The 56,910-nt window shown below is 71.2% G+C and carries 51 protein-coding genes (1 of these 51 only partly in view); 37 read left to right on the top strand and 14 right to left on the bottom strand.

All coding sequences use genetic code 11. The features are described from left to right. Window positions 1-87 precede the first annotated feature (87 nt). From AB0I66_RS11730 to AB0I66_RS11715, 4 genes are all read left to right on the top strand, one after another. On the top strand, window positions 88-1,278 hold the full coding sequence (locus AB0I66_RS11730; RefSeq protein WP_363207579.1) for an FAD-dependent oxidoreductase: 1,191 nt from the start codon (window positions 88-90) through the stop codon (window positions 1,276-1,278). Window positions 1,279-1,343: 65 nt separating this feature from the next. After that, window positions 1,344-2,018: a hypothetical protein gene (locus AB0I66_RS11725; RefSeq protein WP_363207578.1), complete on the top strand. Its 675-nt coding sequence runs from the start codon at window positions 1,344-1,346 to the stop codon at window positions 2,016-2,018. A 63-nt stretch (window positions 2,019-2,081) separates the two neighbouring features. Continuing rightward, on the top strand, window positions 2,082-2,957 hold the full coding sequence (locus AB0I66_RS11720; RefSeq protein ID WP_363207577.1) for an RNA polymerase sigma-70 factor: 876 nt from the start codon (window positions 2,082-2,084) through the stop codon (window positions 2,955-2,957). A gap of 58 nt (window positions 2,958-3,015) precedes the next feature. After that, window positions 3,016-4,659 (top strand): ABC-F family ATP-binding cassette domain-containing protein, encoded by a 1,644-nt coding sequence (locus AB0I66_RS11715; RefSeq protein WP_363207576.1) that lies wholly within the window; start codon window positions 3,016-3,018, stop codon window positions 4,657-4,659. 28 nt (window positions 4,660-4,687) lie between these two features. Here the strand turns inward: AB0I66_RS11715 and AB0I66_RS11710 are convergent, their stop codons facing one another. From AB0I66_RS11710 to AB0I66_RS11700, 3 genes are all read right to left on the bottom strand, one after another. Further along, the gene (locus tag AB0I66_RS11710; RefSeq protein WP_363207575.1) at window positions 4,688-7,069 is read right to left on the bottom strand and encodes a Tex family protein; all 2,382 of its coding nucleotides are present in this window, start codon (window positions 7,067-7,069) and stop codon (window positions 4,688-4,690) included. 63 nt (window positions 7,070-7,132) lie between these two features. Beyond that, the gene (locus AB0I66_RS11705) at window positions 7,133-7,288 is read right to left on the bottom strand and encodes an LPFR motif small protein (RefSeq protein ID WP_363207574.1); all 156 of its coding nucleotides are present in this window, start codon (window positions 7,286-7,288) and stop codon (window positions 7,133-7,135) included. A gap of 104 nt (window positions 7,289-7,392) precedes the next feature. Then, window positions 7,393-8,283 (bottom strand): hypothetical protein, encoded by an 891-nt coding sequence (locus AB0I66_RS11700; protein WP_363207573.1) that lies wholly within the window; start codon window positions 8,281-8,283, stop codon window positions 7,393-7,395. A gap of 143 nt (window positions 8,284-8,426) precedes the next feature. Here AB0I66_RS11700 and AB0I66_RS11695 point away from each other — a divergent pair, with 143 nt between their 5' ends. After that, window positions 8,427-9,428, top strand: a complete 1,002-nt coding sequence (locus AB0I66_RS11695; RefSeq protein WP_363207572.1) for a GlxA family transcriptional regulator — start codon at window positions 8,427-8,429, stop codon at window positions 9,426-9,428. 7 nt (window positions 9,429-9,435) lie between these two features. Beyond that, the gene (locus AB0I66_RS11690) at window positions 9,436-10,068 is read left to right on the top strand and encodes a DJ-1/PfpI family protein (RefSeq protein ID WP_363207571.1); all 633 of its coding nucleotides are present in this window, start codon (window positions 9,436-9,438) and stop codon (window positions 10,066-10,068) included. Here the strand turns inward: AB0I66_RS11690 and AB0I66_RS11685 are convergent. Further along, a complete protein-coding gene (locus tag AB0I66_RS11685) occupies window positions 10,058-10,834 on the bottom strand; it encodes an enoyl-CoA hydratase-related protein (RefSeq protein WP_363207570.1) in 777 nt (258 codons plus the stop codon). The genes AB0I66_RS11690 and AB0I66_RS11685 overlap by 11 nt on opposite strands. A 94-nt stretch (window positions 10,835-10,928) precedes the next feature. Here AB0I66_RS11685 and AB0I66_RS11680 point away from each other — a divergent pair, with 94 nt between their 5' ends. Both AB0I66_RS11680 and AB0I66_RS11675 read left to right on the top strand, forming a co-directional pair. Then, window positions 10,929-11,591 (top strand): HdeD family acid-resistance protein, encoded by a 663-nt coding sequence (locus AB0I66_RS11680; protein WP_363207569.1) that lies wholly within the window; start codon window positions 10,929-10,931, stop codon window positions 11,589-11,591. Window positions 11,592-11,732: 141 nt separating this feature from the next. Continuing rightward, complete coding sequence (locus AB0I66_RS11675) at window positions 11,733-12,224, top strand: ATP-binding protein (RefSeq protein ID WP_363207885.1); 492 nt, start codon at window positions 11,733-11,735, stop codon at window positions 12,222-12,224. Window position 12,225: 1 nt separating this feature from the next. Here AB0I66_RS11675 and idi read toward each other — a convergent pair whose 3' ends face one another. The 4 genes from idi to AB0I66_RS11655 all read right to left on the bottom strand — a co-directional run bounded on the left by idi (window position 12,226) and on the right by AB0I66_RS11655 (window position 15,423). Next, window positions 12,226-12,819, bottom strand: coding sequence for an isopentenyl-diphosphate Delta-isomerase (gene idi / locus AB0I66_RS11670; protein WP_363207568.1), 594 nt, complete (start codon window positions 12,817-12,819; stop codon window positions 12,226-12,228). A gap of 104 nt (window positions 12,820-12,923) precedes the next feature. Beyond that, window positions 12,924-13,850, bottom strand: coding sequence for a cation diffusion facilitator family transporter (locus AB0I66_RS11665; RefSeq protein WP_363207567.1), 927 nt, complete (start codon window positions 13,848-13,850; stop codon window positions 12,924-12,926). 165 nt (window positions 13,851-14,015) lie between these two features. Then, the gene (gene galE / locus AB0I66_RS11660) at window positions 14,016-14,999 is read right to left on the bottom strand and encodes a UDP-glucose 4-epimerase GalE (RefSeq protein WP_363207566.1); all 984 of its coding nucleotides are present in this window, start codon (window positions 14,997-14,999) and stop codon (window positions 14,016-14,018) included. A 196-nt stretch (window positions 15,000-15,195) separates the two neighbouring features. Next, entirely contained in the window at window positions 15,196-15,423 is a 228-nt protein-coding gene (locus AB0I66_RS11655; protein ID WP_363207565.1) for a hypothetical protein, read from the bottom strand. On the opposite strand from AB0I66_RS11655, the gene AB0I66_RS11650 reads away from it, so the two are divergent. The 19 genes from AB0I66_RS11650 to AB0I66_RS11560 all read left to right on the top strand — a co-directional run bounded on the left by AB0I66_RS11650 (window position 15,415) and on the right by AB0I66_RS11560 (window position 36,272). Then, window positions 15,415-17,064 (top strand): DUF5941 domain-containing protein, encoded by a 1,650-nt coding sequence (locus AB0I66_RS11650; protein WP_363207564.1) that lies wholly within the window; start codon window positions 15,415-15,417, stop codon window positions 17,062-17,064. The two genes, AB0I66_RS11655 and AB0I66_RS11650, sit on opposite strands and share 9 nt — an antisense overlap. Further along, window positions 17,061-17,798: a phosphocholine cytidylyltransferase family protein gene (locus AB0I66_RS11645; protein WP_363207563.1), complete on the top strand. Its 738-nt coding sequence runs from the start codon at window positions 17,061-17,063 to the stop codon at window positions 17,796-17,798. The genes AB0I66_RS11650 and AB0I66_RS11645 overlap by 4 nt, the downstream gene beginning before the upstream one ends. Further along, the gene (locus AB0I66_RS11640) at window positions 17,786-18,850 is read left to right on the top strand and encodes an iron-containing alcohol dehydrogenase family protein (protein ID WP_363207562.1); all 1,065 of its coding nucleotides are present in this window, start codon (window positions 17,786-17,788) and stop codon (window positions 18,848-18,850) included. Before AB0I66_RS11645 ends, AB0I66_RS11640 begins: the two co-directional genes overlap by 13 nt. Next, window positions 18,828-19,607, top strand: coding sequence for a CDP-alcohol phosphatidyltransferase family protein (locus AB0I66_RS11635; RefSeq protein WP_249586469.1), 780 nt, complete (start codon window positions 18,828-18,830; stop codon window positions 19,605-19,607). Before AB0I66_RS11640 ends, AB0I66_RS11635 begins: the two co-directional genes overlap by 23 nt. A gap of 47 nt (window positions 19,608-19,654) precedes the next feature. Continuing rightward, on the top strand, window positions 19,655-20,500 hold the full coding sequence (locus tag AB0I66_RS11630; RefSeq protein WP_361830425.1) for a glycosyltransferase: 846 nt from the start codon (window positions 19,655-19,657) through the stop codon (window positions 20,498-20,500). A gap of 95 nt (window positions 20,501-20,595) precedes the next feature. After that, window positions 20,596-21,531 (top strand): ABC transporter permease, encoded by a 936-nt coding sequence (locus AB0I66_RS11625; RefSeq protein WP_363207561.1) that lies wholly within the window; start codon window positions 20,596-20,598, stop codon window positions 21,529-21,531. A gap of 19 nt (window positions 21,532-21,550) precedes the next feature. Continuing rightward, entirely contained in the window at window positions 21,551-22,318 is a 768-nt protein-coding gene (locus AB0I66_RS11620; RefSeq protein ID WP_363207884.1) for an ABC transporter ATP-binding protein, read from the top strand. 336 nt (window positions 22,319-22,654) lie between these two features. Then, window positions 22,655-23,551 carry a squalene synthase HpnC gene (hpnC, locus tag AB0I66_RS11615; RefSeq protein ID WP_363207560.1) on the top strand — a complete coding sequence of 299 codons (897 nt, stop codon included), beginning with the start codon at window positions 22,655-22,657 and terminating at the stop codon, window positions 23,549-23,551. After that, on the top strand, window positions 23,548-24,498 hold the full coding sequence (gene hpnD / locus AB0I66_RS11610) for a presqualene diphosphate synthase HpnD (RefSeq protein WP_363207559.1): 951 nt from the start codon (window positions 23,548-23,550) through the stop codon (window positions 24,496-24,498). Before hpnC ends, hpnD begins: the two co-directional genes overlap by 4 nt. 40 nt (window positions 24,499-24,538) lie before the next feature. After that, window positions 24,539-26,020, top strand: a complete 1,482-nt coding sequence (gene hpnE / locus AB0I66_RS11605) for a hydroxysqualene dehydroxylase HpnE (protein WP_363207883.1) — start codon at window positions 24,539-24,541, stop codon at window positions 26,018-26,020. A 68-nt stretch (window positions 26,021-26,088) separates the two neighbouring features. Beyond that, entirely contained in the window at window positions 26,089-27,147 is a 1,059-nt protein-coding gene (locus AB0I66_RS11600; protein WP_363207882.1) for a polyprenyl synthetase family protein, read from the top strand. 103 nt (window positions 27,148-27,250) lie between these two features. Beyond that, entirely contained in the window at window positions 27,251-29,245 is a 1,995-nt protein-coding gene (shc, locus tag AB0I66_RS11595) for a squalene--hopene cyclase (RefSeq protein ID WP_363207558.1), read from the top strand. Next, entirely contained in the window at window positions 29,245-29,895 is a 651-nt protein-coding gene (locus AB0I66_RS11590; RefSeq protein WP_363207557.1) for a 1-hydroxy-2-methyl-2-butenyl 4-diphosphate reductase, read from the top strand. The genes shc and AB0I66_RS11590 overlap by 1 nt, the downstream gene beginning before the upstream one ends. Before the next feature lie 5 nt (window positions 29,896-29,900). Then, on the top strand, window positions 29,901-30,926 hold the full coding sequence (hpnH, locus tag AB0I66_RS11585) for an adenosyl-hopene transferase HpnH (protein WP_363207556.1): 1,026 nt from the start codon (window positions 29,901-29,903) through the stop codon (window positions 30,924-30,926). A gap of 4 nt (window positions 30,927-30,930) precedes the next feature. Next, window positions 30,931-32,097, top strand: a complete 1,167-nt coding sequence (ispG, locus tag AB0I66_RS11580) for a flavodoxin-dependent (E)-4-hydroxy-3-methylbut-2-enyl-diphosphate synthase (RefSeq protein WP_363207555.1) — start codon at window positions 30,931-30,933, stop codon at window positions 32,095-32,097. Window positions 32,098-32,121: 24 nt separating this feature from the next. Then, window positions 32,122-34,002 (top strand): 1-deoxy-D-xylulose-5-phosphate synthase, encoded by a 1,881-nt coding sequence (gene dxs / locus AB0I66_RS11575; protein ID WP_363207554.1) that lies wholly within the window; start codon window positions 32,122-32,124, stop codon window positions 34,000-34,002. After that, a complete protein-coding gene (locus AB0I66_RS11570; protein WP_363207553.1) occupies window positions 33,999-35,384 on the top strand; it encodes an aspartate aminotransferase family protein in 1,386 nt (461 codons plus the stop codon). Before dxs ends, AB0I66_RS11570 begins: the two co-directional genes overlap by 4 nt. Before the next feature lie 73 nt (window positions 35,385-35,457). Further along, window positions 35,458-36,099: an XRE family transcriptional regulator gene (locus AB0I66_RS11565; RefSeq protein ID WP_363207552.1), complete on the top strand. Its 642-nt coding sequence runs from the start codon at window positions 35,458-35,460 to the stop codon at window positions 36,097-36,099. Next, on the top strand, window positions 36,096-36,272 hold the full coding sequence (locus tag AB0I66_RS11560; RefSeq protein WP_363207551.1) for a DUF6126 family protein: 177 nt from the start codon (window positions 36,096-36,098) through the stop codon (window positions 36,270-36,272). Before AB0I66_RS11565 ends, AB0I66_RS11560 begins: the two co-directional genes overlap by 4 nt. 21 nt (window positions 36,273-36,293) lie before the next feature. Here the strand turns inward: AB0I66_RS11560 and AB0I66_RS11555 are convergent, their stop codons facing one another. Then, window positions 36,294-37,115 (bottom strand): tyrosine-protein phosphatase, encoded by an 822-nt coding sequence (locus tag AB0I66_RS11555; protein WP_363207550.1) that lies wholly within the window; start codon window positions 37,113-37,115, stop codon window positions 36,294-36,296. Between the two features lie 250 nt (window positions 37,116-37,365). On the opposite strand from AB0I66_RS11555, the gene AB0I66_RS11550 reads away from it, so the two are divergent. After that, entirely contained in the window at window positions 37,366-38,184 is an 819-nt protein-coding gene (locus AB0I66_RS11550) for an SGNH/GDSL hydrolase family protein (RefSeq protein WP_363207549.1), read from the top strand. On the opposite strand, the gene AB0I66_RS11545 is transcribed toward AB0I66_RS11550, so the two are convergent. Together AB0I66_RS11545 and AB0I66_RS11540 are read right to left on the bottom strand one after the other, a co-directional pair. Then, a complete protein-coding gene (locus tag AB0I66_RS11545) occupies window positions 38,168-38,806 on the bottom strand; it encodes a TetR/AcrR family transcriptional regulator (protein ID WP_363207548.1) in 639 nt (212 codons plus the stop codon). The genes AB0I66_RS11550 and AB0I66_RS11545 overlap by 17 nt on opposite strands. A gap of 24 nt (window positions 38,807-38,830) precedes the next feature. Beyond that, entirely contained in the window at window positions 38,831-40,018 is a 1,188-nt protein-coding gene (locus AB0I66_RS11540) for a Glu/Leu/Phe/Val dehydrogenase dimerization domain-containing protein (RefSeq protein ID WP_363207547.1), read from the bottom strand. Window positions 40,019-40,194: 176 nt separating this feature from the next. Between AB0I66_RS11540 and AB0I66_RS11535 the strand changes: the two genes are divergently transcribed. Beyond that, window positions 40,195-41,427, top strand: coding sequence for an MBL fold metallo-hydrolase (locus AB0I66_RS11535; protein ID WP_363207546.1), 1,233 nt, complete (start codon window positions 40,195-40,197; stop codon window positions 41,425-41,427). Window positions 41,428-41,704: 277 nt separating this feature from the next. Here the strand turns inward: AB0I66_RS11535 and AB0I66_RS11530 are convergent, their stop codons facing one another. Beyond that, complete coding sequence (locus tag AB0I66_RS11530; protein WP_363207545.1) at window positions 41,705-43,258, bottom strand: SpoIIE family protein phosphatase; 1,554 nt, start codon at window positions 43,256-43,258, stop codon at window positions 41,705-41,707. 505 nt (window positions 43,259-43,763) lie between these two features. On the opposite strand from AB0I66_RS11530, the gene AB0I66_RS11525 reads away from it, so the two are divergent. From AB0I66_RS11525 to AB0I66_RS11505, 5 genes are all read left to right on the top strand, one after another. Next, a complete protein-coding gene (locus AB0I66_RS11525) occupies window positions 43,764-45,542 on the top strand; it encodes an ATP-binding protein (RefSeq protein WP_363207544.1) in 1,779 nt (592 codons plus the stop codon). A 67-nt stretch (window positions 45,543-45,609) separates the two neighbouring features. Next, on the top strand, window positions 45,610-46,044 hold the full coding sequence (locus AB0I66_RS11520) for a roadblock/LC7 domain-containing protein (protein ID WP_363207543.1): 435 nt from the start codon (window positions 45,610-45,612) through the stop codon (window positions 46,042-46,044). A gap of 2 nt (window positions 46,045-46,046) precedes the next feature. After that, window positions 46,047-46,418, top strand: a complete 372-nt coding sequence (locus tag AB0I66_RS11515; RefSeq protein ID WP_363207542.1) for a DUF742 domain-containing protein — start codon at window positions 46,047-46,049, stop codon at window positions 46,416-46,418. Then, a complete protein-coding gene (locus AB0I66_RS11510) occupies window positions 46,396-46,992 on the top strand; it encodes an ATP/GTP-binding protein (RefSeq protein WP_363207541.1) in 597 nt (198 codons plus the stop codon). Before AB0I66_RS11515 ends, AB0I66_RS11510 begins: the two co-directional genes overlap by 23 nt. Beyond that, window positions 46,989-47,561, top strand: coding sequence for a GAF domain-containing protein (locus AB0I66_RS11505; RefSeq protein WP_363207881.1), 573 nt, complete (start codon window positions 46,989-46,991; stop codon window positions 47,559-47,561). The genes AB0I66_RS11510 and AB0I66_RS11505 overlap by 4 nt, the downstream gene beginning before the upstream one ends. Window positions 47,562-47,564: 3 nt before the next feature. Here AB0I66_RS11505 and AB0I66_RS11500 read toward each other — a convergent pair whose 3' ends face one another. Both AB0I66_RS11500 and AB0I66_RS11495 read right to left on the bottom strand, forming a co-directional pair. Further along, window positions 47,565-49,451: a DUF2264 domain-containing protein gene (locus tag AB0I66_RS11500; RefSeq protein ID WP_363207540.1), complete on the bottom strand. Its 1,887-nt coding sequence runs from the start codon at window positions 49,449-49,451 to the stop codon at window positions 47,565-47,567. Between the two features lie 51 nt (window positions 49,452-49,502). Next, a complete protein-coding gene (locus AB0I66_RS11495) occupies window positions 49,503-51,968 on the bottom strand; it encodes a polysaccharide lyase 8 family protein (protein WP_363207539.1) in 2,466 nt (821 codons plus the stop codon). A gap of 234 nt (window positions 51,969-52,202) precedes the next feature. Here AB0I66_RS11495 and AB0I66_RS11490 point away from each other — a divergent pair, with 234 nt between their 5' ends. The 3 genes in view from AB0I66_RS11490 to AB0I66_RS11480 are tightly spaced (at most 57 nt apart) and all read left to right on the top strand, a layout consistent with a single transcriptional unit that may run on beyond the window. Beyond that, window positions 52,203-53,684 (top strand): M1 family metallopeptidase, encoded by a 1,482-nt coding sequence (locus AB0I66_RS11490; RefSeq protein ID WP_363207538.1) that lies wholly within the window; start codon window positions 52,203-52,205, stop codon window positions 53,682-53,684. After that, entirely contained in the window at window positions 53,681-55,915 is a 2,235-nt protein-coding gene (locus AB0I66_RS11485; RefSeq protein WP_363207537.1) for a right-handed parallel beta-helix repeat-containing protein, read from the top strand. The genes AB0I66_RS11490 and AB0I66_RS11485 overlap by 4 nt, the downstream gene beginning before the upstream one ends. Window positions 55,916-55,972: 57 nt before the next feature. After that, window positions 55,973-56,910, top strand: the 5' portion of a protein-coding gene (locus AB0I66_RS11480) for a Gfo/Idh/MocA family oxidoreductase (protein WP_363207536.1). 247 nt of this gene lie beyond the right edge of the window; 938 of the gene's 1,185 nt are visible here — the first part of the coding sequence; the start codon lies at window positions 55,973-55,975; the stop codon falls past the right edge of the window.

The raw sequence follows: 56,910 nt of genomic DNA, 5'->3' as shown, positions 1-56,910 counted from the left end.
CCTGTCACGCCATGTCCGGCGCGCTTGTCCCATGGGCGTCACCGACAAGACGCCCCCGAATCCGGGGCATGAGCGCGGGAGTCGAAGATGGAGACCAACCACCGGATCCTCGTCCTGGGCGGCGGCTACACCGGCATGCTGTGTGCCATCCGGCTGGCCCGCCGCACCCGGCGCACGGGCGCCCGCGTCACCCTGGTCAACCCCTCGCCCCGCTTCGCCGAGCGGCTGCGGATGCACCAGGTCTTCGCCGGACAGGAGTTGGCGGACCACCGGATCGCCGATCTGCTCGACGGGACGGGCGTCGTGTTCGTCCAGGGAGCGGCCACGGTCATCGACACCGCGGGCAGGGCGGTCACCGTCGAGACACCGGACGGACCCGTCGAACTCGCCTACGACAGCCTGGTGTGCGCCCTCGGCAGCGCCACCGACACGAGCACGGTCCCCGGCGCCGGCGAGCACGCCCGCACCCTGAACAACCCCAAGGAAGCACGGGACTTCGTGGAGCGGCTCGCCCAACTGGCAGCCACCGGAGGCTCGGTGAGCGTGTGCGGCGGCGGACTCACCGGCGTCGAGGCCGCCACCGAGATCGCCGAGAGCCACCCCGGCCTGCGCGTCACGCTGATCAGCCGGAGCGAGCCCGGCCCGCTGATGAACACGAAGGCGCGCGCCCACCTCCGCGCCGCGTTCGAACGCCTCGGCATCACCCTTCGCACCGGGTCCGCCATCAGCAAAGTCCTGCCCGGCGGGGTCGAGTTGGCCGACGGCTCGATCGTCCAGGCCGACCTGTGCCTGTGGACCGCCGGCGTACGGGTGCCGGCCCTCGCCGCGGACGCGGGCATCGCCGTCGACGCGCGGGGACTGATCCTGGTCGACGCGACCCTCCGCTCGACCTCGCACCCGGAGATCCACGCGATCGGCGACGCGGCCGCCGTCCACCAGGCCTGGGGCCAGGTCCACGGCACCTGCCAGAGCGGCCTCCCCACCGCCGAGTACACCGCCGACGCCCTGGCCGGGCGGCTGCGCGGCAAGAGCGTCAAGCCGTTCCGCTTCGGCTACTTCCACCAGCCCGTGAGCCTCGGGCGCCGTGACGCGGTCATCCAGTTCACCCACGCCGACGACACCCCGCGCCGCTGGTTCCTGCGCGGCAAGGCCGCCGTCGCCTACAAGGAACTGATCAGCGGCAGCCCGGTCAAGATGTACCGCCTCACCAAGCGCGTCTACGTCTCCGCGTACTTGTCCCACGGAGGCCGCGCGACCCGGCCCGCGCGGCACGCGTGACGAGGGTCTTGCTCGCCGTCGCCCCGTTCGTTCCCGGTTCCCGCCCCCAGCTTCAGGAGTTCGCGATGACCGCTGTCACCACACCCACATCAACTCCCGTGGCCACGGCCATGGCCACGAACGCAGCCGCAGCCACGGCAAGGCGTCAGGCCCTCACGGGCATCGGCTTCGCCGTCCTGTTCGTGGCGAGCCTGGCCTTCTCCGGGCTGGCCGGAAGCGCCACGTACCCCTCGCCGTTCGGCGCGGACAAGGTGACCGAGGCGTACTTCGCCGACAACGGGAGTGTCGTCGTCGGCATGAGTGTCCTGCAGCTCCTGTCGGCCGTGCCGCTGGCCGCCTTCGTCCTGGCGCTGACCAGGAGGGCGGGAGCCGGACTCGCGCGGGCGAGCGGCCTGTGCGCCGCGGCGGGTCTGGCGGCCTGCGCGCTGATCGGCCTCGCCATCCCGGTCCTCGACGCGAAGGGCGACACCCTGCACACGCTGCACCACCTCACCTTCCTGGCGGGAGGCCCGGCGCACGTCCCCTTCCTGGGAATCCTCGTCGGCGCGAGTGCACTCGCGTTCCGTGCGTCGGCTCCACGCCTGACCACGGCCCTGGGCCTCGTGTCGGCCGGCCTCGCGCTCCTCTCGGTCCTCTCCTTCGTGAGCGAGTCGCTCATGCTGCTCCTGCCGCTGGGCCGCTTCACGGCGATCCTCTGGATCGCGGTCACCGCGATACGGGCGGCCCGCCTCCGCAAGTGAAGGGGCCGGGTCAGGGCCGCGTACGCCTTGTCGCTCTGTTCGCCGCGCTGGGAGCATGCCCCGATGACCGACGCCACGCCCGCACTTGACCCGTTCCTCGAGCACCGGCGGCTGCTGCACTCCACCGCCTACCGGATGCTGGGCAGCGTCGCCGATGCCGAGGACGTCCTTCAGGACGCGTGGCTGAGCTGGAACTCCGCGGACCGCGACACCGTCCGCCACCCGAAGGCCTACCTGGTGCGCACGGTCACCAACCTGTCGCTGAACCGCCTCACCTCGGCGCGGGCCACCCGCGAGAAGTACGTCGGCCCGTGGCTCCCCGAACCACTCATGACCTCACCCGACATAGCCGAGGAGAGCGAGCTGGCCGACACCGTCTCCACGGCCATGCTGGTCGTCCTCGAATCCCTGAGCCCGGTGGAGCGCGCGGTCTTCCTGCTCCGCGAGGTCTTCGGCTACTCGCACGCCGAGATCGCCGAGACCCTGGACCGCCCCGAGGCCACGGTCCGCCAGATCGCCCGCCGCGCCCGCGCCCATGTCCAGGCGCGCCGACCCCGCTACGACACGGACGCGGACGAGCGCCGCCAGGTCACCGCGCGTTTTCTCGCGGCCTGCTCGGGCGGCGACCTGAACGCGGTCATGGAACTCCTCGCCCCCGATGTCACCGCCTGGTCCGATGGCGGCGGCAAGGTCACGGCGGCCCGCCGCCCGCTGCATGGCACCGACCATGTGGCGCGCTGGTTCCTCGGCGTCCTGGCCAAGCCCGTGATGACGGGCGTCACCTGCGAGCCCGCCACCATCAACGGTGAACTGGGCGTCCTCTTCAAGCTGGGCGACTACATCGGAGGGTGCCTGACCTACGACCTCGCGGACGGCTTGATCCACAACATGCGTTTCCAGTTCAACCCGGACAAACTCAGCGGCCTGCGCCTTTCGTGACGGCCGGGCCGTGCTGCCGGTCGAGCCTGCTCGGGCCTCGCATAAACTCGGCCCCCTGATGACCGCAACCCTCGTCGCCAAGAATCTCGCCGCCGGCCACGGCGACCGCTCCCTCTTCTCCGCCCTGGAGCTGGTCGTCGCCCCCGGCGACGTCATCGGCCTGGTCGGCGCCAACGGCGCCGGCAAGTCGACCCTCCTGCGCCTCCTCGCCGGACTGGACACCCCGGAGACCGGCGAACTGCGCCTCGCCCCGGCCAGTGCCGCCGTCGGCCACCTGCCGCAGGAGCCCGACCGTCGCCCCGGCGAGACCATCCGCGCCTTCCTCGCCCGCCGCACCGGCGTCGACGAGGCCCAGCGGACCATGGACGAGGCCACCCAGGGCCTGGTCGACGGGACCCCCGGCGCCGACGACGCGTACGCGTCCAGCCTGGAGCGCTGGCTGGCGCTCGGCGGCGCCGACCTGGACGAGCGGGCGGAGGAGGTCGCCGCCTCCCTCGGCCTCGACGTCAGCCTCGACCAGCCGATGACCTCGCTCTCCGGCGGCCAGGCCGCCCGTGCGGGCCTCGCCTCGCTGCTCCTGTCCCGCTACGACGTGTTCCTCCTGGACGAGCCGACCAACGACCTCGACCTCGCGGGCCTCGAACGCCTGGAGAGCTTCGTCCGCGGACTGCGCGCCGGCACGGTCGTCGTCAGCCACGACCGCGAGTTCCTCACCCGCACCGTCACCAAGGTCCTCGAACTCGACCTCGCCCAGCAGCAGGTCAACCTCTACGGCGGCGGCTACGAGGCGTATCTGGAGGAGCGTGACGTCGCCCGGCGCCACGCCCGCGACGAGTTCGAGGAGTACGCCGACAAGAAGTCCGCCCTTGAGGGCCGCGCCCAGATGCAGCGGTCCTGGATGGACAAGGGCGTCAAGAACGCCCGCCGCAAGGCGGGCGACAACGACAAGATCGGCAAGAACTTCCGCAGCGACTCCAGCGAGAAGCAGGCGGCGAAGGCACGCCAGACGCAGCGCATGATCGAACGGCTCGACGTCGTCGAGGAGCCCCGCAAGGAGTGGGAGCTCCAGATGGAGATCGCGTCGGCGCCGCGCTCCGGCAGCGTCGTCGCCACCCTCCGCGACGCGGAGGTGCACCGCGGGCACTTCACGCTCGGCCCCGTGACGCTCCAGATCGACTGGGCGGACCGGGTGGCGATCACCGGCGCGAACGGCTCGGGCAAGTCGACCCTGCTCGGCACCCTGCTGACCCGCATCCCCACGGACGCGGGCCACGCGACCCTCGGCTCCGGAGTGCTCGTCGGCGAGGTCGATCAGGCGCGTGCGCTGTTCCACGGCCCGGAGTCGCTCCTGGACGCGTTCTGCGCGGCCGTGCCCGACACCGAACCGGCCGACGTCCGCACGCTGCTCGCCAAGTTCGGCCTGAAGGCGGCACACGTCCTGCGCCCGGCGGCCACCCTCTCCCCGGGCGAGCGCACCCGCGCGGGCCTCGCGCTGCTCCAGGGCCGGGGCGTCAACCTCCTGGTCCTCGACGAGCCGACCAACCACCTCGACCTGCCGGCCATCGAACAGCTGGAGTCCGCCCTGGAGGCGTACGAGGGCACGCTGCTCCTGGTGACCCACGACCGCAGGATGCTGGACGCCGTCCGGGTCACGCGCCGTCTGGAGGTGACGGAGGGCAAGGTGACCGAACTGTCACCCTGACCTCCGCCGACTCTCCCGGGACCCCGGGTCAGCGCTTCTTGGGGTCCAGAAGACCGGCCCGGCGCAGCGCGTCCGCCATCGCGTCATTGGCCGGCGGCGGCCCCTGCCGCTCCTTGCGCTGACCGCCTTGGCCGCCCTGGCGCTGGGGGCGCTGGCCGCCCTGCTGGCGCTGCTGCGGCGGACGCCCACCCCGCTTCGGCTGCTCCCCGCCGGAGGCCGCGGCCTCGTCGTCCAGGCGCAGCGTCAGCGAGATCCGCTTGCGCGGGATGTCGACGTCCATGACCTTCACCTTGACGATGTCGCCCGGCTTCACCACGTCCCGCGGGTCCTTGACGAATGTCTTGGACATCGCGGAGACGTGGACGAGGCCGTCCTGGTGGACGCCGATGTCCACGAAGGCGCCGAACGCGGCCACGTTCGTGACGACCCCCTCCAGGACCATCCCGGACGCCAGGTCGGAGATCTTCTCGACGCCGTCCTTGAAGGTCGCCGTCTTGAAGGCGGGTCGCGGGTCGCGGCCCGGCTTCTCCAGCTCCTTCAGGATGTCGCTGACGGTGGGCAGACCGAAGGACTCGTCGACGAACTCGTCCGCCCGCAGCGAGCGCAGCGTCGCCGTGTCGCCGATGAGCGAGGCGACCTCACCGCCCGTCTTCTTCGCCATCTTGCGCACCACCGGATACGCCTCGGGGTGCACGCTGGACGCGTCGAGCGGGTCGTCGCCGCCGCGGATGCGCAGGAAGCCCGCGCACTGCTCGTACGCCTTGGGGCCGAGCCGTGCCACGTCCTTGAGGCCCTTGCGGGACGAGAAGGGGCCGTTCGTGTCGCGGTGCGTCACGATGTTCTCGGCGAGGCCCGCGCCGATGCCGGAGACCCGGGCGAGCAGCGGGGCGGAGGCCGTGTTCACGTCCACGCCGACGCCGTTCACACAGTCCTCGACGACCGCGTCGAGGGAGCGGGACAGCTTCACCTCGGAGAGGTCGTGCTGGTACTGGCCGACGCCGATGGACTTGGGGTCGATCTTCACCAGCTCGGCGAGCGGGTCCTGCAGGCGCCGGGCGATGGACACGGCGCCGCGCAGCGACACGTCCATGTCGGGCAGCTCCTGCGAGGCGAAGGCCGACGCGGAGTACACCGAGGCGCCCGCCTCGGAGACCATCACCTTCGTGAGGTTCAACTCCGGGTGCTTCGTGATGAGTTCACCGGCGAGCTTGTCCGTCTCGCGGGACGCCGTGCCGTTCCCGATCGCGATCAGGTCGACCGAGTGCTCCTTGGCGAGCCTCGCGAGCGTCGCCAGGGACTGGTCCCACTTGTTCGCCGGGACGTGCGGGTTGATGACGTCCGTCGCGACGACCTTGCCGGTCGCGTCGACCACGGCGACCTTCACGCCCGTACGGAAACCGGGGTCGAGCCCCAGCGTCGCGCGCGTGCCCGCGGGTGCGGCGAGCAGCAGATCGCGCAGGTTCGACGCGAAGACCCGCACGGCCTCGTCCTCGGCAGCCGTGCGAAGGCGCAGGCGCAGGTCGATCCCCAGGTGCACCAGGATGCGGGTCCGCCAGGACCAGCGCACCGTGTCCTGCAGCCACTTGTCGGCCGGGCGGCCGCGGTCCACGACGCCGAAGCGGTGGGCGACCATCCCCTCGTACGAGGACGGGCCCTCCGTGGCCTCCTCCGGTTCGAGGACGAGGTCGAGCACGTCCTCCTTCTCGCCGCGCAGCATCGCGAGGACGCGGTGCGAGGGAAGCTCCTTGAAGGGCTCCGCGAAGTCGAAGTAGTCGGCGAACTTGGCGCCCGCCTCCTCCTTGCCCGCACGGACCTTCGCGACGAGGCGGCCGCGCACCCACATGCGCTCACGCAGCTCGCCGATCAGGTCGGCGTCCTCGGAGAAACGCTCGGCGAGAATGGCGCGGGCACCGTCCAGGGCGGCCTGCGGCTCCGCGACGCCCTTGTCGGCGTCCACGAAGGCCGCGGCCGCGGCGAGCGGGTCCACCGACGGGTCGCCGAGCAGGCCGTCCGCCAGCGGCTCCAGGCCGGCCTCGCGGGCGATCTGCGCCTTCGTGCGGCGCTTCGGCTTGAACGGCAGGTAGATGTCCTCGAGGCGCGCCTTGGTGTCCGCCGCGCGGATCTGCCCCTCGAGATCGTCCGTGAGCTTGCCCTGCTCGCGGACCGATTCGAGGATCGCGGCACGCCGCTCCTCGAGTTCCCGCAGATATCGCAGCCGCTCCTCGAGCGTGCGCAGCTGCGCGTCGTCGAGCATCTCGGTCGCTTCCTTGCGGTAGCGAGCGATGAAGGGCACCGTCGAGCCGCCGTCGAGCAGGTCGACGGCAGCCTTCACCTGCCGCTCCCGTACGCCGAGTTCTTCGGCGATCCTGCCTTCGATCGATGCTGGAGTGGACGTCTGCAGAGGTGCCACGTTTCCCGCCTTCTCACTGGGGTTGCCGGGCAATTGTGGCAGGTGGCACCGACAGCGGGGGGATCAGACCCGGCTCGCCCGCCCCGGGCGGCGCGCCGTCCGCCTTCCGGAGCGCGAGGCTCCGCGGAAGAGGCGTGCCAGGGCGCGGAACGGCCATGTCACCAGGAGGCCGAGCGCGGTGCCGATCGTGCGCAGGACATCCGCGATCGCACGGAACACGGCATTTCCCCTTTCGTCGCCCGGTCCGGCACACGGTGCGCGGGACCGGAGACGATCGGGTACCTCGTACGGCGCCGGACATGCCCGGCGCCGCACGCCGCTGCCTACTCCTTGCCGAGCAGGTCCGCGGGGAACGCACCGGCCTGGAGCGCCGCGCCCGCGAACACGGTCCCCAGCTCCGTCAGGCGCTCGACGCCGGCCGCGCCCAGGTGCTCGTACGGCGCCCGGTCGAGGCGGTCCGTGGCCTCCTCGACGTCCTTGCGCAGCGCGACGCCCGCCTCGGTCAACTCGGCCACCCCGTCGTGCAGTCCGCGGGCGCGCAGCCGCTCCACGGCCGCGTCCCAGTCCTCCTGGGTCCAGCCGCGCGTGTTGAAGTTCCACTTCGGCCGCATGCCCTTGCCGGTCGCGGTGTGGCTCACCAGGGCCTCGATGCCGTCGAGTTCGGCGTGCTGGAGGGCCGTGAGGTGCCCGTCGCCCCGGTGCTCGCGCAGCAGCGTCGCGGCGTGCCAGAGCGCGAGGTGCGGTTGCTCGGGTACGGGCAGGTCCGCGTGGGCGGCGTAGAGCGGCCGTGCCGAGCGGGAGCAGGCCTCGGCGGCGCGCAGCGCGAGCTCGGCGGCCTCCGCCATCTCCGGCGAGGCCAGGGCGTCCTCTCCGAGGAGGCGCCGCAGCGTCCAGTCGACGGCACGCGCGCGTGCCGCGAGGACGTCCTCGGGGGAGGCCGTCCGCCAGATGCCGGGCACGTGCCGGGCGACGGTCTCGTGCTTGTAGTTGTAGAACGCCGCCGTGACCACTCCGGCGCCGACCGGCCCCATCGCCGCCGTCCGCACGGCGAAATTGACGGCCTTGGGGTGGGTGATCCCGATCTCGGTGAGCTCGCGCCCCGTGTCGGGCGAGAAGTAGTGCGTCGAGTGCAGCGAATTGAGCACGTTGTGACACCGACGTCCCGCGCGCGGGTGCAGGGCCGCGGCCGGGGAGGGGGGCTTGAGAGAAGTCATGACCGCACGCTACCGACTGGTTGGTATGACGTGAAGCCCGGGGCGTCACGAGACCGGACCGCCCCCGCGTCGCCGCCGCCGATGGCAGGAAAGGTGGGCCACTCGTCATTGCGGCCATCCGGTACGAGGCCAAGAATCAGGGCATGGAGCAGCGAACTGTCCTGGTCGTCCTCTACGACGGCGTCCAGAGCCTCGACGTGACGGGGCCGGTGGAGGTCTTCGCGGGCGCCGCCGCCTGCCACGGCGGTGACCGGCCCGCGTACCGCGTCCGCACCGCCTCCCTGGACGGCGGCCCCGTCCGCACGTCGAGCGGCCTCACGCTCGTGCCGGACTCCTCCCTCGCCGACGCGCCCGTGCCGCACACGCTCCTGGCCCCCGGCGGCATCGGCAGCCGCGAGGCCGACCCCCGCCTGATCGACTGGCTCCGGACGAACGCGCCGCGTGCGCGGCGCCTGGTCTCGGTCTGCACCGGCGCCATCCTCCTCGCCGAGGCCGGGCTCCTGGACGGCCGCCGGGCGACGACCCACTGGGCGTTCTGCGACAGGCTCGCCCGCGATCACCCCGCCATCGAGGTCGACCCCGACCCGATCTTCGTCCGCGACGGTCACGTCGCGACCTCCGCGGGCGTGACCGCGGGCATCGACCTGGCCCTGGCCCTGGTGGAGGAGGACCTGAGCCGGGACGAGGCGCTGATGGTCGCGCGCTATCTCGTCGTCTTCCTGCGGCGGCCGGGCAACCAGGCGCAGTTCAGCGCCCAGCTCGCCGTGCAGACGGCCCTGCGCGAGCCGCTGCGCGAGGTCCAGCAGTGGATCACCGAGCACCCGGACGAGAACCTCTGCATCGAGTCGCTCGCCGCCCGCGCCCGGCTCTCGCCGCGGCACTTCGCCCGCGCGTTCCAGACGGAGACGGGGATGACGCCGGGCAAGTACGTCGAGCGGGTGCGCGTGGAGCACGCGCGCCGCCTCCTGGAGGACACCTCGCACGGGATCGGGGAGGTCTCGCGCGCCTGCGGCTACGGCACTCCGGAGGCGATGCGCCGCGCCTTCGTCAAGACCCTCGGCGCGGCGCCCGCCGAGTACCGGCGGCGCTTCCACGCCCCGCTCGCCCCACTCGCCGCTCAGCCGGCACCCGCCCTCGACGGATAGGCACTCCATGCAGATCGCCATCGCCCTCTTCGAACGCTTCACCGCCCTGGACGCGGTCGGTCCGTACGAGACGCTCAGCCGCATGCCCGGCGCCGAGACCGTCTTCGTGGCCGGGCGCCCCGGCCCCGTGCGCAACGACAGCGGCTCCCTCACGCTCGTCGCCGACCGCTCCTTCGCCGACGTGCCCGAGCCCGACGTCCTGGTCGTCCCCGGTGGTCCGGGCCAGAGCGACCACATGGCGGACGGGGCGCTCCTGGGCTGGCTGCGGTCCGCGGACGCCACCAGCACCTGGACGACGTCCGTGTGCACCGGCTCCCTCCTGCTCGCGGCGGCGGGGCTCCTCAAGGGGCGCCGCGCCACCTCGCACTGGCTCGCCCTGGCGGAGCTGGGGAGGTTCGGCGCGGAGCCGACGGAGGAGCGGGTGGTGTTCGACGGCAAGTACGTCACGGCGGCCGGGGTGTCCTCCGGCATCGACATGGGGCTGGCCCTGATCGGCCGCATCGCGGGAGAGGAGCGGGCCCAGACCGTACAGCTCCTGACGGAGTACGACCCGCAGCCGCCGTACGACGCCGGATCCCCGCACAAGGCACCCGCGCACCTCGTCGAGGGGTTCCGCGCGGGCAGCCGCTTCAGCCAGTAACGCCGTCGCCCGCGTCGGCGCCGCCGGGAGTCCACGTGAAGTGCGGCTCGCGGCGCTCCAGGAAGGCGGCGACCCCCTCGGCGGTGTCGCCGCCCGCCCGCGCCTGCTCGCCCCAGTGGGCGTCGCGGTCCAGGCGCCCGGCGGCGAACTCCTTGGCCGCGGCCTGCGTCAGCTGCGAACGTGCGGCGAGGACGGCGGTGAACTCCGCGACCCGCTTGTCCAGTTCGCCCGCGGGCAGCACCTCGTCGACCAGGCCCGTGCGCAGCGCCCGCCCGGCATCGATCAACTCACCCGAGAACAGCAGGTACTTGGCGGCGGAGGGCCCCACGAGGGACACCAGGCGCCGCGTCGATGACGACGGATAGACGATCCCCAGCTTCGCCGGAGTGATCCCGAACAGGGCGCCCTCGTCCGCGAACCGCAGATCGCAGGCCGCCGCGAGCTGGCTCCCGCCGCCCACGCAGTAGCCGCGCACCGAGGCCAGCGTCGGCTTGGGGAAGACGGCGAGGGCTTCCTCGGCCCGCACCGCCAGGTCCTGCGCCTCGCCCGGCGACTCCCGGAGCGAGGAGATGTCGGCCCCCGCGCAGAAGGTCCCGCCCTCGCCGGTCAGCACGAGCGCCCGTACGGCCGGATCGGCGGCGAGCCCGGCGAGCAGCGGCGGCAGTCGGCGCCACATGTCCGCCGTCATGGCGTTGCGCTTCGCCGGATGGTCGATGACGACGGTGGCGACGCCGTGGGTGACGGCGTGCCTCAGCTGCGGCTCCATGCGCAGGATGCTATCCGCACCTCTCGAACGTACGATCAAGAAGGGGCGGCCCTGAGAACTCTGTGCAGCGGGGGAAGTCAGGACGGAGACGCTGATGGCCCGATCCAAGAGCGCCGAGGCCGCCGCACCGCAGGCCCAGGGCGCCAAGCAGCTCAACCGCAGTCTCGGCTGGCTGGCCCTCCTCGGCGCGATCCTGGCGATCGCCGGGCTCGTGGGCCTCGTCTACACGGGCGTCGCCACCCTCACCTCCATGCTGCTCTTCGGCTGGCTGCTCCTGATCGGCGGCTGTGTCGGTCTGCTGCACGCCGTGCAGTCACGCGGCACGAACTTCTTCTGGCTCGGCGTGGTCGTGGCGGCCCTGAACCTCGCCGCCGGTGTCGTGATCATCCGCAAGCCGGATGTGGCGGCGGAGGCGCTGACGATGTTCGCCGCGCTGCTGTTCCTGACCGGTGGTGTCTTCCGGCTCGTCGGCAGCCTGGTGGTGCGCGGCCCGCAGTTCGGCTGGACGCTGGTGCAGGGTGCCTTCGGTCTCCTTCTCGGCATCCTGGTGCTCGCCAACTGGCCCAGCAGCAGCCAGTACGTGATCGGCTGCTTCTTCTCGCTCGCGCTGCTCTTCGACGGCCTCGGCCTGCTCGCCACGGGGCTCGGCGGGCGCCGGATCGTGAGCATGGTCAGCGAGGGCACGGAAAAGGGACAACGCGAACAACCCGTACAAGCGGAAGAAAGCTTCAAAGTGAAGCCGGAGGGACAGAAGTAATCACTCGGCCGACGCGCTCGGGCGCCGGTGATCAAATGCCGTCGATAGTCGCTGACTTCTGTTCAATCACACGGTCCGGACCAACGTATTCCCAACACTCGACACGTGGTGACAATCGAGCGCAAGGGCGGCGACCGGACGATGGACGACGACGGGAGGGGGCCCGGCCCACTCCCTCGGGAGCCCGCGAAAGTGCCGTACGAAGGCGTGTGGCGGTTCACCGCCGCCGCCGTGGACGCCTCGGTGCCCCAGGCGCGGCACGCGGTGCGTGACCTGCTCGCGCGACAGGGCGTGCCCGTGTCGGACGACCTCGTGCAGGGACTGCTCCTGATCGTCTCCGAACTGGTCACCAACGCCGTACGGCACGCGGCCCTGCTCTCGCCGATGCTGGCGGTGGAGGTGGCGGTCGGCGCCGAGTGGGTGCGGGTCTCCGTGGAGGACGACCACCCCTACCGCCCGACCGCCCTGGTGGCCGACCACGGCCAGACCGGCGGCCGCGGCCTTCTCCTCGTGCGCGAGATCACCCAGGAGGCGGGCGGCGCCTGCGACGTCGAGCACACCGCGAGCGGGGGCAAGGTCATCTGGGCGGCCCTGCCCCTGAAGCCCAACGGAACCGGCCCGCACGGGAGTTGACTCACCAGCCGGCGGCAGGCCCCGTCAGCTCGCGGACGGCGGGGCGTGCCGCGTCGAGGACGGTCATGAACCAGGCGGAGAACGGCCCCTTGGTGTGCCGCTCCGCCAGCTCGGCGGCGGTCACGAACGCGGTCTCACCGACCTCGGAGGCGTCGGGCCGCAGCGGCGACTGGACCATCCCGACGAAGAGGTGGTTGTACTCCTGCTCCACCAGACCCGAGTCGGGGTCCGGGTGGTTGTAGCGCACCGTGCCCGCCTCCGCGAGCAGCGAGGGCGAGACGCCCAGCTCCTCGTACGTCCGGCGCGCGGCGGCCGCGAACGGCGCCTCGCCGGGGTACGGGTGGCCGCAGCAGGTGTTCGACCAGACGCCGGGGGAGTGGTACTTGCCCAGGGCGCGCTGCTGCAGCAGAAGGCGCCCCTGCTCGTCGAAGAGGAAGACGGAGAACGCCCGGTGCAGCTGCCCGGGCGCCTGATGCGCGGAGAGTTTCTCCGCTGTGCCGATGGTCCTGCCGTCCTCGTCGACGAGTTCCAGCAAGATCGCTTCTCCGGTGCCGTTCGACGAGCTGTTCGCCGCGGTGGCAGGTGTGGTCGGCATACCCATCCTTCGCTTCGGTCTACGAGCCTCAAGTCTGCCGCACGTGACGGGCCCTCCTGGCAAGGAACCACCGGAAGCCACCCTCACCGGTGGCCTGAGGCCGGTCAGTGGCAGAGCTTCGCCTCGTGCTCCGCGTGGCCGACCGGCTCCAGCTGGAAGGTGCAGTGCTCGACGTCGAAGTGGTCGCCCAGGCAGCCCTGCAGCTCGTGCAGCATCTTCTCGTGGCCGATCGCGTTCAGCGTCTCCGTGCTGACGACGACGTGCGCGGAGAGGACGGGCATCCCCGAGGTGATGGTCCAGGCGTGCAGGTCGTGGACGTCCTCGACGCCCGGCAGATCCAGTATGTGCGAGCGGACCTCGGCCATGTCCACGCCCTTCGGCGCGGACTCCAGGAGCACGTTCAGGGTCTCCCTGAGCAGCTTCACCGTACGCGGGACGATCATGAGGCCGATGACGAGCGAGGCGATCGGGTCCGCCGCCTGCCAGCCGGTCGTCAGGATGAGCACCGCCGCGACGATCACGGCCAGGGAGCCGAGCGCGTCGGCCATCACCTCCAGGAAGGCGCCGCGCACGTTCAGGCTGTCCTTCTGGCCGCGCATCAGGAGCGAGAGGGAGATCATGTTCGCCACCAGGCCGATGACGCCGAAGACGATGGTCAGTCCGCCCTCGGTGTCGGCGGGCGTGATGAACCGCTGGATCGCCTCGAACAGGACGTAGCCGCCGACGCCGAGCAGCAGCAGACAGTTGGCGAGCGCGGCCAGGATCTCGGCGCGGGCGAAGCCGAAGGTGCGGTTCTCCGTCGCCGGGCGGCCGGCGAACTGGATGGCCAGCAGCGCCATGCCCAGGCCGAGCGCGTCCGTCGCCATGTGCGTCGCGTCCGCGATGAGCGCGAGCGAATCCGCCATGATGCCGCCGACGATCTCGACCACCATGACGGTGAGCGTGATCGAGAGCGCGATGCGCAGCCGCCCCCGGTACGCCGCCGTCGCCGTCCCCCCGTGCGTGTGTCCGTGGTCGTGCCCAGCCCCCATGGAAGCCGCCTCCGTGTGCTCGGTATCGGTCGTCTGTTCCCTGGTCGCGCGTCTGTCGCGATCACAGTGAACTACTGGTGGGGGGTATCCGGCAACACGGCACTGAACACCGTTGTCATATGCTCTGACCTGCGGAAATGACCGCAGGTCAGAGCGCTGACGTGATCAGGGGCGGCGCGCCTCGGGGTGGTGGAGGCACCAGCCGGCCCACGCGGATTCGACCATCTCGCGTACCGTGCGCCGCGCCTTCCAGCCCAGCTTCTCGGCGGCCAGGCCCGCGTCCGCCACGGCGCGCGGCGCGTCGCCGTCGCGGCGCGGCTCGACGAGCGCCGGTCGGGTGTCGCCGGAGATCTCACCGATGAGGGTGACGAGTTCGCGTACGGAAACACCCTCGCCGCGGCCGATGTTCACCGTCAGGTCGCCCTCGGGGTGCGCCTCCACACGGCGGGCCGCCGCGAGGTGGGCGTCGGCGAGGTCGGCGACGTGGATGTAGTCGCGCACGCAGGTGCCGTCCGGGGTCGGGTGGTCGGCGCCGAAGATCCGCGGCGACTCGTCGCGGGTGAGCCGGTCGAAGACCATCGGGATCACGTTGTAGACCCCGGTGTCCGCGAGCTCGGGGGTCACGGCGCCCGCCACGTTGAAGTAGCGCAAGCACACCGTCGCGATGCCGTGCGCCCGCCCGGCGGCCCGCACCAGCCACTCCCCGGCGAGCTTCGTCTCGCCGTAGGGGTTGATCGGCTCGCAGGGGGTGCTCTCCGTCACCAGGTCCACGTCGGGCGGGTTGCCGTACACCGCGGCCGACGAGGAGAAGACGAAGCGCTTGATGCCGGCCTCGGCCACCGCGTCGAGCAGTGTCACCAGGCCGCCGAGGTTCTCGCGGTAGTAGCGCAGCGGCTGCTCCACGGACTCGCCGACCTGCTTGCGCGCCGCGAGATGCACCACACCGGTCACCTCGTGCTCGGCGAAGACCCGCCGCAGCAGCTCACCGTCGAGCGATGAGCCCCGAATGAGAGGGATGTCCGCGGGGAGCCGCTCGGGCACCCCGGCCGATACGTCGTCCAGGACGACCACCCGCTCCCCGGCGCCGGCCAGAGCCCGCACCACATGTGCCCCGATATATCCCGCTCCACCTGTGATCATCCATGTCATGGGCGTCCACTTTATGCCGGTCGACGGGGCGCGGTTTGTGGGTGCCGCCCCCGATCGACCATGATGATCGAGTTGGCGGAGGCCTCTGCAGGTCATGCTTATGGGGCCGTAAACGGGCGGTGAACGCCCGCTTCCCATCATCCGATAGCCTCTGCCGACGTGCCGCCCGGCCGCTGCCGGCCAGGGGCGCCCCTCATCACGCACGTGCCCGGCGCGAGCCGCGCCGGCAATCAAGGAGTGAGTTCGTCTGTCGACCGCCATCCTGACCGGTCAGCCGGTCCCCGGGTCGCCGCTCGAAGGCGATCTGCGGTCCCTGGGGTTTGACGTCCGGGTCGCCTCCGACGCGGCGGACACCGAGACGCTGCTCGCCGCCGTCCCCGCCGGGCAGCGGGTCGCGGTCGTCGACGCCCGTTTCGTGGGCCACGTCCACGCGCTGCGCCTGGGCCTGACGGACCCGCGCTTCGCGGCCTCGGCCGTCCCCGGCGCCGTCACCGCGCAGCCCGAGGCCCGCGCCGACCTGACGCGCGCCCTGCGCACCGCCACCACCGGCTCCGGCAACGGCGGCGGCCCCGCCGTGACCGTCGAGGCGGTCGCGGACCACGTGGCCGAGACGATCGAGGCCGAGGGCCGCGCGCTGCACCGCCCCGACCTCGGCACCCTCGTCGCCACCGTGCCCAGCGATCCGCAGACGCGGAACGAGGCACGCCAGGCCGTCGCCGCCGTGGACGACGAAGCCGTACGCCTGCGCACGGCCGTCAAGTCGCGGGACGGCTTCTTCACCACGTACTGCATCTCCCCTTACTCGCGCTACATCGCCCGCTGGTGCGCACGCCGCGGCCTGACCCCGAACCAGGTCACCACCGCGTCCCTGCTCGTCGCCCTGATCGCGGCGGGCTGCGCGGCCACCGGCACCCGCGGCGGCTTCGTCGCGGCCGGCCTCCTCCTGCTCTTCTCCTTCGTCCTGGACTGCACGGACGGGCAGCTCGCCCGCTACTCCCTGCAGTACTCGACGCTGGGCGCCTGGCTGGACGCGACCTTCGACCGAGCCAAGGAGTACGCCTACTACGCGGGCCTCGCGCTCGGCGCGGCCAACGCCGACGGCGACGACGTATGGGCGCTCGCGCTCGGCGCGATGGTCCTGCAGACGTGCCGGCACGTCGTCGACTTCTCCTTCAACGAGGCGAACCACGACGCCACCGCCAACACCAGCCCCACCGCGGCCCTCTCCGACAAGCTCGACAGCGTCGGCTGGACGGTCTGGCTGCGCCGGATGATCGTGCTGCCGATCGGCGAGCGCTGGGCGCTGATCGCCGTGCTCACCGCGGTGACCACCCCGCGCATCACCCTGGTCGTGCTGCTCATCGGCTGTGGCCTCGCCGCCTGCTACACCACCGCGGGCCGTGTCCTGCGCTCGCTCACCCGCAAGGCCACCCGCACCGACCGCGCCGCACAGGCACTCGCGGACCTCGCCGACACCGGGCCGCTCGCCTCGTCCTTCGCCGCACTCAGGCTCGGCGGCCTCGCGCTGCCCGCGCCGGTCCTCGCCTTCGTCGGCGGCGCCGTGCTGGTCTGCGTGGCGGGACTCACGTCGTACGGCAGCCCGTGGGTGATCGTCGCCGCGGTCCTCTACGTCATCACTTCGGGTCTCGCCGTCGCCCGCCCCCTCAAGGGCGCCCTCGACTGGCTCGTCCCGCCGTTCTTCCGCGCGGCCGAGTACGGGACGATCCTGCTGCTCGCCGCCAACGCGGACGTGAACGGTGCCTTGCCCGCGGCTTTCGGACTGGTGTCCGCCGTCGCCTACCATCACTACGACACGGTGTACCGCATCCGCGGCGACGCAGGCGCGCCGCCGCACTGGCTGGTGCGGGCGATCGGCGGGCATGAGGGCAGGACGCTGGCGGTCGCTCTCGCCGCCGCCCTGCTCACCGACACAGATTTCACCGTCGCGCTCACGGCACTCGCCGTGGCCGTGGCACTCGTGGTGCTCGTCGAGAGCATCCGCTTCTGGGTGACCGCTCACAAACGTGGAGCACCCGCCGTACACGATGAAGGAGAACCCGCATGATCGGCCTCGTGCTGGCGGCCGGCGCCGGACGGCGTCTTCGCCCCTACACCGACACGCTTCCCAAGGCCCTGGTGCCGGTCGACGGTGACACCACCATCCTCGACCTGACCCTCGGCAACTTCGCGGAGATCGGTCTCACCGAGGTAGCGATCATCGTCGGCTACCGCAAGGAGGCCGTCTACGACCGCAAGGCGGCGCTCGAGGAGAAGTACGGCCTCAAGCTCACGCTGATCGACAACGACAAGGCCGAGGAGTGGAACAACGCCTACTCCCTCTGGTGCGGTCGTGACGCGATCAAGCACACCGTGATCCTCGCCAACGGCGACACCGTGCACCCCGTCTCCGTCGAGAAGACGCTGCTGGCCGCCCGCGGCGACGGCAAGAAGATCATCCTCGCCCTCGACACGGTGAAGAACCTCGCCGACGAGGAGATGAAGGTCATCGTGGACCCCGAGAAGGGCGTCCAGAAGATCACCAAGCTGATGGACCCGGCGACCGCCACCGGTGAGTACATCGGTGTCACGCTCATCGAGGGCGACGCCGCGGAGCAGCTGGCCGACGCCCTGAAGACGACCTTCGAGCGCGACCCCGACCTCTACTACGAGGACGGTTACCAGGAGCTCGTCAACCGCGGCTTCAAGGTCGACGTGGAGCCGATCGGCGACGTCAAGTGGGTCGAGATCGACAACCACGACGACCTCGCCAAGGGCCGGGAGATCGCGTGCCAGTACTGACGAGGCTCATCCCCTCGCCGGTCGTCGTGGACATCCGGCCGGGGGCGCTCAACGACCTGGCCGGTGTCCTGGCCGACCAGCGGATCTGCTCGTCAACCGGCAAGCTCGCCATCGCCATCAGCGGGGGCTCCGGCGCGGTGCTCCGTCAGCGGCTCGAACCGTCGCTGCCCACCGCCGAGTGGTTCGAGGTGGGCGGCGGCACGCTCGATGACGCCATCAAGCTCGCCGACGCCATCAAGAAGGGCCGCTACGACGCGGTCGTGGGCCTCGGCGGCGGCAAGATCATCGACTGTGCCAAGTTCGCCGCCGCTCGCGTCGGCGCGCCGCTGGTCGCCGTCGCGACGAACCTGTCGCACGACGGCCTGTGCTCGCCGGTCGCCACGCTCGACAACGACGCGGGCCGCGGCTCGTACGGAGTGCCGAATCCCATCGCGGTCGTCATCGACCTCGACGTGATCCGTGAGGCCCCCGTACGTTTCGTGCGCTCCGGCATCGGCGACGCCCTGTCCAACATCTCCGCGATCGCGGACTGGGAGCTCGCCGCCCGTGAGCGCGGCGAGGACATCGACGGCCTCGCGGCCGCGATGGCGCGCCAGGCCGGCGAGGCCGTCCTGCGTCACCCCGGCGGCGTCGGCGACGACGGCTTCCTGCAGGTCCTCGCCGAGGGTCTGGTCCTCACCGGCATCGCGATGTCCGTGTCGGGCGACTCCCGCCCGGCGTCCGGCGCCTGCCACGAGATCAACCACGCCTTCGACCTCCTCTTCCCCAAGCGCGCGGCCAGCCACGGCGAGCAGTGCGGCCTGGGCGCGGCCTTCGCGATGTTCCTTCGCGGGGCACGCGAGGAGTCGCTGTACATGGTGGAGGTGCTGCGCAGGCACGGCCTCCCCGTGACGCCGGAGGAGATCGGCTTCACCGTGGACGAGTTCGTCCAGGTCGTGGAGTACGCCCCGCAGACGCGCCCCGGGCGCTACACGATCCTCGAGCACCTCAATCTGAATTCCGACCAGATCAAGGACGCATACGCCGACTATGCCAAGGCCATCGGTAGCTGAACTCCGCCCCGTCGTTCACCCCGCAGGGGTGAAGGACCGGCGCAGCGGTGAGCACTGGGCGGGACGCCTGTACATGCGAGAGATCTCGCTGCGCTGCGACCGCTACCTGGTGAACACCAGGATCACGCCCAACCAGCTCACGTATCTGATGACCGTGGCCGGCGCCCTTGCCGCCCCGGCGCTTCTGGTGCCGGGGATCACGGGCGCCGTACTCGGCGTGATCATGGTCCAGCTGTATCTGCTGCTCGACTGCGTCGACGGCGAGATCGCCCGCTGGCGCAAGCAGTACTCCATGGCCGGGGTCTACCTGGACCGTGTCGCCGCCTATCTGTGCGACGCCGCGGTGCTCGTCGGCTTCGGCCTGCGCGCCGCCGACCTGTGGGGCTCGGGCCGCATCGACTGGCTGTGGGCCTTCCTCGGCACGCTCGCCGCGCTCGGCGCCATCCTGATCAAGGCGGAGACCGACCTCGTCGGTGTCGCCCGCCACCAGCAGGGCCTGGCGCCGGTCAAGGAGTCGGCCTCCGAGCCGCGCTCCTCCGGCATGGCCCTGGCGCGCAGGGCCGCGGGCGCCCTGAAGTTCCACCGGCTCGTGCTCGGCATCGAGGCGTCGCTGCTGATCCTGGTCCTCGCGATCGTGGACTCGGTCCGCGGCGACCTGCTCTTCTCGCGCATCGGTGTCGCCGTCCTGGCCGGCATCGCGATGCTGCAGACCCTGCTGCACCTCGTGTCCATCCTCGCCTCCAGCAGGCTGAAGTGAGTGCGGCGGGGAGCCGGCCCCTGAAGGTCGGCGCGGTCATCATCACCATGGGCAACCGGCCGCAGGAGCTGCGCGCCCTGCTCGACTCGGTCGCCAAGCAGGACGGCGACCCGGTCGAGGTGGTGGTCGTCGGCAACGGCGCCCCCGTGCCCGACGTCCCCGAGGGCGTACGCACCGTCGAGCTGCCCGAGAACCTCGGCATCCCCGGCGGTCGCAACGTCGGCATCGAGGCCTTCGGCCCCGGCGGCACCGACGTCGACATCCTTCTCTTCCTCGACGACGACGGCCTCCTGGCCAACATGGACACGGCCCAACTGTGCCGCGAGGCGTTCGCCGCCGACCCGAAGCTCGGCATCATCAGCTTCCGTATCGCCGACCCCGACACCGGGGAGACCCAGCGCCGGCACGTTCCGCGCCTGCGCGCGGCCGACCCGATGCGCTCCTCCCGGGTGACGACCTTCCTCGGCGGCGCCAACGCCGTCCGTACGCAGGTCATGGCCGAGGTCGGCGGTCTGCCCGACGAGTTCTTCTACGCCCACGAGGAGACCGACCTCGCCTGGCGTGCCCTGAACGCGGGCTGGATGATCGACTACCGCGCCGACATGGTGCTTTTCCACCCGACGACCGCCCCCTCGCGGCACGCGGTCTACCACCGGATGGTCGCGCGCAACCGGGTCTGGCTCGCCCGCCGGAATCTGCCCGCGCTCCTGGTCCCGGTCTACCTCGGCGTGTGGATGCTCCTGACCCTGGCCAGGAAGCCCTCGGGCCCCGCGCTCAAGGCCTGGTTCGGCGGCTTCAAGGAGGGCTGGACAACGCCCTGCGGACCTCGCAAACCGATGAAGTGGCGTACGGTGTGGCGGCTGACCCGACTGGGCCGACCTCCTGTCATCTGAGAAGCTCGGGTCTGAGAACATCTGGGCCATACCCCGGTCCCTGGCCCACGCCTACGCCCGACCGGCTGCGCATCTGAAGACGAAAGTTTCCACTCGTGAGTGAGACAACGCATGACGGCGGAGTCGCGGTGACCTCGCCTCCGTCGCCCGATGACGGGCTCTCCCGAGCCGATCTCGCCGCCAAGTACGGTCTGACCGTCAGCGGCGCACGGCCCGGACTTTTCGAGTACGTCAACCAGCTCTGGGGACGGCGCCACTTCATCCTCGCCTTCTCGCAGGCGAAGCTGACCGCCCAGTACAGCCAGGCCAAGCTCGGCCAGCTGTGGCAGGTGGCGACGCCGCTCCTGAACGCGCTCGTCTACTTCCTGATCTTCGGTCTGATCCTGGAGGCGGACCGGGGCTTCGAGCGCGAGGTCTACATCCCGTTCCTGGTCACCGGGGTCTTCGTCTTCACCTTCACGCAGTCCTCGGTGATGGCGGGTGTCCGGGCGATCGCGGGCAACCTCGGTCTGGTGCGCGCGCTGCACTTCCCGCGGGCCTCGCTGCCGATCTCCTTCTCGCTGCAGCAGCTCCAGCAGCTGCTGTTCTCGATGATCGTGCTGTTCGTCATCACGATCGGCTTCGGCAGCTACCCCAAGCTGTCGTGGCTGCTGATCGTCCCGGCCCTCGCCCTGCAGTTCCTGTTCAACACCGGCCTCGCGATGATCATGGCAAGGCTGGGCAGCAAGACCCCCGACCTCGCTCAGCTGATGCCGTTCGTGATGCGTACGTGGATGTACGCGTCCGGCGTGATGTTCTCCATCCCGGTCATGCTCAAGGGCAAGCCGGAGTGGATCGCCGACATCCTGCAGTGGAACCCGGCGGCCATCTACATGGACCTGATGCGCTTCGCGCTGATCGACGGGTACGGCATCGAGTACCTCCCGCTGGGTTACTGGACGTGGGCGATCGCCGCGGGCTGGGCCGTGCTGATCGCCGTCGGCGGCTTCGTGTACTTCTGGAAGGCTGAGGAGCGTTACGGCCGTGGCTGACGAGAACACCGTCGACAAGATCGACAGGACGCACATCCCCACCGTCATCGCCGACGAGCTGCACATCGTCTACCGCGTGAACGGCGCCAAGACGGGCAAGGGCAGCGCCACCTCCGCCCTGAGCCGCATCATCAGGCGCGGCGAGGAGCGGGGCGTACGCAAGGTGCACGCCGTGCGCGGCGTCAGCTTCACCTCCTACCGCGGTGAGGCCATCGGCCTGATCGGCTCGAACGGCTCCGGCAAGTCGACCCTGCTCCGTGCCATCGCGGGCCTGCTGCCCGCCGAGAAGGGCAAGGTCTACACCGACGGCCAGCCCTCGCTGCTCGGCGTGAACGCGGCCCTGATGAACGACCTCACGGGCGAGCGCAACGTGATACTCGGCGGCCTCGCGATGGGCATGACGCGCGAGCAGATCAAGGAGCGCTACCAGGAGATCGTCGACTTCTCGGGCATCAACGAGAAGGGCGACTTCATCACCCTGCCGATGCGCACGTACTCCTCGGGCATGGCGGCCCGCCTGCGCTTCTCCATCGCGGCCGCCAAGGACCACGACGTACTGATGATCGACGAGGCGCTCGCCACGGGTGACCGCAAGTTCCAGAAGCGCTCCGAGGCCCGTATCCGCGAGCTCCGCAAGGAGGCCGGCACGGTCTTCCTCGTCAGTCACAACAACAAGTCCATCCGTGACACCTGCGACCGCGTGCTGTGGCTGGAGCGCGGCGAGCTGCGCATGGACGGGCCGACCGACGAGGTCATAAAGGAATACGAGAAGTTCACGGGCAAATAGCCCCTGCCGTACGCCCGAATGCACCAGGGCCCCGCCGGAGTCAACCCGGCGGGGCTCTGTCGCGTCCTGAGTCCCGACAGTCCCGGTGGTTGTCCCAAGTCCCTTGAGCCCAGGGAAGATTGACGCCAATCGGTGTGTTGTTGTGATGCGCGGAACACCCCGACGATGCAGGCTGCGTTGTACAACGTAAGCTGTAGCGGTGCTGATTCGCGGCAAGTGGGGCGATATCGTGCGGCGCCCCCGGCTAATGGCACGGTCCGCCTCGCGGAGGGCCGGGCGGCGTGTCCGAAATAGGATGTATTGGGTCGGCAGTGTAGAACGGGAGATGTGACGGCAATGGCTACGGATGATCTCCATCTGCGCGACGCATCCGCCGTCCTCGCGAAGGCCGCGGACGAGAACTTCCCCGTGGCGCCCTTCTTCCTGCCCCGCGCCTGGCGCGACGACCTTATGGCCGTGTACGGCTACGCCCGCCTCGTCGACGACATCGGCGACGGCGACCTGGCCCCCGGCGGCGCCGACGCCCGCCACCTCGGTGTGGATCCCGGGGCGGCCGACGACCGGCTCGCCCTCCTGGACGCCTTCGAGGCCGACCTGCACCGGGTCTTCGACGGCACACCGAGGCACCCGCTGATGCGCGCGCTGCAGCCCACCGTGCTGCGCTGCGACCTCACCCCCGAACCCTTCCTCGGCCTGATCGCGGCCAACCGCCAGGACCAGCTCGTCGCGCGCTACGAGACGTACGACGACCTCCTCGCCTACTGCGAGCTGTCCGCGAACCCCGTGGGCCGGCTCGTGCTCGGCATCACGGGCACCGCGACGCCGGAGCGGATCCGCCGCTCGGACGCGGTGTGCACCGGGCTCCAGATCGTCGAGCACCTGCAGGACGTGGCCGAGGACCTGGCACAAGGCCGCATCTACCTGCCCGCCGAGGACATGAGGCGATTCCATGTCCAGGAGCAAGATCTCGCCGCGCCGACAGCAGGCGCATCGGTGCGCGCACTGGTTGCATATGAAGCAGAACGCGCCCGCTGCCTCCTGAATGAAGGCACCCCCCTGGTGGGTAGCGTCCACGGCAGGCTGAAGGTGCTGCTTGCAGGTTTCGTGGCTGGGGGGAGGGCGGCGGTCTCCGCGATCGCCGCCGCCGGATACGACGTACTTCCTGGACCGCCGAAGCCCACCAAACCGCGTTTGCTGCGCGAGGTGGGGGCGGTTCTGCGAGGAGAGGGGTGAGCCGGACCGTGGAGTCAGGCCCGAACGTGTCCGCGCCGGTACTCGCCGCATACAGCTACTGCGAGGCCGTCACCGGACAGCAGGCACGCAATTTCGCGTACGGCATCAGGCTGCTGCCGATGCCCAAGCGCCGCGCCATGTCGGCGCTCTACGCCCTCTCGCGGCGCGTGGACGACATCGGCGACGGCGCGCTCGCCCCTGACGTCAAGGCCGAGCGCCTCGACGAGACCCGGGCCCTCCTCGCCCGGATCCGCGCGGGGAACGTGGACGAGGACGACACCGACCCCGTGGCGGTCGCGCTCGCGCACGCCGCGGACCACTTCCCCATCCCGCTCGGCGGGCTCGACGAGCTGATCGACGGGGTCCTGATGGACGTCCGCGGTGAGACGTACGAGACGTGGGAGGACCTGAAGGTCTACTGCCGGTGTGTGGCAGGGGCCATCGGGCGGCTCTCCCTGGGCGTGTTCGGCACCGAGCGGGGGGCGCTCCATGCCGAGCGCGCGCCGGAGTATGCCGACACGCTCGGCCTCGCGCTCCAATTGACCAACATCCTGCGTGACGTGCGCGAGGACGCGGAGGGCGGGCGTACGTATCTGCCCGCCGACGACCTCGCCAAGTTCGGCTGCTCCGCCGGGTTCTCGGGCTCCGAGCCGCCCGCCGGCTCCGACTTCGCCGGGCTCGTGCACTTCGAGGTGCGCAGGGCGCGGGCGCTGTTCGCCGAGGGGTACCGGCTGCTTCCCATGCTGGACCGGCGCAGCGGGGCCTGCGTCGCCGCCATGGCGGGCATCTACCGCCGCCTCCTCGACCGCATCGAGCGGGAGCCCGAGGCGGTCCTGCGCGGCCGTGTCTCGCTGCCCGGCCACGAAAAGGCGTATGTCGCCGTCCGCGGCCTCTCCGGTCTCGATGCGCGCACCATCTCCCGACAGACCGTCAGGAGGCGTACTTGATGGGCATCCGCGGCGAATGCGGTGAACGTAGGGCAACCCCCTGCAACCGGCGGGCAACCCTCCGCCGGGCCCTGGCGTCCCAGACTGCAACCGCCGAGGGAGAAAGAGCATGAGCGACGACGACACGCGGTCGGCCGCGGAGGCCGACGGCAAGGTGGGCCGCGGGGCCGCCGTGGTGGTCGGCGGCGGCCTCGCCGGGATCACCGCGGCGCTGTCCCTGGCCGACGCGGGGTTGCGTGTGACGCTGCTCGAAGGGCGGCCGCGCCTCGGCGGGCTCGCCTTCTCCTTCAAGCGCGGCGAACTGACCGTCGACAACGGCCAGCACGTCTATCTGCGCTGCTGCTCCGCCTACCGCTGGTTCCTCGACCGCGTCGACGGCGCTGCCCTCGCGCCCCTGCAGGAACGTCTCGACGTGCCCGTACTCGACGCCGACCGCAACCGGCTCGGACGGCTGCGCCGCACCGCGCTGCCCGTGCCGCTGCACCTGGCGGCGAGCCTCGCCACGTACCCGCATCTGTCGCTCGCGGAGCGCGCCAACGTGGGCCGCGCCGCGCTCGCCCTCAAGGGACTCGACCCGGCCGACCCCAAGCTGGACGGCCAGGACTTCGGCAGCTGGCTGGCCGAGCACGGTCAGTCCGCGCGCGCCGTCGAGGCGCTGTGGGACCTGGTCGGCGTGGCCACGCTGAACGCCGTCGCGGGGGACTCCTCGCTGGGGCTCGCGGCGATGGTCTTCAAGACCGGGCTGCTCTCGCAGCCGGGCGCCGCCGACATCGGCTGGGCACATGTGCCCCTCGGTGACATCCATGACACGCTCGCCCGCAAGGCGCTCGACTCCGCGGGCGTGCGAACCGAACTGAGGACACGCGTCACCTCCATCTCCCCTACGGAGAACGGGGGTTGGCGGGTCGAAGTTCCCGGCGAGACGCTCGATGCGGAGACCGTCGTGCTCGCGGTGCCGCAGCACGAGACGCACGATCTGCTCCCGGACGGCGCCCTGGACGAGCCCGACCGGCTGCTCGACATCGACACCGCGCCGATCCTCAACATCCACGTCGTGTACGACCGCAAGGTCCTCAAGAGGCCGTTCTTCGCGGCCATCGGCTCGCCGGTGCAGTGGGTCTTCGACCGGACCGACGCCTCCGGACTCACCGAGGGCCAGTACGTCGCACTGTCCCAGTCCGCCGCCCAGGACGAGATCGACGCACCCGTCGCCGCGCTGCGCGAGCGCTATCTGCCGGAGCTGGAGCGGCTGCTGCCCGCCGCGCACGGCGCGGAGGTACGGGACTTCTTCGTGACCCGGGAGCGCACGGCGACCTTCGCGCCGACTCCCGGTGTGGGCCGGCTGCGGCCCGGTGCTCGCACCAAGGCTCCCGGTCTGTACCTGGCCGGGGCGTGGACCGCCACCGGGTGGCCCGCGACCATGGAGAGCGCCGTCCGCAGTGGCATCAGTGCCGCCGGGGCCGCTCTCTCCGCACTCGACCGCCCACGTGATCACCTCTTCGACGTCGAGGAGGCCGCGTGAAGCCAGCCCTTCTGGGGTCAGGTCCCCAGAAAGCCAGCATTGGAACAAGAGGAGAGACTGTGCCGACTGTGCCCTCGGCCGAATCGGCTGCCGACACGGTGGACGTGACCTCACTGCTCGAGCGCGGAAGGACGCTGGCGACCCCGGTGCTGCGGTCCGCCGTGGACCGCCTCGCACCGCCCATGGACACCGTCGCCGCCTACCACTTCGGCTGGATCGACGCCGAGGGCAACCCGTCCGACGGCGACGGCGGCAAGGCCGTGCGCCCCGCGCTCGCCCTGCTCTCCGCGGAAGCGGCGGGGGCCGCGCCGGAAGTCGGCGTACCCGGAGCCGTCGCCGTCGAGCTGGTCCACAACTTCTCGCTGCTGCACGACGACCTCATGGACGGCGACGAGCAGCGCAGGCACCGCGACACGGTGTGGAAGGTGCACGGCCCGGCCCAGGCCATCCTCGTCGGCGACGCCCTCTTCGCGCTCGCCAACGAGATCCTCCTGGAGATCGGCACCGTCGAGGCGGGCCGCGCCACGCGCCGCCTGACCACCGCGACCCGCGCCCTGATCGACGGCCAGGCGCAGGACATCTCCTACGAGCACCGCGAGCGGGTCACCGTCGAGGAGTGCCTGGAGATGGAGGGCAACAAGACCGGCGCCCTGCTCGCCTGCGCGGTCTCCATCGGCGCGGTCCTCGGCGGCGCCGACGACCACACCGCCGACGTCCTGGAGAAGTACGGCTACCACCTCGGCCTCGCCTTCCAGGCCGTGGATGACCTGCTCGGCATCTGGGGCGACCCGGAGTCCACCGGCAAGCAGACCTGGAGCGACCTGCGCCAGCGCAAGAAGTCTCTGCCGGTGGTGGCCGCGCTCGCCGCGGGCGGGCCCGCGTCCGAGCAGCTCGGCGAGCTGCTCGCGGCCGACGCCAAGAGCAACGACTTCGACAGCTTCTCCGAGGAGGAGTTCGCCGCGCGCGCCGCCCTGATCGAGCAGGCGGGCGGCCGCGAGTGGACCGCCGAGGAGGCCCGGCGCCAGCACACCGTCGCCATCGAGGCCCTGGACACCATCGAGATGCCGGAGCGGGTCCGGGCACAGCTCGTCGCGCTCGCCGACTTCGTCGTCGTACGGAAGAGATGATCACTATCGGGCAGATATAGCGCTCGCAGTCGCCGGCCGGCGCCCAGCGCGTCGGCCGACGGCGGACCCACAGCAGAGAAGACGACTGCACGAAGGGGAAGCCATGACAGCGACGACCGACGGAAGCACCGGAGCGGTGACGCCCCGCGCAACCTCGGCCAGCCAGCCACTCGACCACGCCGCCGCGACAGCACGGCCCCATGACGCCGCCGCGCGCGCCATACAACGCTCCACCGAGTTCCTGCTGGGACAGCAGGACGCCCAGGGCTGGTGGAAGGGCGACCTCGAGACCAATGTGACGATGGACGCCGAGGACCTGCTGCTCCGTCAGTTCCTCGGAATCCGGGACGAGAGGACCACCCGCGCCGCCGCGCTCTTCATCCGCGGCGAGCAGCGCGAGGACGGGACCTGGGCCACCTTCTTCGGCGGCCCCGGTGAACTCTCCACCACCATCGAGGCGTACGTCGCGCTGCGCCTCGCGGGCGACGCCCCCGACGACCCGCACATGGCGAGGGCCTCCGCCTGGATCCGCGGCCAGGGCGGCATCGCCGAGAGCCGCGTCTTCACCCGCATCTGGCTCGCCCTGTTCGGCTGGTGGAAGTGGGACGACCTGCCCGAACTCCCGCCTGAGCTCATCTACTTCCCCAAGTGGCTGCCCCTCAACATCTACGACTTCGGGTGCTGGGCCCGGCAGACGATCGTGCCGCTCACGGTCGTCTCCGCCAAGCGCCCCGTCCGCCCCGCGCCCTTCCCGCTGGACGAGCTGCACACCGACGTACGGGTCCCGAACCCGGACAAGCCCCTTGCCCCCATGGGGAGTTGGGACGGCCTCTTCCAACGCCTGGACAAGGCGCTGCACGTCTACCACAAGGTCGCGCCGCGCAAGGTCCGCAAGGCCGCGATGAACAGCGCCGCCCGCTGGATCATCGAACGCCAGGAGAACGACGGCTGCTGGGGCGGAATCCAGCCGCCCGCCGTCTACTCCGTGATCGCGCTGCATCTGCTCGGCTACGACCTGGAACACCCGGTCCTCAAGGCGGGCCTGGCGTCCCTCGACCGGTTCGCGGTGTGGCGCAAGGACGGCGCACGGATGATCGAGGCGTGTCAGTCGCCGGTCTGGGACACCTGCCTCGCGACCATCGCCCTCGCCGACGCGGGCGTGCCCGCCGACCATCCGCAGCTCATCAAGGCCGCGGACTGGATGCTCGCCGAGGAGATCGCACGGCCCGGTGACTGGTCCGTCCGCAGGCCCCAACTGGCCCCCGGCGGCTGGGCGTTCGAGTTCCACAACGACAACTACCCCGACATCGACGACACCGCCGAGGTCATCCTGGCGCTGCGCCGCGTCGACCACCCAGACCGCGCCCGCATGGAGAACGCGATCAGCCGCGGAGTGCGCTGGACCCTGGGCATGCAGTCCAAGAACAACGCCTGGGCCGCCTTCGACGCCGACAACACCAGCCCGTTCCCCAACCGGCTGCCGTTCTGCGACTTCGGAGAGGTCATCGACCCGCCGTCGGCCGACGTCACCGGGCACGTCGTCGAGATGCTCGCCATCGAGGGCAAGGCACACGACCCGCGCACCCGGCGCGGCATCGAGTGGCTGCTCGCCGAACAGGAACCGGACGGTTCCTGGCTCGGCCGCTGGGGCGTCAACTACGTATACGGCACAGGGTCCGTGGTGCCCGCGCTCACCGCCGCCGGCCTGCCGGGCTCGCACCCCGCGCTGCGCCGCGCCGTCACCTGGCTGGAGTCGGTGCAGAACGACGACGGAGGCTGGGGCGAGGACCTGCGCTCCTACCGCTACGAGGAGTGGCGGGGCCACGGCGTCTCCACCGCCTCACAGACCGCCTGGGCGCTGCTCGCGCTGCTGGCCGCAGGAGAGCGGGACTCCAAGGCCGTCGAGCGGGGCGTCGCCTGGCTCGCCGAGACGCAGCGGGACGACGGCTCCTGGGACGAGCCGTACTTCACCGGCACCGGCTTCCCCTGGGACTTCTCCATCAACTACCACCTCTACCGGCAGGTGTTCCCGCTCACCGCCCTTGGCCGGTACGTCAACGGAGAGCCGTTCGCCGGCCTCTCCGTCAAGGGGGGTTGATGGAGAGGACCCCGGCCGCGCCGGACCCCGCGCCGCTGCTGATCGCCTGCGCGCTCGGCATCGAGCACCTCGCCCTGCGCACGGGTGACCGCGGGGGCGCGCACGGGCGGGTCACCCTGCTCCGTACGGGCATGGGCCCCAAGAACGCCGAGCGCGCCGTCACCGGCGCCCTCGGCAAGGAACCGCTGCGCCACGCCGCCGTCGTGGCCACCGGTTTCTGCGCCGGGCTCGCCCCCGGCATGCACCCCGGCGACCTGATCGTCGCCGACGAGACCCGCGACGCACATGGCCACACGCCCTGCGTCGGCACCGATCTGCTGGTCAAGGAGCTGGAGCGGGCCGTTCCCGGCCGCACCGTGCACACCGGCCCGCTCACCGGATCCGACCATGTCGTCCGAGAGCACGAACGTGCCGGCCTGCTCGCCACGGGAGCGATCGCGGTGGACATGGAGTCCGCCGTGACCCTGCACAGCGCGCTGCGGGCGGGAGACCGTCCCGTTGCCGCCGTCCGGGTGGTCGTGGACGCCCCACAGCACGAACTCGTCCGCATCGGCACGGTGCGCGGTGGAATATCAGCTTTCCGTGTTCTTCGCGCCGTGCTTCCCGCATTTTTCGAATGGCACCGTTCTTCTTTGCTCCCACGGAGGTGAGCCAGATGGCCATGCCGCTGCGCCAGACCATCAAGGTCGCGACGTATCTCTTTGAACAAAAGCTCCGCAAGCGTGAGAAGTTTCCGCTGATCGTCGAGTTGGAGCCGCTCTTCGCGTGCAACCTCGCGTGCGAGGGATGCGGGAAGATCCAGCACCCGGCCGGTGTGCTCAAGCAGCGCATGCCGGTGGCCCAGGCCGTGGGCGCCGTCCTTGAGTCCGGTGCGCCGATGGTGTCCATCGCCGGTGGCGAACCGCTGATGCACCCTCACATGGACGAGATCGTGCGGCAGTTGGTGGCCAAGAAGAAGTACGTCTTCCTCTGCACCAACGCCATGCTGCTGCGCAAGAAGCTGGACAAGTTCACGCCCTCGCCGTACTTCGCGTTCGCCGTGCACATCGACGGCATGCGGGAGCGGCACGACGAGTCCGTCGCGAAGGAGGGCGTGTTCGACGAGGCGGTTGCGGCGATCAAGGAAGCCAAGAAGCGCGGCTTCCGGGTCACGACCAACTCGACCTTCTTCAGCAACGACACCCCGCAGAACATCATCGAGGTCCTCAACTACCTCAACGACGAGCTGCAGGTCGACGAGATGATGCTCTCGCCCGCCTACGCCTACGAGAAGGCCCCCGACCAGGAGCACTTCCTGGGCGTCGAGCAGACCCGCGAGCTGTTCAAGAAGGCCTTCGCGGGGGGCAACAGGCGGCGCTGGCGCCTGAACCACTCGCCGTTGTTCCTCGACTTCCTGGAGGGCAAGGCGGACTTCCCGTGCACCGCGTGGGCGATCCCGAACTACTCGCTCTTCGGCTGGCAGCGCCCCTGCTACCTGATGAGCGACGGGTACGTCCCGACGTACAAGGAGCTCATCGAGGAGACCGACTGGGACAAGTACGGCCGCGGCAAGGACCCGCGGTGCGCCAACTGCATGGCGCACTGCGGCTATGAGCCGACCGCCGTCCTGGCCACCATGGGCTCCCTGAAGGAGTCCATCCGTGCCGCCCGCGAGACGGTCTCCGCCAACCGCGCGGGGTGACGTCATGACCCCTGGAACGCCTGTCGCACTGGGCCTTCCTGAGCTGCCGGTCCGGCCGGTCGCGGAGCGCCGCCTCGCGCGGCGCATCGAGGTCGGGCCGGTGGCCGTGGGGGGCGGCGCGCCGGTGTCGGTGCAGTCGATGACGACGACGCGTACGTCCGACATCGGCGCGACGCTGCAGCAGATCGCCGAACTCACCGCGTCCGGCTGCCAGATCGTGCGGGTCGCCTGTCCTACGCAGGACGACGCGGACGCCCTGGCGACGATCGCGCGCAAGTCGCAGATCCCGGTGATCGCGGACATCCACTTCCAGCCGAAGTACGTGTTCGCCGCGATCGACGCCGGGTGTGCGGCGGTGCGGGTGAATCCGGGAAACATCAAGCAGTTCGACGACAAGGTGCGTGACATCGCCCGAGCCGCGTCGGCGACGGGCACCCCGATCCGGATCGGCGTGAACGCGGGTTCGCTGGACGCACGCCTTCTCAAGAAGTACGGCAAGGCGACTCCGGAGGCGCTTGTCGAGTCGGCCCTGTGGGAGGCGTCGCTCTTCGAGGAGCACGGCTTCAGGGACATCAAGATCTCGGTCAAGCACAACGACCCGGTGGTCATGGTCAACGCCTACCGCCAGCTTGCCGCGGCCTGCGACTATCCCCTGCACCTCGGCGTGACCGAGGCCGGACCGGCCTTCCAGGGCATGATCAAGTCGGCGGTCGCCTTCGGCGCGCTGCTCTCCGAGGGCATCGGCGACACCATCCGCGTCTCGCTGTCCGCGCCGCCCGCCGAGGAGGTCAAGGTCGGCATCCAGATCCTGGAGTCGCTGAACCTGCGGCAACGCCGCCTGGAGATCGTCTCCTGCCCGTCCTGCGGCCGCGCCCAGGTCGACGTCTACAAGCTGGCCGAAGAGGTCACCGCGGGCCTGGACGGCATGGAAGTGCCGCTGCGTGTCGCCGTCATGGGGTGTGTCGTGAACGGGCCGGGGGAGGCCCGTGAGGCGGACCTCGGCGTCGCGTCAGGCAACGGCAAGGGGCAGATCTTCGTCAAGGGCGAGGTCATCAAGACCGTCCCCGAGTCGAAGATCGTGGAGACCCTCATCGACGAGGCGATGAAGATCGCCGAACAGATGCAGGACGACGGCGTCACCTCAGGGGTGCCGGACGTCACCGTGAGCTGAGTTCCACCAGAGAGGGGGCCGAGCATGACCATTCTGGAATCCATCCGGGGGCCGCGTGACCTGAAGGCGCTGACCGAGGACGAGCTCGTCGAACTGGCCGAGGAGGTCCGGGAGTTCCTGGTGCACGCGGTCGCCAGGACGGGAGGTCACCTCGGTCCCAATCTGGGGGTGGTGGAACTCTCCGTCGCCCTCCACCGGGTCTTCGAGTCGCCGCTCGACCGCATCGTGTGGGACACCGGACACCAGAGCTACGTGCACAAACTCCTGACCGGCCGGCAGGACTTCTCCAAGCTGCGCGGCAAGGGCGGCCTGTCCGGCTACCCCTCGCGCGCCGAGTCCGAGCACGACATCGTCGAGAACAGCCACGCCTCGACGGCACTCGGCTGGGCCGACGGCCTGGCCAAGGCGCGCCAGGTACTGGGGGAGCGGGGCCACGTCGTCGCCGTCATCGGGGACGGCGCGCTGACCGGTGGCATGGCGTGGGAGGCCCTCAACAACATCGCGGCCGCGAAGGACCGGCCGTTGATCATCGTCGTCAACGACAACGAACGTTCGTACGCCCCCACCATCGGCGGCCTCGCCGACCACCTCGCCACGCTGCGCACGACCGACAGCTACGAACAGGTCCTGGCCTGGGGCAAGGACATCCTCCAGCGCACGCCCGTCGTCGGGCACACGCTGTACGAGTCGCTGCACGGCGCCAAGAAGGGGTTCAAGGACGCCTTCGCGCCGCAGGGCATGTTCGAGGACCTGGGCCTGAAGTACGTCGGGCCGATCGACGGTCACGACACCGGGGCCGTCGAGTCGGCACTGCGACGTGCGAAACGCTTCCACGGCCCCGTCATAGTCCACTGCCTCACCGAGAAGGGCCGCGGCTACGAACCCGCGCTCGCCGACGAGGCCGACCGCTTCCACACGGTCGGCGTGATGGACCCGCTGACCTGCGAGCCCCTCGCACCCTCGAACGGGCCCTCCTGGACCTCGGTGTTCGGCGACGAGATCGTACGCATCGGTGCCGAGCGCGATGACGTGGTCGCGATCACCGCGGCCATGCTGGGACCGGTCGGTCTGACGAAGTTCGCCGAGGCCTACCCCGACCGGGTGTGGGACGTCGGGATCGCGGAACAGCACGCCACCGTGTCGGCCGCCGGGCTCGCGACCGGCGGCCTGCACCCCGTCGTCGCCGTCTACGCCACCTTCCTCAACCGCGCCTTCGACCAGCTCCTGATGGATGTCGCGCTGCACGAGTGCGGCGTCACCTTCGTCCTGGACCGGGCCGGGGTCACGGGTGTCGACGGGGCCTCGCACAACGGCATGTGGGACATGTCGATCCTCCAGGTGGTGCCGGGGCTGCGGATCGCCGCGCCGCGCGACGCGGACCAACTGCGCGCGCAACTGCGGGAAGCGGTCGCCGTGGACGACGCGCCGACGCTTCTCCGCTTCCCCAAGGAGTCGGTGGGACCGGCGATTCCCGCGGTGGACCGGATCGGCGGCATGGACGTGCTGAGCCAGGACCCCGATGCCGATGTGCTTCTCGTGGCGGTCGGCGTGATGGCGCCCGTCTGCCTGCAGGCAGCGGATCTGCTGCGGGAGCGGGGCCTCACCTGCACCGTGATCGACCCGCGCTGGGTCAAGCCGGTCGACGCCGAGCTGCCCCCGCTGGCCGCGCGGCACCGCGTCGTGGGGGTCGTGGAGGACAACAGCCGGGCCTCCGGGGTCGGCGCGGCCATTGCCCTCGCACTGGGCGATGCCGAAGTCGACGTACCCGTAAGGCGGTTCGGCATCCCCGAGCAGTTCCTCGCGCACGCCAAGCGGGCCGAGGTGCTCGCGGACATCGGGCTCACCCCCGTAGAGATCGCGGGGCGGATCAGCGCCACCCTGGCAGCCAAGGAGCACGGAGCATGACCAAGGAGTTCGACCTCGGCAGACTCCTCGCCGAGCGGGGCGCCGAGCGCTACGAACTGCACGCGCGGCATCTGAACCATCAGCTGCCGCGCATGCTGCACACCATCGGCTTCGACAAGGTCTACGAGCGGGCCGAGGGCGCGTACTTCTGGGACGCGGAGGGCAACGACTACCTCGACATGCTCGCGGGCTTCGGGGTGATGGGCCTCGGCCGCCACCACCCCGTCGTACGCAAGGCGCTGCACGACGTCCTGGACGCCTCGCTCGCCGACCTGACGCGCTTCGACTGCCAGCCGCTGCCCGGCCTGCTCGCCGAGAAGCTGCTCACGCACAGCCCGCACCTGGACCGGGTCTTCTTCGGCAACAGCGGCACCGAGGCCGTCGAGACCGCGCTGAAGTTCGCGCGGTACGCGACAGGCAGGCCGAGGGTGCTCTACTGCACGCACGCCTTCCACGGCCTGACCACCGGCTCGCTCTCGGTCAACGGCGAGTCGGGCTTCCGGGACGGGTTCGCGCCGCTGCTGCCCGACACCGCGGTGCCGCTCGGTGACCTGGACGCCCTGCGCGCGGAGCTGGCCAAGGGCGACGTGGCCGGGCTCATCGTCGAGCCCATCCAGGGCAAGGGCGTGCACGCGCCGCCGCCCGGCTATCTGCTCGCCGCGCAGGAGCTCCTGCGCAAACACAAGGCGCTCCTCATCGCCGACGAGGTGCAGACGGGCCTCGGCAGGACCGGCGACTTCTACGCCTACCAGCACGAGGAGGGCGTCGAGCCGGACCTGGTGTGCGTCGCCAAAGCGCTGTCCGGCGGCTATGTGCCGGTGGGCGCGACCCTGGGCAAGGACTGGATCTTCAAGAAGGTCTACTCGTCCATGGACCGGGTGCTCGTGCACTCGGCGAGCTTCGGGTCCAACGCGCAGGCCATGGCGGCCGGGCTCGCGGTCCTGGCCGTCATGGAGGACGAGAAGACCGTCGAGAACGCGCGCGTGACCGGCGAGCTCCTGAAGACGCGGCTAGGCGCGCTCGTCGACCGCTACGAGCTGCTGAGCGAGGTGCGCGGCCGGGGCCTGATGGTCGGCATCGAGTTCGGGCGCCCCAAGTCACTGAAGCTGCGCGGCCGTTGGACCATGCTGCAGGCGGCACGCAAGGGGCTCTTCGCGCAGATGGTCGTCGTGCCGCTGCTGCAGAAGCACCGCATCCTCACCCAGGTGTCCGGCGACCATCTGGATGTCATCAAGCTGATCCCGCCGCTGACCGTCGGGGAGCGGGAGGTCGACCGGTTCGTGGAGGCCTTCACCGCCGTGATGGACGAGGCGCACAGCGGGGGCGGGCTGATGTGGGACTTCGGCAGGACACTGGTGAAGCAGGCGGTCGCAAACCGCTGAGGTCCGGAGCAAGCACTTTTGCCTCTGGGGCAAGAAAGTTGCCTCGGAGGCAAGAGCCTGGCTCAATCAAGGTATGAGCAATGCCGAGCCCGAACCGCTCGACCCGGAGGCCGCCGAGGCGCTGCCCGCCGTCGCCCCGCAACTGCGTGAGCTGCGGCGCCGTGCCGCCCTGACGCTGGAGGCCGCCGCCCGCACCGCCGGACTCTCGCCCGCCCATCTCTCCCGCCTGGAGACCGGGCAGCGCCAGCCCTCGCTGCCGATGCTGCTCGCCCTCGCCCGCACCTACGGTACGACGGTCTCGGAGCTCCTCGGCGAGAAGCCCGCCGACCGGGACGCGATCGTCCGCGCCGCGGACATGGAACCCACGCGGGCGGGCGGCTGGACCTACTGGCAGGCGGGCGCGCAGGCCCGGGGCATGCAGGCACTGCGGGTGCACGTGCCGCACGGCGCCCAGGGCGACATCGTGCGCGTCCACCCCGGCGAGGAGTGGCTGTACGTCCTCCAGGGGCGCCTTCGGCTGCGGCTCGGCGACACCACGTACACGCTCGAACCGGGGGACAGCGCGCACTTCGACTCGCTGACCCCGCACCGGATCGCCGCCGCGGACCACCTCGGCACCGACCTTCTCTTCGTCCACACCCTGCTGCAGAGTCCCGCCACCGCGCTGTGCCTCGGCGAGACCCCGCACAGCCCCACCCTGGGAGACACGCGATGACGGAACCCGAAGCGCGGCAGCCCGAGCCGGCCGTCCCCGCCAAGAAGGCCATGTCCATGGAGGAGAAGCTCCCCCGCGGGCTCTGGATCCGGCTGATCATCTACGTTGCCGTGGGCCACGTGTTCGCGGCCTTCATCTACCTGCTGTTCACGCTGGGCGCGCAGAACCAGTGACGGTGCGGCCGGTGGGCTGCGTCAGTCCAGGAGGTGCTCGCGCAGCCGCTCGCGGGTCTCGGGGGCCAGCTTCAGGCCCTCGGTGAGGTAGGTCTCCGTGTCGCCCCAGGTCTGCTCGATCGTCTCGAAGGCCGCGGCCAGATATGCGGCGCGGGCCTCGAAGAGCGGGCTGAGCAGCTGCATGACCTCCGGGGACATCGCGTTCGGCGAGTTGTCGCCGCGGCGAACCTTGTAGCGGCGGTGGGTGGCGTTCGACTCCAGGTAGTCCGCCTCGATGGCGTCGCGCTCGACGCCGACGGCGAGGAGCGTGACGGCTATCGAGAGTCCTGCGCGGTCCTTGCCCGCCGCGCAGTGCATCAGGGCGGGCACGCTGTCCGCGGCCATCTCGTGCAGCACCCGGCTGTGCTCGGCGGTGCGGTCCCTGATGATCTCGCGGTACGTGTCGGTGAGGCGCCCCGCGGCCTGCCCCTCGGAAAGCGCCGCGCGCAGCTCGTCCAGATCGCCGTCGCGGACCATCGTCCAGAACTCGGCGCCGTGCGCCGGGTCGGTCAGCGGCAGGTTCACGTTGCGTACGCCGGGCAGCTCGACGTCCGGGCCTTCCAGGCGCTGGTCGGCCGCGTTGCGGAAGTCGTAGATCGTGTGCAGGCCCAGCGTGGAGAGGAACGCGGCGTCGGACGCGGTGGCGTGCGCGAGGTGACCGCTGCGGAAGAGCCGGCCGTGGCGCACCCGGCGGCCGTCCACGGTCGGAAGCCCGCCCACGTCACGGAAGTTGCGGACTCCGGCCAGCTCGGGCTCCGCCTGCTCGGTCGTCGTCAGCTCTGTCGGCGGGACCTGCTGCGTCACGGGGGCTCCTCCGGTCCGGGCGCCGGCGCGACTCGCCGGTCGGGGTGGGACTTCGACCATACGACACGGGTACCTGAGGCAATCACTGCCGGTGCATGAGCATTGCCTCACAGGTGAACCCCCTCACGGCGACGACGCGTTGCCGTCTATTCCTGGCTTGGAAGAAACTTGACCGGTGGCTTATCTCACCCTCCGTCAACCCCTCCCTACGGTGGCGTAGGTCACTTGGTGAGGTGAAAGATGGGACGACGTGAGAGCAGAGTCGACAACCTTCATCCCTGACACATTCACCTCCTACGCAGCGGTCGGCGACAGCTTCACCGAAGGCGTGGGGGACCCCGGTCCCGACGGCGCGTTCGTCGGCTGGGCCGACCGCCTCGCGGTGCTGCTCGACGACCGGCTGCCGGAGCACACCTTCCGGTACGCCAACCTCGCCGTGCGCGGCAAGCTGCTCGACCAGGTCGTCGCCGACCAGGTGCCCCTGGCCAAGGAGCTGGGCCCCGACCTGCTGACGTTCTGCGCGGGCGGCAACGACATCATCCGGCCCGGCACCGACCCGGACGAGGTCGCCGAGCGGTTCGAGCGGGCCGTCGTCGACCTCACGTCGTCGGTCGGCACGGTCATGGTGACCACGGGCTTCGACACCCGCGGGGTCCCGGTCCTCAAGCACCTGCGCGGGAAGATCGCCACGTACAACGGCCATGTCCGCGCGATCGCCGACCGTTACGGCTGCCCGGTCCTCGACCTGTGGTCCCTCAAGACCATCCAGGACCGCCGTGCCTGGGACGGCGACCGCCTGCACCTCTCCGCCGAGGGCCACACCCGGGTGGCGCTGCGCGCGGCCCAGGTCCTCGGTCTCGAGGTCCCCGCCGATCCGGACCAGCCGTGGCCGCCGGAGCCGCCGCGCGGCACGCTGGAGGTGCGGCGCGACAACATCAACTGGGCGCGCGAGTACCTGGTCCCGTGGTTCGGGCGGCGGCTGCGCGGGGAGTCGTCGGGGGACCACGTGGAGGCCAAGGGGAGCGTGGACCCGTACACCGTCAGGATGCACATCAAGTCGGCGTCCTGAAGGGGGCGTCCGCGGGGGGCGATGCGACGGGGGCCGGGCCCAGTTCACGGTCCAGGGCCTCGTCCACCCACGCCAGCATGCGGGCGCGGGACAGCGCACCCTCGTAGGCCGTCATCTGCACCGCGAGGCCGTCGAGCAGGGCAGTGAGGCGCAGTGCCGTGGCCCGGGGGTCCGCGCAGGTGAACTCGCCCGCGGTGACGCCCTCCCCGATGACCTCTGCAAGGGCGGCCTTCCACCGCTGGTCCAGGTCGCGCGTCACCGTGCGCAGGGTGGGCTCGCGCAGCGCGGCGGACCAGCCCTCGATCCAGAGGCGCCAGCCCTTGGCCTGGCCGGTGGGGGCGTACCAGCGGACGGCGGCGCGCAGGCGGCGCAGGGCCGTGGTGCGGCGGCCCAGAAGGGCGCGCAGATGCGCCAGATCGGCCTCCGCGGCATGCGCGAAGGCCGCTGCCACCAGCTTCTCCTTCGTCGAGAAGTGGTACAGGACCAGCGCGTTGCTCACCCCGAGCGCCGCGGCCACGTCCGCGATGCGTACGGCCGCCACACCGCGCACCTCGATCTGTTCGACGGTGGCGGCAAGGAGCTCCGCCCGCCGTTCCGCCACGCTCAACCGCACTCTCGCCACGCCGGGCAGCCTACCCAGCTCCCGCTACGCGTTCGCGTACCAGCCGAAGCGCTCCCCGATCTCCGGCAGCCGGTCGGCGACCAGCGCGTGGGCCGCCGCGCGCGGCGTCGTGCCGTCCGCTTCGGCGCGGCGCAGCATCACGTCGACCAGAGCCCGCATCGAGCGGCGCGTGTACGCGAAGGCCCCGTCCGCGTCGGGGCCGATGTCGCCGAACAGCGTCCACCACCACCAGGCGTTGGTACCGGAGTTGACGACGACATCGGGCAGGACGGTGATGCCCCGCTGTGCGAGGAGGTGCTCCGCCTCGGGCAGCACCGGCATGTTGGCCGCCTCGGCTATCCAACGGGCCGTGATCCGCGCCTGGTTGGTCCGGTCGATGGCGTACGACACCGCCGCGGGGACCAGGATCTCCGCCTCCGTGGACAGCCAGGCCTCGCCCGGGAGCTCGCGGTCGTCGGGCCGCAGGGCGGAGCGGTCGACCGTGCCGTGCGCGTCCCGGGCGGCGAGCAGTGCCTCCACGTCGAGACCCGCCGGGTCGGCGATCGTGCCCTTGATGTCGGCGACGGCCACGATGCGCAGGCCCGCGCGGGTGAGGAACCGTGCGGTCGCGCCGCCCATGGTGCCCAGGCCCTGTACGGCCACGCGCGCGCCCGCGTGCGCGTGCCCCGCGCGGTCGAGGGCCGCGAGGACCGCCTCGGCGACGCCGTGGCCGCCGACCAGCTCGGCGAGGCCGATCCCGTCGACCTCCACGGCGAACGCGTCCGCCAGGCGCTCGCGGGCCGCCGTCTCGTCGTCCAGGAGCGGGTGGACGGCCTGGACGCATGAGATCAGGCCTGCTTCCGCCGCCGCCTCGTCGACCAGGTCCTGGGTCAGCCCCAGGTCCTCGCCCGTCGTCCAGGAGCTCTCGACGTACGGGCGCATGGCCCGCAGGTAGCGGACCAGGACGTCGTACGCCTCCGGGGCGCGCGGATCGCAGTCGATGCCGCCCTTGGCGCCGCCGAGCGGGATGTAGCGGGCGCTGGGGTCGTAGTGCAGGGCCTCCTTCATCGTCATCCCGCGGGCGAGGCCCGTGACCTCGTCGAGGGTGCAGCCGGGACGCATCCGCAGGCCGCCGCTGCAGACGCCGCGTACGAGACGGTCGATGACCAGGAAGCCCCGGTGGCCGGTGATGTGGTCGGTCCAGGTGAGGGAGAGGAGGGGTGCTGGGGGCATGGGGGGAGGCATGGGGGACTCCTACTGAATGAGGGATCAGTAGGAGTACATCACGCGTATGCGCGCGCGTGGCCGGTGCGGGCCCCTCCTCGTGGCCGGTGCGGGCCCCTCCGGGCGGCCGGTGTCGGAGGCGGTGCACATAATGGAGATCTGACCTATCCCTTCCAGGAGGTGCTGTGTCCCGTTCGCTGAGCTCTGGGCTCCGCTCGCTCAGGACCGCCGCCTTCGGCGCGGATCCGGCCGGTGAGCGGCTCGCGAGGATCCACAGATCGCCGAACTTCGCCGACGGGTCCTTCCAGAACCCCGACGGGGCGCGGACCCGGCCCACCGGTTCGACGCTCGAGTTCGCGAAGATCTACTTCCGCAAGGAAGAGCGGATCCGGCGTGGCCCCATGGGCACCGTCCCCGTCCATGCCACCACCCTCGCCGATCTCGCCGTGCCCCCGGCCGGCGGATTGCGCATCACCTGGATGGGGCACTCCAGTGTGCTCGCCGAGATCGACGGGCAGCGGGTGCTGTTCGACCCCGTCTGGGGAGAGCGGTGCTCTCCCTTCTCCTGGGTCGGACCCAAGCGGCTGCACCCCGTGCCGGTGCCGCTCGCGGCGCTCGGCCCGGTGGACGTCGTGGTGATCTCGCACGATCACTACGACCACCTGGACATGCCCACCATCCAGGCCCTGGTCGGCACGGACACCGTCTTCGCGGTGCCGCTGGGCGTCGGCGCCCACCTGGAGCGCTGGGGCGTCCCCGCGGACCGGCTGCGCGAGCTCGACTGGAACGAGACCACGAAGGTGGGCGGCCTGACCCTGACGGCGACGCCCGCGCGCCACTTCTGCGGCCGCGGCGTACGCAACCCGCAGCACACGCTCTGGGCGTCCTGGGCCGTCGCGGGACCCGAGCACAGCGTTTACCACAGCGGCGACACCGGCTACTTCGGCGGATTCCGCGAGATCGGCGCGGAGCACGGACCGTTCGACGTCACGATGATCCAGATCGGGGCGTACAGCGAGTTCTGGCCCGACATCCACATGACCCCCGAGGAGGGGGTGCGCGCGCACCTGGACCTCCAGGGCGGGCGCCCCGACGGCGTGATGCTGCCGATCCACTGGGGCACGTTCAACCTCGCGCCGCACCCGTGGTCCGCCCCGGGCGAGGGCACGCTCGCCGAGGCGGCCCGCGTGGGGGCGAGGATCGCGCTCCCCGTACCGGGCGAGCCGTTCGAACCCGCATCGGACGCCATCCCGTCCCAGCCGTGGTGGCGCGGAGTCGCCATCGAGCCGGAAACCGGCTGGACCCACCCGGAGGGCATCACCGCAGGCACCGAGTCAGCGACGGCGCCCGCCGACCACACGGCAGCAGCCGACCGCACGGAAGGCACCGGGGAGCCCGAGGCGGCGCGGGTCGGTTGAGGCGGGGCGGCGGGCGATCGAACGACGCGCACCCGCCTGGCGGCCTTGGCGGCCACGCCTGCCGATCGGCTGGGCGAGCGCCGAGTCAGCGGTTGGTTCCGCCGAGCGCACGGCGGCGGGCTGTCGGGAGCCGGGGTGGCAGCGTACGACCTGTCCCGCCTGGCAGCTGTGATCATGCTTGGCCTTCAGCCGGGCGAGCGCCGAGTCAGCCGTAGGGACCGCCGGGGGCCCGAGGCGGCACGTGTCGGTGGGTGCCGCACCTGGCTCCGTACCGCCGTCAGCTCGGTGCGGGAGTCAGGGTCGCCTGAGGGGAGCCCTTGGTGGTCGGGGCGAGCAGCATGGTGAACCAGACCGTCTTGCCGGTGGAGGTGGGGCGGGTGCCCCAGGCGTCGGCGAGGGCCTCGACCAGGAGCAGCCCGCGGCCGTCCTCCTCGGTGCTCTCCGCGAGCCGGGCCCGCGGCCGGGGCGTGGTGTGGTCGGTGATCTCCACGCCCAGCTCGCGGACGCTGTGCCACACCCGCAGGTTGAAGGGCCCGCGCGCGTGGCGGTACGCGTTGGTCAGGAGTTCGGAGGCCAGCAGGAGGGCCGTGTCGGTCTGTGCCGTCAGCCCCCAGTCCGCCAGCCTCGCCCGCAGGAACTGCCGCCCGGCCGGGATCGACGCCGACTCGGACGCCAGACCCGTCTCCGCGGTGTCCAGGGGCGCCGTGGGGAAGCTGACGAGCAGCAGGGTCACGTCGTCGGCGTACGTCTCGGTGTCCGGCAGCAGCGCGTGCAGGACGCGGTCGGCGGCGCTCTCCAGGCCGCCGGCCGTGGCGAAGACGTCCTCCAGCATGCTGGTCACCATCTTCAGGCGGAGGTCGATGTCGCTGCTTGCCGTCTCCACCAGACCGTCGGTGTAGAGGGTCAGGGTAGTGCCGGCCCGCAGCGGCAGACGGACCTGCTGGTGCGGCACCCCGCCCACCCCGAGGGGAATCCCGGTCGGCACCGGCAGCTCGCGCACGGTCGCGTCCGGCTCGATGAGGAGCACCGGCAGATGGCCGGCCGAACACACGGTCACCTCGCCCTGGGCGGGGTCGGCCTCCAGATAGACGCAGGTGACGAAGGGCTCGGGCAGGTCACGCGTGAAAGCGTCCAGCGTCTGCATCAGTTCGCACGGCGGCAGCCCCGCCAGGGCCAGCGCGCGGGCCGCGGAGCGCAGCTGCCCCATGACCACGGCCGCGTCAAGACCGCGCCCCATCACGTCGCCGACGAAGACCCCGACCCGCCCGGCGCCCAGGTCGATGAGGTCGAACCAGTCACCGCCGACCCCCTGCCCCTGGGTCGAGGGCAGATAGCGGCTGGCCGCGAGCGCGCCGGGGATCTGCTTGGCGTTGCCCATGAGGTTGAGGGCCAGCGCGACCTGGCGCTGCTGCGCGTGCAACTCGGTGAGCTCCGCGTCGGCTCTCTTGCGGGCGGTGATGTCGCGCATGAGGGAGCAGGCGGCCGTGATGGTCCCGTCGTGCGCGCGGATCGGCCACAGGGTCACGTCGATGTCCAGGACACGGCCGCCGCAGGCGGTCCGGCGGGTCTCGTAGTGCTCGATCCGCACGCCCCGGGCGATCTGCGCGAGCAGACCGGCTTCCTCGTCCTTGAGGTCCGGGGGCACGATCATGCCGACATGGCTGCCGACGGCCTCCTCGGGCGCGTATCCGTACAGCCTTTGCGCCGCCGCGTTCCAGAAGATGATCTGCCCGTCCAGGGTCTTCATGAGGATCGCGTCCTGTGAGGATTCGACCAGTTCCCGGAAGAACCCCGGCTGACTCCCGGTGTCCCGCAGCCTTTCCACCGACATCGTTGATGCCTCGCTTCACCTGACGCGTCCGCACCCGGGCGGAGCAGGTCACCCCTCCCGCGCAGGTGCGGGTCCACGTCGCCCATCACGCTCGTGCTGACGGATATTGCAGTACGGCACGGGCGGCTCTCAGGGTTCCACCGGTATTTCACCGATACGGATGCGCAGTTGTCCTTTCTCTGCGAAGTCCGGGTGGCTCCGGTGTCACATTGGGACGTTCGGGACGTGTCGGCCGCACGCCGGATCGCACCCGCCCGCGGGCGCCGAACACATCTCCGGCGGTTAATCGGACGACCGTGCGACGTGTCATACCAGAGCGGGACGCTGGGTGCCGGACTTTGTCAACTGCCCCCCGCACATGAAGCGTTGGTGACTACCGTGAGTGTCCGCCGGTCGACGCAGGGATCATGGCAGCGATCTTGCCTGTGCCCTCCCGACCGGTACGGCGATGCCGCGAACCCACACGTCGCGCCCGCCGGAGCCCGCTCCCCGACCGAGGACGCTGATGTCTCACCTCCGTGCACCGGCCGCCCGCGCAGACCGCCGAGAGGGCGGCCGGCACGGCAGGCCCGGGAGCCGACCCGGCACGGCGCTGCCCGAGGCCCGGATACGGCCGCAGCTCCTGCGCATCGCCGTGCTGCCCGCCGTCGCGGTGGTGCTCTGCGCCGCTGCCGCCGTGCTGTTCATCGTCCGCTCGGCCCCCGGACCGCTCGAACCCGCGCTGCTCGTCATCCTGGTCGCCGCCGGTGCCATCAGCCTGGCCAGCGTCGTGATCGCCGCCATCGCCGCCGACCGCACCGCCACCTCCGTACGCGACCGCGTCGGCACCCTGCGCCGCACCACCGCGCGCGGACAGGCCGAACTGCGCGAAGTCGTCGAGAAGCTGCGCCGCGGCGACGGCCCGCCCCCGCGCAAGGCTCCCGCCACACCCGCCCCGGACGGCGACGAGTTCGGGCTGCTCGCCGCCGAGCTGTCCCGGGCCCAGGACGTCGCCGTCACCGCCGTGGTGCAGGCCTCCCAGCTCTCCAGCCACGCGGGCAGCGAACAGAAGGTCGAGGTCTTCGTCAACCTCGCCCGGCGGCTGCAGTCCCTCGTGCACCGCGAGATCTCGATCCTCGACGAACTGGAGAACGAGGTCGAGGACCCGGAGCTGCTCAAGGGCCTCTTCCACGTCGACCACCTGGCCACCCGCATCCGCCGGCACGCCGAGAACCTCGCCGTGCTCGGCGGCGCCATCTCGCGCCGCCAGTGGAGCAACCCGGTCTCCATGACGGAGGTGCTCCGCTCGGCCATCGCGGAGGTCGAGCAGTACTCGCGGGTCAAGCTGGTGCCGCCGATCGCGGGCACCCTGCGCGGCCACGCCGTCGCCGACGTCATCCACCTCCTGGCCGAACTCGTGGAGAACGCCACGGTGTTCTCCGCCCCGCACACCCAGGTCCTGCTGCGCGCCAACCTGGTGACGGCCGGGCTCGCCGTCGAGGTCGAGGACCGCGGCCTCGGCATGCCGCTGACCGAGCAGAACAAGATGAACCACCTGCTCGCCGAGCCGGACCAGGTCAACGTCGCGAGCCTCCTCCAGGACGGACGGATCGGCCTCTACGTGGTCTCCGCGCTCGCCCGGCGCCACGGCATCGCGGTCCGCCTCCAGACCAACATCTACGGAGGCGTGCAGGCCGTACTGATCCTGCCGCAGGGCCTCCTCGGCACCGAGCCGCAGGCCGAGCCCGCCGCCGGACGCCCGCAGCCGGCCCCGCAAGCCGCGCCCCCGGCCGCCCCCGGCGCCGTACGGGAACCCGCGCAGGCACCCGCCGCCGCCCCCCGGCCGGAGCCGGTGGCCGTGCCCCGGCAGCCGCAGCCGGACGTGCCACAGAGCCCGCCGCAGGCCGCTCCCGGCACGCACGGCACCGGGCCCGCCCCGCTGCCCGTGCGGGGCCGGGAGGGCAGGCCCACGCCGGCCGACGCCGTGCCGGGCATCAGGCCCGAGGACCGGCAGGCCGCCGCCGAGCACACCGGGACACTGCCGACCCCGCTCAACGGCACCGCCGTACACGGCCGGATGGGACGGCCCCAACTGCCCAAGCGGCGCGCCCAGGAACACATCGCGCCCCAACTGCGGGACGCACCCACGCCCCGCCCGGAGAGCGAACACCACATCGGCCACGACCCGGGCCTGATGGCCGCCTTCCAGCGCGGCATCGGACTCGCCGCCGCCCAGGAGATGCGCGACCCGGCGCCCGCACCCGACCTCAACACCCCCCGCGACGGGGGCGACCAGGGTGGCTGAACCGCACCACCCCACCAGCACCCTGTCTGCCCCGGCAGACCTTCGTACCCCAAGGAGTCGATCCACCATGGCGAGCGATGCGCCGACCGGGCAGGTATCCGACCTCGACTGGCTGATGAGCGGGCTCGTGCAGCGCGTGCCGCACACCCACAGCGCGGTCCTGCTCTCCTCCGACGGACTCGTGAAGTCGGTCCACGGCCTCGACCCGGACAGCGCCGACCACATGGCGGCCCTCGCCTCCGGGCTCTACTCACTGGGGCGCAGCGCGGGCATCCGGTTCGGGGACGGCGGCGACGTGCGCCAGGTCGTCGTGGAACTCGACTCCACCCTCCTGTTCGTCTCCACGGCGGGCTCCGGCACCTGTCTCGCGGTGCTCGCCGGCCGCGACGCGGACGCGGCGGTCCTCGGCTACGAGATGGCGATGCTGGTCAAGAGCGTGCGCCCCTACCTCCTGACCGCGCCCCGGCAACCCGTCGGCGAACCCGCCCCGATGAGGCATTGAGCGTGGCGGCCCCGCACGACGGGCCCTGGCTCGACGAATCCGCCGGACGGCTCGTCCGGCCCTACACGGTCAGCGGCGGGCGGACCCGGCCGACCGCCCAACTGGACCTCCTGAGCCAGGTGCTGGCCACCGGAGGCCTGGTCACCGGCTACCTGGGACCCGAACACACCCAGGCGCTCGGGCTCTGCACGGCTCCCACATCGGTCGCGGAGATCGCGGCGCAGCTGAAGCTGCCCGCGGTCGTCACCAAGGTGCTGCTCTCCGATCTCGTCGACTGCGGGGCGCTCACCCTGAGAGCCCCGGACTTCTACCACAACCCCACTGACCGGTCCCTGTTGGAGGCAGTGCTCGATGGACTACGACGACAGCTCTGACCCCTTCCCCACCGCGCTGAAGATCCTGGTCGCGGGAGGTTTCGGGGTCGGCAAGACGACCTTCACGGGCGCGGTGAGCGAGATCGCGCCGCTCAGCACGGAAGAGCTCCTCACCACGGTCAGTGAAGGCACCGACGATCTGTCGGGCGTCGAGAACAAGACCACCACGACCGTGGCCATGGACTTCGGCCGCATCACCCTCGACCCGGAGCACGTGCTCTACCTCTTCGGGACGCCCGGCCAGGAACGCTTCTGGTTCATGTGGGACGAACTCTCCGAGGGCGCGCTCGGCGCGGTGGTCCTCGCCGACACCCGCCGCCTGGAGGACTGCTTCGCGGCGGTGGACTTCTTCGAGCAGCGCGGCATGGGGTTCATCGTCGCGATCAACGAATTCGACGGAGCCCACCGCTATGAGCCCGAAGAGGTACGTTCCGCCATCGACCTGGACCCGCAGGTGCCCGTCGTGCGGTGCGACGCGCGGATCTCCAGCTCGGGCATCGCGACCCTCCTCACCCTCGTCAAACACCTCCTCGCCCACGCCCCGGCCGCCCCGAGCTACGGAGCCCACACCTGATGTACGACTCGACCGCACCCCTGCTGCTCACTCCCGTCGACAAGGAGGCACCGAGCCGGGTGCGGCGGCTGCGCAGACTCGGCATAGGCCTGCGTCCGGAGCTAGCTTTCGACGCCTTCGCCGACCGGCTGGCCGAGATCACGGGCGCGCCGTACTCCATGGTCAACTTCATCGACGAGAACCGGCAGTTCTTCGCCGGTCTGCACACCCCAGACGACCTGGGGGACGGCTCCGAGCTGACCTCCACGGCGGCCGCCGGGAACACGGCGTACCGCTACATGGCGCGCGATCACGGGTACTGCCCGCATGTGATCGTGCGGCGCAAGGCCCTCGTCCTGGAGGACGTCTGCGACTATCCGCGGTTCGCGGGCAATCCGGTGGTCGACGAGATCGGCATCCGCTCCTATCTGGGCGCCCCGCTCATCGACCGCACGGGCATCGCGCTCGGCACCATCTGTGTCGTGGACGTCGAACCCCGCCCCTGGGGGCGGGCGGGCCTGGAGACGATCAAGGCCATGGCGGCCGAGCTGATCGAGCAGATCCACCGCCGGGAGGACGGCGGGATCTGACGCTCACACCTCCAGGCGGGTGCCGTCGGGGAAACGGAGACGGACGGTTTCGCCCTCCACCGTGCAGGTGATGGACTCCCTCAACGCCGACGGGAGGACGGTGTCCTGGGAGAGCACGACCAGGGTGACGTGGACGCTTGTGCCGCCCTCGTGGCCGCTGCGGTGCAGATACGGCGTCGCCGAGTGCGGGCCGTAGGCGTTGGCGGCCACCTCGCGGGCGATGCCCGCCTGCTCGTCCCAGCCGTGGAGGGCGACGACGGCGCTGGTCAGGCCCGCTTCGGTACGGGTGAGGGCCCAGCCGGGCCCCTGCTCGGCGTGCGGCTGGGCCGCGTCGGCCACCGCATAGCCGCCCTCGCGTACGGTCACGCCCGCGGGGGCCTGCACACGGTGGACGCGGATCTCCCAGGGGCCGTGCAGCGCACTGGTCGTCTCGACGGGGAACTCGCCCTCGAAGCCCGGCAGTTGTGCGTCGTGGCGGGAGGCGGCCACGCGTCCCTCGCAGCGCACCGGGTGGATCCGGCGGCGGCGCGACGGGGTGCCGTCCGGCGTGAGGAGCGCGAGGTGGTTGTCCACGGTTCGTTCCCACGCGCTCGGGGCGGTCTCGGGGGCGGTGGCCGTGGAGTAGCCGAACTTGGCGTAGTGCGGGTCGTCGGCCGCGGGGCCTTCGAGGGGGTTGTGGTCGCTCCCGTGGTTGATCAGGCGGACGATGCCGTCGTGGCGTGTGCCGTGCAGGAGCCAGCCGGGCTGGGGGAGCGCCGTGTACTGGTCGGACTCCTCGACGGGGAGCGGGAGTTCGCGTTCCGTCCACACCGGGTGGTCGGCGGGCAGCAGCAGACCGAGGAAGCCCTTGCTCGCCCAGTACGGGGACGCGGGGCCCGAGTAGGCCTGGGTGGACGGCAGGAACGTCCCGCACCAGCCGAGCGGAAGCAGCCCGCGCTCGTCGGGGACGCCGCGCTCCACGAAGTGCCGTGCGGTGCCGGACGCGAGCCGCCGGGTGAGGCCGGGGGGCAGGGGCGTGCAGTCCGCGAGGGCGCCCATCCAGACGGGGGCGGTCGCCGCGAAGCGGTACGTCAGGGAGCGGCCCTGGTGGACGGGGGCGCCGTCGGCGCCGAAGAAGTGCGGGTAGGTGGTGAGGAACTGGGTCAGCCGTTCGCGGTAGACCTTGCCGCGTCCCTCGTCGTCCTGGCCCGCCATGCGGGCCCAGAGCAGCGGGTACAGGTGCATCGCCCAGCCGATGTAGTAGTCGAAGTTGCGGCCGTCGCCGTCGCTGTACCAGCCGTCGCCGCGATACCAGTCCTCGATCCGGTCGAGCCCGCCGTCGATGTCCGCCTTGCTGTACGGGGCGCCGACGGACGCCAGGAACTGCTCGGACACCACCTGGAAGAGCCGCCAGTTGTTGTCCCATGTCCGGCCGCCGACGAAGCCGGAGAACCAGTCGACTACCCGCTCCTGGACCCGGGTGTCGAGCTTGTCCCAGATCCAGGGGCGGGTCTCGTGCAGACCGATCGCGATCGAAGCCGCCTCCACCATCTGCTGTGAGCAGTCGCTGAGTTCGGGCCAGGCCTCACCGCCCGCGGCGGCGCGGTCCGTGCCCGTTGTCAGACCCTGCGCGTAGCGTTCGATGAGGTGAGGGTCCACCTCGCCGCCCGCTCCCGCGATCCGGAAGGAGGCGAGGAGGAATGATCGTGCGTACCCCTCGAGGCCGTCCGACACGACCCCCGACCAGCTGCCCCGGCCGGGCAGTCGGTACTGAGCGAAGTGGGGCGTCGCGTACGGGACGAGCGCCTCCAGCTGCCGGTCGGCGAGGGCCTCCCAGTGGGCGCGGGTCCAGCCCGTGAGCGGGGAGAGGACCCGGTCGGTGGGCGGCAGGGCCAGATGCGGTGCGGGCATGATGGGTCCGTGCTTCCTAGGGGTGGGGACTTCCGGGCGAGGGCGTGCCGGTCACCTCAGGCCTGCGGTGTGCGTGTGGCCGCGTGAACCTTCGACGCGGACGGTGACGACGGGCCGGCGCCCCGGGGTGACGGTGACCGTGTCATCGGCGCTGACCACCTTCCGTACGGGGAAGGGCAGTTCCAGGGTGACGGTGGTGCCGGTGCGGCCCGGGTCGGCCACGGCCAGCGAGACGCCGCCGCCGTCGCGCCGGACGAGCACGGTGCAGGGGCCCGACGCCGAGATCCCGGCCGCGCTGCCCGGCGCCCAGAAGTGTGCGGCGAGGAGTCCGTGGCGGCGGGCCTCGACGGCCTGAGCGGTGGCGTTGTTGGCGACGACGCGGACCGGGCGTGAGTGGGACCAGACGGCGGTCGCTGCGGCGCTCGCCCCGGGAAGGAGGACGTAGGCGTACGAGGATGACGTGGGGGAGACGCCGTGGTCGAGCCACAGGGTCAGATAGCGGCGGGTGAGGGGCGTGGTGCTGCCTCCGGTGTCCGCGCCCGTGTTGATCGCCCGCCAGGTGCCGGTCCGCTCCTCGCGCAGGGCGTTGAGGCGGGCGCCGCCCCGGCCGTGCGAAGACTGCCCGGGGTCCTCGGGGAAGACATAGCCGCCGGTGCCGTCCAGGTGGGCCCAGCGGGCGCCGGGCAGGGGCGCCGACCAGCCGGTGCGCGAGGGCTGACGCCGGCCGTCGACCGTGAGCCGCGGTGCGCCGTCCTCGTACAGATTCCGGTTCTCGACGACCGTCTCGATGGTCCGGTCGTCGCTCGCGGTGATGCCCGCACCCAGGGCGACGACCGCGTTGTCCAGGAAGAACCACGCCTTCCTGGCGCGCAGCGTGCTGCCGTCGGCGAGGAGTTCCATGGCGGCCGCGCCGAATCTCGCGTCGAGCACCGCACCGCCCGCGACGGCGTTCTTCGGCCGGTAGGTCCCCGTCCCCGCGCCCGAGCCGATGTCGGCGCGCTCGCGGGTGTCGACGGTCGTGCCCGGCAGACGGTACGGATCGACCGTCGCCCAGAAGCCGTCCCCGAACTGCCCCAGGTCGTCGCCGTCGTACAGGTAGGTCATGCCGTCGCCGGTGTACCAGCCGTGCAGGTTCTCGCCGTTGCCCGCCTCGTACGCGGCGATGCGCTTCGAGGAGAGCGAGAGCGTGAGCGCCCAGCCGGGCCGCCGGTGCACCACCCGGTCCATGTCGGCGAACGCGAAGTGCCCGGTGAGCCGGTCGGCGGCGGGTATGGCGGGGTCGTCGATGACGGCCTTGGCGCGGGCGATCGCGGGAACGCCGACCAGGCTCAGGTAGGGGTGGGACTTGTTGCGGCTGATCCATCCCTTGGCCAGCGCGCGCCAGCGATCGGTGTACGCGGCGGGGGCTCCGCCCGCCAGTTGCAGGATGTGGGACAGGGCCGCCGCGCCGTCCTTGTGATCGGGTGCTTTCTCACGGGATATGGCGCGGCCGCGCACCGCGTCCATCATCAGGCCGTCGAAGACGACCGGCGAGAACGTCCGGTCCACCGCCTCGTACAGCACGGAGGTCTTCGGATCGGTGACGGCCCACTCGGAGTCCGCGAGCAGCGCGATCAGCTGCCCCGCGCTGCCGAGCAGGACACTGCCGTACGTACCCGTGTACGCGACGGAGCCGTGCTGCACGAAGGATCCGTCCTCGTAGAAACCGTCGCCCGAAGTGACGTACGTGAACAGGCTGTTCCTGCCCTTGTCCCGGACGTCGGACAGGCCGTCGCGGGCCAGCGTCAGCGTGGCCGCGTCCCGCGCGAGCAGCCCGCGCAGCGCCACGATGACGGCCTTGTCGGCGCGGTTGGCGCCGGTCTCGGAGAGGGTCGGGGCGTTGGTGCGGCGGTCCGGGTCGGGGCAGAACTTCGCCACGGTGGAGACGTACGCCGTCAGGTCGGCCGCCGGGACCTTGTCGCCCAGCAGGACGCAGGTGTCCATCAGGGCGCGGGGCGCGCCGATCTCCCAGAACCACCAGTTGCCGGACTGGGGGCGGCCGGGGTTGTAGGCGTCGTCGTGCAGGAAACGCAGGGCCGCGAGCAGGGCGTCCGCCGCTTCGGCGCTGCCGCTGAGGGAGGTGCCGGGGGTGGCCCAGGCCGTGGCGATCGTGCGCAGGCGGGTGTAGCTCTGGCCGAAGTTGCCCGCGTCCTTCGCGGGGGAGAGGTCGGCCCACAGGGCGGTGCGGCCCGCGGACCGGTCCAGGTCCCGCCACCAGCCGGAGGCCTGGGTGTCCAGGACTTTCAGCGCCGCCGCGAAGTCCGGGTCCTCGGGGTCGAACGCGCCGCCGGTGAGCTGCGCCGCGGCACGGGCGAGCAGGGTCGCGTACGGGTCGGCTTCCGGGGAGGCGTCCGGGGCGGCCCACGCCGTGCCTCCGAGCGACGGCGCCAGCGACGGCGCGACGAGGGCGGACGCGGCACTCGCGGCGAGGAGCGTACGGCGGCTGGGACCGGTGGAGCCGGAGCTGGGCGTGCGCATGGGAACTCCCGTGAGGCGTCGGGGCATCGGAGTGTGGGGGAGCGAGCGAGCGGCGTGAGAGGCGTGAGCGATTCCGCGACAGCATGTAAGCGGTTGCTATGGAAGGGCAAGAGGGCCCGGCATCTTTCTATGTTCTTTCTGTCCTGGCCGGTCTGCGGCAGGCGCGGTCAGGGCGACCGGAGGGGGCTCCCGGGTGTTGACGGCGACAGTAAGCGATTACTACGTTGCGGCCCCATGGCTGAGAACAGGACCCGAACCGTACGTGCTCGCACCGTCCGTGCCGCGACGGCGACCGTGGCCGCGGCCGCCACTCTCGCGCTCGCCCTCCCCGCCCACGCGGCGCCCTTCGACCCGTCCCCGGGGGCGGACGGCGTCGGCGACCCGCTGTTCCCGACGCTCGGCAACGGCGGCTACGACGTCCGCCATTACGACCTCTCCTTCGACTTCACGCCGGTGACGTACGACTTCACCGGCACCATGAAGATCAAGGCGAGAGCCACCCAGAACCTGTCGTCCTTCAACCTCGACGTCGACTCCCTTGCCATCGACGCGGTCAAGGTCAACGGCAAGAGGGCTGCCTGGACGATCGCGCCCGGGCAGAGCGGCCAGGAGCTCACCGTCACCCCGGCGGGTGCCCTGCGCGACCACCGCGCCTTCGACGTCGAACTGACCTACCACGGCAACGGCAAGACGAAGCCGATCGGCCAGCCCGGCTGGCGCCACATGTCCGACGGCGGCTTCGCCTCCGCGGCCCAGGCCTCCCGCGCCGACACCTTCGCGCCGGTCAACGACCACCCCTCGGACAAGGCCACCTGGTCCTTCCACCTCACCGCCCCCGACGGCTGGACACCGGGCGCCAACGGCAATCTCACCGGAACCCGTAAGGCCACCGGGACCAAGGCCTCCGGGCCCGGCAAGACCTGGGACTTCTCCCTCAAGTCGCCCATGGCGCCCGAGCTGTTGGGGATCTCCGTCAACAAGCAGACCTATCTCTACGGCCGTGGCCCGCACGGCGTGAAGCTGCGCCACCTCGTCCCCGAGGACCGGCAGGCCAAGTACAAGCCCGTCGTCGAGGAGACCGGCGGCCAACTGGCGTGGCTGGAGAAGACTCTCGGCGTGCGCTACCCGTTCGACACGTACGGGGTGCAGATCGTGCGGGACGGCTACAGCGACGCATTGGAGAACCAGACCCTGTCGCTCTTCGGTCCATCGTGGTTCGACCGGCCCACCTACTCGACCACCATGGTCCACGAGCTGACCCACCAGTGGTTCGGTGACTCCGTCACCCCCGCGACCTGGCAGGATGCCTGGCTGAACGAAGGACCCGCCGTCTACTACGCGGCCGTGTGGGCGGACCAGAAGGGCTTCCAGCCCATCGAGGAGAAGATGCGGACCGCGTACGCCAAGCTCGACGCGGTGCGCAAGGCCGACGGGCCGCCCGGAAAGCCCACCGGGCTCGGCGGCTTCAACATCTACGACGGCGCGGCGGTCTCCCTGTACGCCCTCAACCAGCAGATCGGGGACGAGAAGTTCGGCGCCGTCATGAAGGCGTGGCTGACCGAACACCGGCACGGCAACGCCTCCACCCAGGACTTCGTCGACAACGCCGTCGAGGTCACCGGCGACGACTCGGTCGGCACCTTCCTGAACCACTGGCTGTTCGACCTCGACAACCCGCCCATGCCAGGCCACCCGGACTGGGGTGTCGCGAAGTGAGGCGCCCGCACCTGACCGCGGCGGCTGTGGCCCTCGCCGCCCTCGGTGCTGTCATCGCCCCCCAGGGTGTGGCCCAGGCCGCCCCGGGCCCCAAGGTCATTCACGCGGCCCCGCACGGCTCGGGAGAGTCCTGCACCGCCACCCGCCCCTGCACCCCGCGGGCCGCTCGTGACGCGGCCCGCACGGTGAGCGGACGGGATGTACGCATTGAACTCGGCGACGGCACATACGAGTTGAGCAAGCCGCTGAAGCTGGGCGCGGCCGACTCCGGACGTGACGGGCACACCGTCACCTGGACCGCCGCGCGCGGCGCCCGCCCCGTCCTGTCCGGCGGCAAGGCGCTGACCGGCTGGCACAAGAGCGCCGACGGCACCTGGACGGCCGATGTCCCCGAAGGGGTCACCCCGCGCCAGCTCTTCGTGGACGGGGAGCGGGCCGTGCGCGCGCGGGGCGAGGCCTGCGCGGCGAGCACCTGCGACGCGACGAAGACCGGAATGACGGGTGCCACCGCCGCCGGGATCGACACATGGCGGCGCCCCACCGGCGCGGAGGCCGTCATCAAGGTCCGCTGGCGCAACTACCACTGCCGGATTGCCTCCCTGGACGGCGACCGCATGACGTTCGCGCAGCCCTGCTGGACCAACTCCGCGAGCGGCACGAACCGTACGGGGCCGGCGTGGGACTCCACCACCGTCGACTCGGCGCGCTACTCCGGAGTGGCCTTCTTCGAGAATGCCCGCGAACTCCTGGACGAGCCGGGCGAGTTCGTGTGGGACGCCGACGCCCGCACCGTCACCTACCTTCCGCGCAAGGGCGAGGACATGCGCCACGCGCGCGTGCTCACCCCGGTGACCGAGCGGCTCATGGTCGTCGACGGCGCTCACGACGTACGCGTGCAGGGCATCGGCTTCGCCCACGCCGCGTACGGCCAACCGTCCACCGACGAGGGCTATGCGGGCACCCAGGCCGGTCTCACCCTCACCGGAGCGAGCGGCCCGGTCGACCACGCGGGCCGTCACTACACCAAGCCGAGCGCGGCACTGACGGTCCGGGGCGGTCGACATGTGACGGTCACCGGGGCCGAGTTCACCCGGCTCGGCGGCGCCGGAGTCATCTTCGAGGCGGGCACCAGGGACTCGTCGGTCACCCGCTCCCGCTTCACGGACCTGTCGTCCGGCGCCGTGTACGTCGGCGACACCGAGCCGAAGCCGGGGGCGGAACTCGCGGGGGAGCGGAACACCGTCGCCTACAACACGATCCGCCGCGCCGGAGTCGAGTACACCGACGCGGTCGGCATCTGGGCCGGGTACGAGGCCGGGCTGACCGTCGACCACAACACCCTCGACGATCTGCCCTACTCGGGGATCTCCGTCGGCTGGGGATGGAAGCAGCCCGAGGCCCAGGAGTCCGTCCTGCGGGACAATCGGATCACGGGCAACCGGATCACGAACGTGATGCGCGTCGAGCACGCCCAGCACGACGGCGGCGCCATCTACACCCAGGGAGCCCAGCCCGGCACGGTCGTCTCCGGCAACTACATCAACCGCTCCGCCCACGGGAACACCGAGCGCGACGGCAACGGCATCTACCTCGACGAGCAGTCCTCGTACATCCGCGTCGAGGGCAACGTGATCACCCGCGTCGGCTACAAGTGGGTCTCCAACTGGGCCGATTACGGCATCCGCAACCACGCGACCGGCAACTGGACCGACACCGACGCACCGGCCCTCACCGGCACCGGTTCGACCATGGAGGGCAACCACACCAAGCTCGACCGGCTGCCCGCGCGGGCACTCGCCGTGGCGGCCCGCTCGGGGGCGCACGGAGCGCCGGCCGAGCAGCTGCGCCCCGACCTCGCCCGCGCGGGCACCGCGTCCCAGTCCTCCACGGACGGTGCGGCCCCGGCGGCGTACGCGACCGACGGGGACACCTCCACCGACACCCGCACGCTGTCCGAACCGGGCGCCTGGTGGCAGGTCGACCTCGGTGAGGAGAGGCACGTGGGGCAGATCGAGGTCTGGAACAACACCTCCATGACCACGGCCGACTTCGACGTGCAGCTCGCCCGCACCGCGGACTTCTCCGACGCGACGACCCTGCGGGTCGGCGGACGAGCGCTGCGGCCCACACTCCTCGACACGGACGCGGAAGCCAGATACATAAGGATCAAGCTCACCGGCACGGGAAGCGTGGCGCTCGCCCACGTACTCGTGCACCCTGCACGTACATAGCAACACCCGCACGCGCACCGGGAATTGTGCACAGGTATCTGTACGGAAAGGCACACCATGACCGACCTCCGTCTCGGCGTCCTCGGCTACGGCCTGCGCGGTTCGCTCGCCCGCACCGCACACCGGCCGGGCGCGGGCTCCCGCGTCACCGCGCTCGCCGACCATGACGTCACCGCGCGGACGGAGGCGGCCGTGGCCTTCCCCGGCGCCCTGATATCCAGCGACCACCGCAAGGTCGTCGAGGACCCGGACGTCGACGCCGTCGTGATCCTCACCCCCGACCACACGCACGCGCGGCTCGCCTGCGAGGCGCTGCGCGAGAAGAAGCCCGTCTTCGTGGAGAAGCCCCTCGACATCGGCATCGAAGCCTGCGACGAAATCCTGCGCACCGCGTACGAGACGGGAACGCGCCTCTACGTAGGCCACAACATGCGCCACATGCCCGTGGTCAGGCTGATGCGCGACATCATCGGGCGTGGCGAGATCGGGCAGGTCAAGACGGTCTGGGTACGCCACTTCGTCGCCTACGGAGGCGACTGGTACTTCAAGGACTGGCACGCCGAACGCCGCCACACCACCAGCCTGTTGCTCCAGAAGGCAGCCCACGACATCGATGTCCTGCACTGGCTCGCCGACGGCTACACCCGCCAGGTGCAGGCCCTGGGCGACCTCATGGTCTACGGCGACAACCCGCGCCGCGAGCCGGGCGAACCCAAGACGGACGACTGGTACACCAAGGACGGCCACTGGCCGCCGCACACCCAGCGCGACCTCAACCCCGTCATCGACGTCGAGGACGTCTCCCTGGTCAACATGCGCCTCGACAACGGGGTGCTGGCCTCCTACCAGCAGTGCCACTTCACGCCCGACTACTGGCGCAACTACACCGTCATCGGTGACGCGGGCCGCCTGGAGAACTTCGGCGACGGCCCCGGCGGAGTGGTGAAGGTCTGGAACACGCGCCGCTCGGCCCACCGCCCCGAGGCCGACGCGGA

Origin of the sequence: Streptomyces sp. NPDC050439, assembly GCF_040655335.1 — a bacterium.
Classification (GTDB): Bacteria; Actinomycetota; Actinomycetes; order Streptomycetales; family Streptomycetaceae; genus Streptomyces.
Note: the sequence above shows the minus strand (reverse complement) of the source record. Positions and strands in the feature narration are given on the sequence as shown.

Bases quoted from the DNA above. Each gene is read 5' to 3' on its own strand.
- AB0I66_RS11730 (WP_363207579.1), top strand. From the start codon at position 88: ATGGAGACCAACCACCGGATCCTCGTCCTGGGCGGCGGCTACACCGGC.
- AB0I66_RS11725 (WP_363207578.1), top strand. From the start codon at position 1,344: ATGACCGCTGTCACCACACCCACATCAACTCCCGTGGCCACGGCCATG.
- AB0I66_RS11720 (WP_363207577.1), top strand. From the start codon at position 2,082: ATGACCGACGCCACGCCCGCACTTGACCCGTTCCTCGAGCACCGGCGG.
- AB0I66_RS11715 (WP_363207576.1), top strand. From the start codon at position 3,016: ATGACCGCAACCCTCGTCGCCAAGAATCTCGCCGCCGGCCACGGCGAC.
- AB0I66_RS11700 (WP_363207573.1), bottom strand. From the start codon at position 8,283: ATGACTTCTCTCAAGCCCCCCTCCCCGGCCGCGGCCCTGCACCCGCGC.
- AB0I66_RS11695 (WP_363207572.1), top strand. From the start codon at position 8,427: ATGGAGCAGCGAACTGTCCTGGTCGTCCTCTACGACGGCGTCCAGAGC.
- AB0I66_RS11690 (WP_363207571.1), top strand. From the start codon at position 9,436: ATGCAGATCGCCATCGCCCTCTTCGAACGCTTCACCGCCCTGGACGCG.
- AB0I66_RS11685 (WP_363207570.1), bottom strand. From the start codon at position 10,834: ATGGAGCCGCAGCTGAGGCACGCCGTCACCCACGGCGTCGCCACCGTC.
- AB0I66_RS11680 (WP_363207569.1), top strand. From the start codon at position 10,929: ATGGCCCGATCCAAGAGCGCCGAGGCCGCCGCACCGCAGGCCCAGGGC.
- AB0I66_RS11675 (WP_363207885.1), top strand. From the start codon at position 11,733: ATGGACGACGACGGGAGGGGGCCCGGCCCACTCCCTCGGGAGCCCGCG.
- idi (WP_363207568.1), bottom strand. From the start codon at position 12,819: ATGCCGACCACACCTGCCACCGCGGCGAACAGCTCGTCGAACGGCACC.
- AB0I66_RS11665 (WP_363207567.1), bottom strand. From the start codon at position 13,850: ATGGGGGCTGGGCACGACCACGGACACACGCACGGGGGGACGGCGACG.
- galE (WP_363207566.1), bottom strand. From the start codon at position 14,999: ATGACATGGATGATCACAGGTGGAGCGGGATATATCGGGGCACATGTG.
- AB0I66_RS11645 (WP_363207563.1), top strand. From the start codon at position 17,061: ATGATCGGCCTCGTGCTGGCGGCCGGCGCCGGACGGCGTCTTCGCCCC.
- AB0I66_RS11635 (WP_249586469.1), top strand. From the start codon at position 18,828: ATGCCAAGGCCATCGGTAGCTGAACTCCGCCCCGTCGTTCACCCCGCA.
- AB0I66_RS11630 (WP_361830425.1), top strand. From the start codon at position 19,655: ATGGGCAACCGGCCGCAGGAGCTGCGCGCCCTGCTCGACTCGGTCGCC.
- hpnC (WP_363207560.1), top strand. From the start codon at position 22,655: ATGGCTACGGATGATCTCCATCTGCGCGACGCATCCGCCGTCCTCGCG.
- shc (WP_363207558.1), top strand. From the start codon at position 27,251: ATGACAGCGACGACCGACGGAAGCACCGGAGCGGTGACGCCCCGCGCA.
- AB0I66_RS11590 (WP_363207557.1), top strand. From the start codon at position 29,245: ATGGAGAGGACCCCGGCCGCGCCGGACCCCGCGCCGCTGCTGATCGCC.
- hpnH (WP_363207556.1), top strand. From the start codon at position 29,901: ATGGCCATGCCGCTGCGCCAGACCATCAAGGTCGCGACGTATCTCTTT.
- ispG (WP_363207555.1), top strand. From the start codon at position 30,931: ATGACCCCTGGAACGCCTGTCGCACTGGGCCTTCCTGAGCTGCCGGTC.
- dxs (WP_363207554.1), top strand. From the start codon at position 32,122: ATGACCATTCTGGAATCCATCCGGGGGCCGCGTGACCTGAAGGCGCTG.
- AB0I66_RS11570 (WP_363207553.1), top strand. From the start codon at position 33,999: ATGACCAAGGAGTTCGACCTCGGCAGACTCCTCGCCGAGCGGGGCGCC.
- AB0I66_RS11565 (WP_363207552.1), top strand. From the start codon at position 35,458: ATGAGCAATGCCGAGCCCGAACCGCTCGACCCGGAGGCCGCCGAGGCG.
- AB0I66_RS11560 (WP_363207551.1), top strand. From the start codon at position 36,096: ATGACGGAACCCGAAGCGCGGCAGCCCGAGCCGGCCGTCCCCGCCAAG.
- AB0I66_RS11540 (WP_363207547.1), bottom strand. From the start codon at position 40,018: ATGCCCCCAGCACCCCTCCTCTCCCTCACCTGGACCGACCACATCACC.
- AB0I66_RS11530 (WP_363207545.1), bottom strand. From the start codon at position 43,258: ATGTCGGTGGAAAGGCTGCGGGACACCGGGAGTCAGCCGGGGTTCTTC.
- AB0I66_RS11525 (WP_363207544.1), top strand. From the start codon at position 43,764: ATGTCTCACCTCCGTGCACCGGCCGCCCGCGCAGACCGCCGAGAGGGC.
- AB0I66_RS11520 (WP_363207543.1), top strand. From the start codon at position 45,610: ATGGCGAGCGATGCGCCGACCGGGCAGGTATCCGACCTCGACTGGCTG.
- AB0I66_RS11510 (WP_363207541.1), top strand. From the start codon at position 46,396: ATGGACTACGACGACAGCTCTGACCCCTTCCCCACCGCGCTGAAGATC.
- AB0I66_RS11500 (WP_363207540.1), bottom strand. From the start codon at position 49,451: ATGCCCGCACCGCATCTGGCCCTGCCGCCCACCGACCGGGTCCTCTCC.
- AB0I66_RS11495 (WP_363207539.1), bottom strand. From the start codon at position 51,968: ATGCGCACGCCCAGCTCCGGCTCCACCGGTCCCAGCCGCCGTACGCTC.
- AB0I66_RS11490 (WP_363207538.1), top strand. From the start codon at position 52,203: ATGGCTGAGAACAGGACCCGAACCGTACGTGCTCGCACCGTCCGTGCC.